Annotated in this window: 58 protein-coding genes (2 of these 58 running past the window's edge); 49 read left to right on the plus strand and 9 right to left on the minus strand. The window is 65.8% G+C overall.

All coding sequences use genetic code 11. The annotated features are described in order from the left end of the window. The 4 genes from nusA to rbfA all read left to right on the plus strand — a co-directional run. A protein-coding gene (gene nusA, locus ACX80O_RS08615) for a transcription termination factor NusA (protein ID WP_459307983.1) crosses the window boundary here: on the plus strand, positions 1–931 show its 3' portion. Its footprint begins 41 nt before the window's first position; only the last 931 of its 972 coding nucleotides appear in the window; its start codon lies beyond the left edge, outside the window; its stop codon occupies positions 929–931. Positions 932–1020: 89 nt separating this feature from the next. Then, entirely contained in the window at positions 1021–1329 is a 309-nt protein-coding gene (locus ACX80O_RS08620) for a YlxR family protein (protein ID WP_459307982.1), read from the plus strand. 152 nt (positions 1330–1481) lie between these two features. Then, entirely contained in the window at positions 1482–4340 is a 2859-nt protein-coding gene (gene infB, locus ACX80O_RS08625; RefSeq protein ID WP_459333189.1) for a translation initiation factor IF-2, read from the plus strand. Between the two features lie 256 nt (positions 4341–4596). Next, positions 4597–5049, plus strand: a complete 453-nt coding sequence (rbfA, locus tag ACX80O_RS08630; RefSeq protein WP_459307980.1) for a 30S ribosome-binding factor RbfA — start codon at positions 4597–4599, stop codon at positions 5047–5049. A gap of 304 nt (positions 5050–5353) precedes the next feature. Here rbfA and ACX80O_RS08635 read toward each other — a convergent pair whose 3' ends face one another. Beyond that, a complete protein-coding gene (locus tag ACX80O_RS08635) occupies positions 5354–6550 on the minus strand; it encodes a pyridoxal phosphate-dependent aminotransferase (protein WP_459307979.1) in 1197 nt (398 codons plus the stop codon). Between the two features lie 93 nt (positions 6551–6643). On the opposite strand from ACX80O_RS08635, the gene truB reads away from it, so the two are divergent. The 8 genes from truB (at position 6644) to ACX80O_RS08675 (ending at position 14578) form a co-directional block, all read left to right on the plus strand. Then, positions 6644–7561, plus strand: a complete 918-nt coding sequence (truB, locus tag ACX80O_RS08640) for a tRNA pseudouridine(55) synthase TruB (RefSeq protein ID WP_459333190.1) — start codon at positions 6644–6646, stop codon at positions 7559–7561. Continuing rightward, a complete protein-coding gene (locus ACX80O_RS08645; protein ID WP_459333191.1) occupies positions 7558–7929 on the plus strand; it encodes a hypothetical protein in 372 nt (123 codons plus the stop codon). Before truB ends, ACX80O_RS08645 begins: the two co-directional genes overlap by 4 nt. Next, on the plus strand, positions 7926–8396 hold the full coding sequence (locus tag ACX80O_RS08650) for a hypothetical protein (protein ID WP_459333192.1): 471 nt from the start codon (positions 7926–7928) through the stop codon (positions 8394–8396). Before ACX80O_RS08645 ends, ACX80O_RS08650 begins: the two co-directional genes overlap by 4 nt. Before the next feature lie 82 nt (positions 8397–8478). Then, positions 8479–9096 (plus strand): DUF4345 domain-containing protein, encoded by a 618-nt coding sequence (locus ACX80O_RS08655; protein ID WP_459333193.1) that lies wholly within the window; start codon positions 8479–8481, stop codon positions 9094–9096. 66 nt (positions 9097–9162) lie between these two features. Further along, positions 9163–10155: a bifunctional riboflavin kinase/FAD synthetase gene (locus ACX80O_RS08660; RefSeq protein WP_459333194.1), complete on the plus strand. Its 993-nt coding sequence runs from the start codon at positions 9163–9165 to the stop codon at positions 10153–10155. A 118-nt stretch (positions 10156–10273) separates the two neighbouring features. Continuing rightward, positions 10274–10543 (plus strand): 30S ribosomal protein S15, encoded by a 270-nt coding sequence (gene rpsO / locus ACX80O_RS08665; protein ID WP_019483462.1) that lies wholly within the window; start codon positions 10274–10276, stop codon positions 10541–10543. 285 nt (positions 10544–10828) lie between these two features. After that, positions 10829–13108, plus strand: a complete 2280-nt coding sequence (locus tag ACX80O_RS08670) for a polyribonucleotide nucleotidyltransferase (RefSeq protein ID WP_459333195.1) — start codon at positions 10829–10831, stop codon at positions 13106–13108. A gap of 3 nt (positions 13109–13111) precedes the next feature. Beyond that, a complete protein-coding gene (locus ACX80O_RS08675; RefSeq protein WP_459307972.1) occupies positions 13112–14578 on the plus strand; it encodes a M16 family metallopeptidase in 1467 nt (488 codons plus the stop codon). Positions 14579–14674: 96 nt separating this feature from the next. Here the strand turns inward: ACX80O_RS08675 and ACX80O_RS08680 are convergent, their stop codons facing one another. Continuing rightward, positions 14675–14938 carry a MoaD/ThiS family protein gene (locus ACX80O_RS08680; protein ID WP_459333196.1) on the minus strand — a complete coding sequence of 88 codons (264 nt, stop codon included), beginning with the start codon at positions 14936–14938 and terminating at the stop codon, positions 14675–14677. Beyond that, positions 14939–16018 (minus strand): GTP 3',8-cyclase MoaA, encoded by a 1080-nt coding sequence (moaA, locus tag ACX80O_RS08685; RefSeq protein WP_459307970.1) that lies wholly within the window; start codon positions 16016–16018, stop codon positions 14939–14941. Positions 16019–16169: 151 nt separating this feature from the next. On the opposite strand from moaA, the gene ACX80O_RS08690 reads away from it, so the two are divergent. From ACX80O_RS08690 to ACX80O_RS08735, 10 genes are all read left to right on the plus strand, one after another. After that, positions 16170–16976 (plus strand): response regulator transcription factor, encoded by an 807-nt coding sequence (locus tag ACX80O_RS08690; RefSeq protein WP_459333197.1) that lies wholly within the window; start codon positions 16170–16172, stop codon positions 16974–16976. Further along, entirely contained in the window at positions 16966–18171 is a 1206-nt protein-coding gene (locus ACX80O_RS08695; RefSeq protein WP_459333198.1) for a sensor histidine kinase, read from the plus strand. Before ACX80O_RS08690 ends, ACX80O_RS08695 begins: the two co-directional genes overlap by 11 nt. A gap of 1 nt (position 18172) precedes the next feature. Further along, positions 18173–19735 carry a molybdopterin-dependent oxidoreductase gene (locus ACX80O_RS08700; protein WP_459307967.1) on the plus strand — a complete coding sequence of 521 codons (1563 nt, stop codon included), beginning with the start codon at positions 18173–18175 and terminating at the stop codon, positions 19733–19735. Between the two features lie 74 nt (positions 19736–19809). Continuing rightward, entirely contained in the window at positions 19810–21168 is a 1359-nt protein-coding gene (locus ACX80O_RS08705; protein ID WP_459307966.1) for a molybdopterin molybdotransferase MoeA, read from the plus strand. A gap of 20 nt (positions 21169–21188) precedes the next feature. After that, on the plus strand, positions 21189–21674 hold the full coding sequence (moaC, locus tag ACX80O_RS08710; RefSeq protein ID WP_459307965.1) for a cyclic pyranopterin monophosphate synthase MoaC: 486 nt from the start codon (positions 21189–21191) through the stop codon (positions 21672–21674). Further along, positions 21671–22153 (plus strand): MogA/MoaB family molybdenum cofactor biosynthesis protein, encoded by a 483-nt coding sequence (locus ACX80O_RS08715; RefSeq protein WP_459333199.1) that lies wholly within the window; start codon positions 21671–21673, stop codon positions 22151–22153. The genes moaC and ACX80O_RS08715 overlap by 4 nt, the downstream gene beginning before the upstream one ends. Continuing rightward, positions 22143–22625 carry a molybdenum cofactor biosynthesis protein MoaE gene (locus ACX80O_RS08720; RefSeq protein ID WP_459307963.1) on the plus strand — a complete coding sequence of 161 codons (483 nt, stop codon included), beginning with the start codon at positions 22143–22145 and terminating at the stop codon, positions 22623–22625. Before ACX80O_RS08715 ends, ACX80O_RS08720 begins: the two co-directional genes overlap by 11 nt. Before the next feature lie 43 nt (positions 22626–22668). Next, the gene (gene dapB / locus ACX80O_RS08725; protein WP_459333200.1) at positions 22669–23427 is read left to right on the plus strand and encodes a 4-hydroxy-tetrahydrodipicolinate reductase; all 759 of its coding nucleotides are present in this window, start codon (positions 22669–22671) and stop codon (positions 23425–23427) included. A gap of 5 nt (positions 23428–23432) precedes the next feature. Beyond that, the gene (locus tag ACX80O_RS08730) at positions 23433–23915 is read left to right on the plus strand and encodes a hypothetical protein (protein ID WP_459333201.1); all 483 of its coding nucleotides are present in this window, start codon (positions 23433–23435) and stop codon (positions 23913–23915) included. A gap of 58 nt (positions 23916–23973) precedes the next feature. Then, positions 23974–24432 carry a hypothetical protein gene (locus ACX80O_RS08735; RefSeq protein ID WP_459333202.1) on the plus strand — a complete coding sequence of 153 codons (459 nt, stop codon included), beginning with the start codon at positions 23974–23976 and terminating at the stop codon, positions 24430–24432. Here ACX80O_RS08735 and ACX80O_RS08740 read toward each other — a convergent pair. Beyond that, positions 24415–25587 carry a heparan-alpha-glucosaminide N-acetyltransferase domain-containing protein gene (locus ACX80O_RS08740; protein WP_459333203.1) on the minus strand — a complete coding sequence of 391 codons (1173 nt, stop codon included), beginning with the start codon at positions 25585–25587 and terminating at the stop codon, positions 24415–24417. The genes ACX80O_RS08735 and ACX80O_RS08740 overlap by 18 nt on opposite strands. Positions 25588–25675: 88 nt before the next feature. Here ACX80O_RS08740 and dapA point away from each other — a divergent pair, with 88 nt between their 5' ends. The 6 genes from dapA to ACX80O_RS08770 all read left to right on the plus strand — a co-directional run bounded on the left by dapA (position 25676) and on the right by ACX80O_RS08770 (position 33072). Next, on the plus strand, positions 25676–26623 hold the full coding sequence (dapA, locus tag ACX80O_RS08745; protein WP_459333204.1) for a 4-hydroxy-tetrahydrodipicolinate synthase: 948 nt from the start codon (positions 25676–25678) through the stop codon (positions 26621–26623). After that, entirely contained in the window at positions 26620–28311 is a 1692-nt protein-coding gene (locus ACX80O_RS08750; protein ID WP_459333205.1) for a ribonuclease J, read from the plus strand. Before dapA ends, ACX80O_RS08750 begins: the two co-directional genes overlap by 4 nt. Positions 28312–28447: 136 nt before the next feature. Continuing rightward, positions 28448–31363, plus strand: coding sequence for an FtsK/SpoIIIE family DNA translocase (locus tag ACX80O_RS08755; protein ID WP_459333206.1), 2916 nt, complete (start codon positions 28448–28450; stop codon positions 31361–31363). 9 nt (positions 31364–31372) lie between these two features. Beyond that, positions 31373–31996, plus strand: a complete 624-nt coding sequence (pgsA, locus tag ACX80O_RS08760; RefSeq protein ID WP_459307955.1) for a CDP-diacylglycerol--glycerol-3-phosphate 3-phosphatidyltransferase — start codon at positions 31373–31375, stop codon at positions 31994–31996. Then, entirely contained in the window at positions 31996–32505 is a 510-nt protein-coding gene (locus ACX80O_RS08765; protein ID WP_459307954.1) for a CinA family protein, read from the plus strand. Before pgsA ends, ACX80O_RS08765 begins: the two co-directional genes overlap by 1 nt. 126 nt (positions 32506–32631) lie before the next feature. Continuing rightward, positions 32632–33072 carry a helix-turn-helix domain-containing protein gene (locus tag ACX80O_RS08770; RefSeq protein ID WP_459307953.1) on the plus strand — a complete coding sequence of 147 codons (441 nt, stop codon included), beginning with the start codon at positions 32632–32634 and terminating at the stop codon, positions 33070–33072. Positions 33073–33153: 81 nt separating this feature from the next. Here ACX80O_RS08770 and ACX80O_RS08775 read toward each other — a convergent pair whose 3' ends face one another. Continuing rightward, the gene (locus ACX80O_RS08775; RefSeq protein ID WP_459307952.1) at positions 33154–33627 is read right to left on the minus strand and encodes a MarR family winged helix-turn-helix transcriptional regulator; all 474 of its coding nucleotides are present in this window, start codon (positions 33625–33627) and stop codon (positions 33154–33156) included. A 99-nt stretch (positions 33628–33726) separates the two neighbouring features. Here ACX80O_RS08775 and ACX80O_RS08780 point away from each other — a divergent pair, with 99 nt between their 5' ends. The 7 genes from ACX80O_RS08780 (at position 33727) to dapF (ending at position 40902) form a co-directional block, all read left to right on the plus strand. Continuing rightward, positions 33727–33945, plus strand: coding sequence for a DUF3046 domain-containing protein (locus ACX80O_RS08780; RefSeq protein ID WP_459333207.1), 219 nt, complete (start codon positions 33727–33729; stop codon positions 33943–33945). Positions 33946–34135: 190 nt separating this feature from the next. Continuing rightward, complete coding sequence (gene recA / locus ACX80O_RS08785; protein WP_459307950.1) at positions 34136–35209, plus strand: recombinase RecA; 1074 nt, start codon at positions 34136–34138, stop codon at positions 35207–35209. Between the two features lie 6 nt (positions 35210–35215). Beyond that, a complete protein-coding gene (locus ACX80O_RS08790; RefSeq protein WP_459333208.1) occupies positions 35216–35833 on the plus strand; it encodes a regulatory protein RecX in 618 nt (205 codons plus the stop codon). 246 nt (positions 35834–36079) lie between these two features. Beyond that, positions 36080–37390: a coiled-coil domain-containing protein gene (locus tag ACX80O_RS08795; RefSeq protein ID WP_459333209.1), complete on the plus strand. Its 1311-nt coding sequence runs from the start codon at positions 36080–36082 to the stop codon at positions 37388–37390. A 107-nt stretch (positions 37391–37497) separates the two neighbouring features. Next, positions 37498–39021 carry a tRNA (N6-isopentenyl adenosine(37)-C2)-methylthiotransferase MiaB gene (miaB, locus tag ACX80O_RS08800; RefSeq protein ID WP_459333231.1) on the plus strand — a complete coding sequence of 508 codons (1524 nt, stop codon included), beginning with the start codon at positions 37498–37500 and terminating at the stop codon, positions 39019–39021. A 2-nt stretch (positions 39022–39023) separates the two neighbouring features. Next, the gene (miaA, locus tag ACX80O_RS08805; RefSeq protein WP_459333210.1) at positions 39024–39953 is read left to right on the plus strand and encodes a tRNA (adenosine(37)-N6)-dimethylallyltransferase MiaA; all 930 of its coding nucleotides are present in this window, start codon (positions 39024–39026) and stop codon (positions 39951–39953) included. A gap of 4 nt (positions 39954–39957) precedes the next feature. Next, the gene (gene dapF / locus ACX80O_RS08810; RefSeq protein ID WP_459333211.1) at positions 39958–40902 is read left to right on the plus strand and encodes a diaminopimelate epimerase; all 945 of its coding nucleotides are present in this window, start codon (positions 39958–39960) and stop codon (positions 40900–40902) included. Between the two features lie 10 nt (positions 40903–40912). Here the strand turns inward: dapF and ACX80O_RS08815 are convergent, their stop codons facing one another. Continuing rightward, positions 40913–41521: a class I SAM-dependent methyltransferase gene (locus ACX80O_RS08815; RefSeq protein WP_459333212.1), complete on the minus strand. Its 609-nt coding sequence runs from the start codon at positions 41519–41521 to the stop codon at positions 40913–40915. Positions 41522–41815: 294 nt separating this feature from the next. Between ACX80O_RS08815 and hflX the strand changes: the two genes are divergently transcribed. Together hflX and ACX80O_RS08825 are read left to right on the plus strand one after the other, a co-directional pair. Continuing rightward, positions 41816–43360 carry a GTPase HflX gene (gene hflX / locus ACX80O_RS08820; protein WP_459333213.1) on the plus strand — a complete coding sequence of 515 codons (1545 nt, stop codon included), beginning with the start codon at positions 41816–41818 and terminating at the stop codon, positions 43358–43360. Further along, a complete protein-coding gene (locus ACX80O_RS08825) occupies positions 43353–45371 on the plus strand; it encodes an ATP-dependent DNA helicase (protein ID WP_459333214.1) in 2019 nt (672 codons plus the stop codon). Before hflX ends, ACX80O_RS08825 begins: the two co-directional genes overlap by 8 nt. A gap of 78 nt (positions 45372–45449) precedes the next feature. Here the strand turns inward: ACX80O_RS08825 and lexA are convergent, their stop codons facing one another. Further along, positions 45450–46106, minus strand: a complete 657-nt coding sequence (gene lexA, locus ACX80O_RS08830) for a transcriptional repressor LexA (protein WP_459307942.1) — start codon at positions 46104–46106, stop codon at positions 45450–45452. Between the two features lie 453 nt (positions 46107–46559). Here lexA and ACX80O_RS08835 point away from each other — a divergent pair, with 453 nt between their 5' ends. The 8 genes from ACX80O_RS08835 to ACX80O_RS08870 all read left to right on the plus strand — a co-directional run bounded on the left by ACX80O_RS08835 (position 46560) and on the right by ACX80O_RS08870 (position 52689). Then, positions 46560–46919: a LysM peptidoglycan-binding domain-containing protein gene (locus ACX80O_RS08835; protein ID WP_459333215.1), complete on the plus strand. Its 360-nt coding sequence runs from the start codon at positions 46560–46562 to the stop codon at positions 46917–46919. Positions 46920–47069: 150 nt separating this feature from the next. Beyond that, the gene (locus ACX80O_RS08840; RefSeq protein ID WP_459333216.1) at positions 47070–48179 is read left to right on the plus strand and encodes a histidinol-phosphate transaminase; all 1110 of its coding nucleotides are present in this window, start codon (positions 47070–47072) and stop codon (positions 48177–48179) included. Between the two features lie 82 nt (positions 48180–48261). Further along, positions 48262–48879: an imidazoleglycerol-phosphate dehydratase HisB gene (gene hisB, locus ACX80O_RS08845; RefSeq protein WP_459333217.1), complete on the plus strand. Its 618-nt coding sequence runs from the start codon at positions 48262–48264 to the stop codon at positions 48877–48879. Further along, complete coding sequence (gene hisH, locus ACX80O_RS08850) at positions 48876–49514, plus strand: imidazole glycerol phosphate synthase subunit HisH (RefSeq protein ID WP_459333218.1); 639 nt, start codon at positions 48876–48878, stop codon at positions 49512–49514. Before hisB ends, hisH begins: the two co-directional genes overlap by 4 nt. Positions 49515–49516: 2 nt before the next feature. Continuing rightward, the gene (locus ACX80O_RS08855; RefSeq protein ID WP_459307937.1) at positions 49517–49675 is read left to right on the plus strand and encodes a CG2302 family histidine operon protein; all 159 of its coding nucleotides are present in this window, start codon (positions 49517–49519) and stop codon (positions 49673–49675) included. A gap of 40 nt (positions 49676–49715) precedes the next feature. Then, positions 49716–50474, plus strand: a complete 759-nt coding sequence (gene priA, locus ACX80O_RS08860; RefSeq protein WP_459307936.1) for a bifunctional 1-(5-phosphoribosyl)-5-((5-phosphoribosylamino)methylideneamino)imidazole-4-carboxamide isomerase/phosphoribosylanthranilate isomerase PriA — start codon at positions 49716–49718, stop codon at positions 50472–50474. Then, positions 50471–51346 carry an SseB family protein gene (locus ACX80O_RS08865; protein ID WP_459333219.1) on the plus strand — a complete coding sequence of 292 codons (876 nt, stop codon included), beginning with the start codon at positions 50471–50473 and terminating at the stop codon, positions 51344–51346. The genes priA and ACX80O_RS08865 overlap by 4 nt, the downstream gene beginning before the upstream one ends. A 35-nt stretch (positions 51347–51381) precedes the next feature. After that, complete coding sequence (locus tag ACX80O_RS08870; protein WP_459333220.1) at positions 51382–52689, plus strand: MFS transporter; 1308 nt, start codon at positions 51382–51384, stop codon at positions 52687–52689. A 73-nt stretch (positions 52690–52762) separates the two neighbouring features. Here ACX80O_RS08870 and ACX80O_RS08875 read toward each other — a convergent pair whose 3' ends face one another. After that, positions 52763–53215 carry a DUF1844 domain-containing protein gene (locus ACX80O_RS08875; protein ID WP_459307933.1) on the minus strand — a complete coding sequence of 151 codons (453 nt, stop codon included), beginning with the start codon at positions 53213–53215 and terminating at the stop codon, positions 52763–52765. A 343-nt stretch (positions 53216–53558) separates the two neighbouring features. Here ACX80O_RS08875 and infC point away from each other — a divergent pair, with 343 nt between their 5' ends. The 4 genes from infC to ACX80O_RS08895 all read left to right on the plus strand — a co-directional run bounded on the left by infC (position 53559) and on the right by ACX80O_RS08895 (position 56359). Beyond that, a complete protein-coding gene (gene infC, locus ACX80O_RS08880) occupies positions 53559–54584 on the plus strand; it encodes a translation initiation factor IF-3 (protein ID WP_459333221.1) in 1026 nt (341 codons plus the stop codon). Positions 54585–54695: 111 nt separating this feature from the next. Further along, positions 54696–54890 (plus strand): 50S ribosomal protein L35, encoded by a 195-nt coding sequence (gene rpmI, locus ACX80O_RS08885; protein ID WP_019483418.1) that lies wholly within the window; start codon positions 54696–54698, stop codon positions 54888–54890. 97 nt (positions 54891–54987) lie between these two features. Further along, complete coding sequence (gene rplT / locus ACX80O_RS08890; protein WP_459307931.1) at positions 54988–55404, plus strand: 50S ribosomal protein L20; 417 nt, start codon at positions 54988–54990, stop codon at positions 55402–55404. A 46-nt stretch (positions 55405–55450) separates the two neighbouring features. Continuing rightward, positions 55451–56359: a TrmH family RNA methyltransferase gene (locus tag ACX80O_RS08895; RefSeq protein WP_459333222.1), complete on the plus strand. Its 909-nt coding sequence runs from the start codon at positions 55451–55453 to the stop codon at positions 56357–56359. Here ACX80O_RS08895 and ACX80O_RS08900 read toward each other — a convergent pair. Beyond that, on the minus strand, positions 56352–56690 hold the 3' portion of the coding sequence (locus ACX80O_RS08900) for an MFS transporter (protein WP_459333223.1). 882 nt of this gene lie beyond the right edge of the window; only the last 339 of its 1221 coding nucleotides appear in the window; its start codon lies beyond the right edge, outside the window; the stop codon is at positions 56352–56354. The genes ACX80O_RS08895 and ACX80O_RS08900 overlap by 8 nt on opposite strands.

Raw genomic sequence — 56690 nt, forward strand, 5'->3', positions numbered from 1 at the left:
ACGGGAAATTCCGTTGGAGCTCCTGATCCCCACCATCGAGCAGGCGCTGCTGGTGGCCTATCACAAGACCGCGGGATCGCAGGACACCGCCCGGGCCGAACTGGACCGCAAGAACGGTCACGTCACCATTTGGGCCACCGAGACCGACGACGACGGCGCGCCAGTGGGGGAGTTCGACGACACCCCCACCGGCTTCGGCAGAATTGCGGCCAGCACGGCCCGCCAGATCATCCTGCAGCGTTTACGTGACGCCGAGGACGACAACATCCTCGGTGAGTTCCGTGGGAAGGAGGGCGAACTGGTGGCCGGGATGATCCAGCAGGGCACCAACCCGCACATGATTCAGGTCAACCTCGGATCGGTCGAGGCGCTACTGCCACCTCCCGAGCAGGTTCCCGGCGAAAGATACTTGCACGGCACCCGGTTACGTGCCTTCGTCGTCGACGTTCACCGCGGCATGAAGGGCCCCTCGATCACGCTGTCGCGATCCCACCCGGGCCTCGTCAGGAAGCTGTTCGAACTGGAGGTGCCGGAGATCGCCGACCACACGGTCGAGATCGTCGCGCTTGCCCGGGAGGCGGGACACCGCACCAAGATCGCCGTCAGGGCTCAAAGACCTGGTGTTAACGCCAAGGGTGCGTGCATCGGCGAGATGGGGTCCCGTGTGCGGGCAGTCATGAATGAGCTCAACGACGAGAAAATCGATATTGTCGACTACAGCGACGATCCCGCCACCTTCATCGCAAGTTCACTGTCGCCCTCACGGGTCTCGTCGGTCACGATCACCGACGAGAGCACCAGATCGGCCCGCGTCGTGGTCCCCGACTATCAGCTCTCACTCGCCATCGGCAAAGAAGGCCAGAACGCCCGCCTGGCAGCAAAGTTGACCGGCTGGCGGATCGACATTGTGTCCGACGCCGTGAAGGCCTGAACGCCCCCGACTATCACCGATGCTGTCTTGCCTCCGGATAGGCGCTAGAATGGAAGAGGCTTAGGTCATTGCCATCCCAACAAACCGCCATGAGAACGTGCGTGGGTTGCCGAAACCGCGATGACCAGGCTGTTTTGCTGCGGTTGGTGAAAGACAAGATGGACGGCTCCAACGCCGTCATGATTGACGATCGCCGCCGGCTCTCCGGTAGAGGTGCGTGGTTGCACCCCCAGCCGGCGTGCATGGAACAGGCCCTCAAACGCGGCGCGTTCAACCGCGCCTTTCGGGGCCAGGTTGACACTCGCGACGTCGAGGATCGACTCCAGGCACTCAAGGAAGCTTCGTTACGAAGCCACCCCAAACAAACCGTCCTCCCTGAAAGCGGGTCAGAAAACTGATGGATTCCCGATGAGTACCCAGCGATGAGTGCCCAACGATGAACAATCTGTTGAGCTTTGCAAATGGCTTTTCAGTTGCCCCGGCAGCTGTGGTCTGCAGTAGGAATTAGACGGTTCGTGCCTGACTCGGTGCGGACCGAGACAGGAGAAATGTGGCTAAGGTCCGCGTACATGAGCTCGCCAAAGAGCTCGGAATTACTTCGAAAGATGCAGTAGCCAAACTGCAGGAGCTGGGCGAGTTTGTCCGCTCCGCCTCATCGACAATTGAGGCACCCGTCGTGAAGAAACTTCGCGGCGCATTCCCGGATGCACCCGTTGCAGCCAAGCCAGCCGCTGAACCAGCGCCGGGCAAGGCCGCACCAGCACCGGCGACAACCCCAGCTGCCACCCCGAACGCCCCCACTCCAGCCTCGCCGAAGGCCGCCACCCCGGCCGGCCCCGCACCGAAGGCACCGGAAAAGGAACACCAGGAGACCCCGGCTGCGGCCCCCGAGCCGGCAGCTGCGGCGCCGCAGGCTTCCGCGGCGGAACCAGCAGCGCAGGAACAGTCATCGGCAGCCAAGCCAGGCGCCCGACCAGCACCAAAACCGGCCGAGGCGCAGGCACCCGCCGCACGTTCCGGCGCAGCCCGCCCTGGGGCGCCCAGGCCAGGCAACAACCCCTTCGCCCCCTCACAGGGGATGCCCCGATCGGGACGCGACGGGGATCGCTCAGGCGGACCCCGTCCAGGTAACAACCCCTTTGCCCCCTCACAGGGGATGCCTCGCCCGGGACGTCGCGACGACGAGCGTGGACAGCGTCCAGCCGCTGGCGCAGGCGGACCACGTCCCGCAGCGGGATCAGCCCGTCCGGGCGGTCCCCGTCCGGCAGCCGGTGCAGCAGGTTCACGCCCCACGCCGGGCATGATGCCTAACCGCACCGAACGTCCAGCGGCTCCAGGCCGCGGCGGCGCGGCCCGGCCAGGCGGCGGACCAGGCCGCGGCGGCCCAGGTGGCGGCCCGGGCGGCGCTCCCGGTGCGGGCGGCGGAGCTCCGGCAGGCGGCGGCTTCGGCAAGGGTGGTCGCGGACGCGGCGGCACCGCCGGTGCTTTCGGTAAGGGTGGAGCAGGACGCGGCAAGCAGCGCAAGTCCAAGCGCGCCAAGCGTCAGGAACTGGAGCAGATGTCAGCTCCGTCCCTGGGCGGCGTCAGCGTACCCCGCGGCGACGGCAACACCGTTGTCCGGCTGCGTCGCGGCTCCTCACTCGCCGAGTTCGCCGAGAAGATAGATGCGAACCCGGCGGCACTGGTCACTGTCCTGTTCCACCTCGGTGAAATGGCGACAGCAACCCAGTCACTCGACGAAGGCACCTTCGATGTGCTCGGCACCGAGCTCGGCTACAAGATCCAGGTCGTGTCCCCGGAGGACGAGGAGCGCGAGCTGCTCGAGAACTTCGACATTGACCTCGACGCCGAACTTGAAGCCGAAGGCGACACTGAGCTTGAGGCCCGTCCTCCAGTGGTCACCGTCATGGGTCACGTTGACCATGGTAAGACCCGCCTGCTGGATGCGATCCGCAAGTCCAACGTCGTCGAAGGCGAAGCGGGCGGCATCACCCAGCACATCGGTGCCTACCAGATCGACCACGATCACGAGGGTACCGAACGGGCCATCACCTTCATCGATACACCCGGTCACGAGGCGTTCACCGCCATGCGTGCCCGTGGTGCGAAGGTCACCGACATCGCGGTCCTGGTTGTCGCAGCCGACGACGGCGTCATGCCGCAGACGGTTGAGGCGCTGAACCACGCACAGGCCGCCAACGTGCCGATCGTCGTCGCAGTGAACAAGATCGACAAGGAGGGCGCCAACCCTGACAAGGTCAAGGGGCAGCTCACCGAGTACGGTCTGGTTCCCGAGGAATACGGTGGCGACACCATGTTCGTCCACGTGTCGGCGCTCAAGGGCGAAGGTATCGACGAGCTCCTCGAAGCTGTGCTGTTGACAGCCGATGCGGCTCTCGACATGCGAGCCAACCCGAACAAGGACGCCCGCGGTATTGCCATCGAAGCGAACCTCGATAAGGGCCGCGGTGCGGTTGCCACGGTTCTGGTCCAGTCGGGAACGCTGCGCGTCGGTGACACGATTGTCGCCGGTGTGGCCCACGGACGCGTCCGCGCCATGTTCAACGAGGACGGTGACAACGTCATGATCGCCGGACCGTCGCGCCCCGTCCAGGTCCTTGGACTCTCGACGGTGCCTCGCGCCGGTGACACCTTCCTGGTGACGCCGGACGAGCGGACCGGCCGTCAGATCGCTGAGAAGCGTGAGGCCGCCGACCGTAACGCTGCCCTGGCGAAGCGCCGCAAGCGCATCAGCCTCGAGGACTTCGATCAGGCGGTTGCAGCGGGCAAGGTTGACACCCTCAACCTCATCCTCAAGGGCGACGTGTCCGGCGCTGTTGAAGCACTCGAAGACTCACTGCTCAAGATCGATGTGGGCGACGGCGTCGCATTGCGGGTTATTCACCGCGGCGTGGGTGCCATCACCCAGAACGACGTCAACCTGGCCACCGTTGACTCGGCGATCATCATCGGGTTCAACGTGCGGCCAGCCGAGCGAGTGGCAGACCTTGCCGACCGCGAAGGCGTCGACTTGCGCTTCTACTCCGTCATCTACGCAGCAATCGATGACATTGAGGCAGCGCTCAAGGGCATGCTCAAGCCAGAGTACGAAGAGGCACAGCTCGGCACCGCAGAGATCCGGGAAGTCTTCCGGTCCTCCAAGTTCGGCAACATCGCCGGCTCGATTGTCCGCTCCGGTGTTATCCGCAGGAACTCCAAGGCGCGTCTGGTCCGCGACGGGACGGTTGTCGGCGACAACCTCACCGTTGAGTCCCTGCGTCGCTTCAAGGACGACGCCACCGAGGTCAGGACTGACTTCGAATGTGGTATCGGCCTCGGGTCCTTCAATGACGTCAAGGAAGGCGACATTGTTGAAACCTACGAGATGCGCGAAAAGCCGCGCGTCTAGGTTGTGAGCTTGGGCGCCCCGGGAATCCGGGGCGCCTTTGCCCACTTCGCGCCCGCACACGGACTTCGTCCGGAGCGTTCGCTCAGACGCCCACCAACCGTAGGCGCCCCGGATTCCCGGGCGTTCGTTTAGCGCGGTTAAGTCGCCTTCTCGGCTTGACCGCACGCTGGGGGCTTGCGACGACGGCAGTCCTCGCCAGCGTCCTTGAAGTCCCCGATTTTTATTTAGATAAATGTTTAGGCAGGAGGAGTTAGCTATGGCAGATCCGGCACGGGCTTCACGGCTTGCACAACGGATTAAGGTTATTGTCGCTGAGGCGTTGCGTCGTCGGGTGAAGGATCCACGGCTTGAAGCAGTGACCATCACCGATGCGCGGGTGACGAACGACCTCCAGCACGCCACCCTGTACTACACGGTGTTCGGCGACGCAGACGAACAGGTCGCCACCCGCACCGCGCTCGAATCGGCGCGAGGTGTGTTGCGGTCCGAGGTGGGCCGGAACATCACCGCCCGGCTCACGCCTACCCTGGAATTCGTCCCCGACGAGATCCCGGTCAACGCGAGCCACCTCGAAGAGTTGCTGCGCACCGCCCGTGAACGTGACGCCGAGGTTGCGGCAATCGCTCAGGGGGCACAGTTCGCCGGCGATGCTGATCCGTACCGCAAACCGGAAGAAGACGACGAGGACGACGTCGACGCTTCGAAGTAACGAGCTCAACAGCAGGAGGGCGGGTCCGCAGTGGCGGTCCCGCCCTCCTGCTTTGTATGGGACCTGGAGGCCCGGTCTCAACCCTGAACTGCATCGAACCGGGTCGCCGGATAAACGGGGCGGTCTGAGGCCTGGTCAGGCCCAGTCCAGGGCTGCAGTGAGGAGCTCTGTGCGGCAGCGATCCGGGTCTGGCTCAGGTGAAACTGGTGGACCACGACGTCAAGTGTCGAGTCGGAGCGCGCTTCGCGTTGGCGAAAGAAGCCACCAGGAACGAGCTTCAGCTGATCAGGCCCGAAGAGCTGATTCAATGCAGCGTCCGATCGGTGGCCTGCGGTCGGGACGGAAGGCGGGAAAGGCCCTCCATGAGTTCGGCCGCATCGCCGCAGAGCGAGATACGGATCCAGCCCTCACCAATCGAGCCGAACGCCGTGCCGGGCGCCACCGCAACGTCTTGCTCCCGGAGCAGGCGGTGCACCCAGCTCCGCACATCCCCCTCGGTGGCGTGGGACAGATCAGCCCATAGGTAGAAAGCCCCCTCCGCGTCAAGGAACTCGATGCCACGTGACGCCAGCACCGCCGACGCCGCGTCCCGGTTGTTCCGGTAATGAGCCAGGGCCGTGGAGACATAGTCCTGCGGTCCGGTCAGGGCCGCCAGCGCCGAATATTGCGACGACGCCGCAACACAGGACACGATTGACTCCATCACATTGTCGAGCCGCTGCTGCATCCCTGGCGGGGTGATCAGGGCGCCAACCCGGATTCCTGTCAGACCGTAGGTCTTCGACAGGGTGACCGAGGTGAACACGCGGGCAGCGTTTTCGGCCGGACCATCCGACTCTCCGGTCCCATCGAAGCGTGCCGGGCTGACATGCTGCACGTCGTAGATGAACGATTCGTAACACTCATCCGAGATGACCCACAGGTCGTGGGCGCGGGCGAAATCCATCAAGGACCGCGTCAGGGCTTCGCTGAACACCGCGCCGAGAGGGTTCGACGGCGAGTTGAGTACCAGCACCCGGGTGCGGGGACTGAGCAACTCCTCAAGATCCTCAACCCGCGGTTGGAAACCGTGCCCGGCATGCAGGGGGTACTCCACCGGGACCGCGTGCAACAGCCTCGCTGTCATGCCGAAGGTCGGGTAGCCGGGATTGGGAATCAGCACCTCGTCCCCGGCGTCGAGCAGCAGGCTCATCGCCAGGTGCAGCCCTTGCTGGGCGCCGGCCGTCACGTACACCCGCCCGGGATCCACCCCGACCGACTGCTGGTCAGCAAACCGTGCAGCGAATGCCTCCCGCAAGGGCGCAATGCCGGCATTGGGGGTGTAGTTGGTCTCGTCCCGGTCCAGGGCCGCCATCCCGGCTTCCAGCACATGGCGCGCCACCGGAAAGCCCGGCTCGCCGATGCTGAGCACTATTGCACCGGGCGTGGCCCAGGCGGCCTGGGTGATTTCGCGGATCTGGTTGGCGGGCAGTCCGTCGGCGTGGGGAGAAATCTTCGGCATGAGGCAAGCGTATCCTCGCCCGACAGCGACGGCGACGGGTGGACCACCGAGGCCGGACCTGGCGTCCACCGCATCGCGCCTATACTGGGAGGCGTGAATTCCGGGCAGGTCCACTCAGGACTGATTATCGTGGACAAGCCTCAGGGCTGGACCAGTCATGACGTGGTCAGCAAAATGCGCGGGATGGCAGGGACCCGGAAGGTGGGTCATGCTGGCACCCTCGATCCGATGGCAACGGGGGTGCTGGTGGTCGGCATCAACCGGGCTACCCGGCTCCTCACCTATGTGGTCGGGACCTCCAAAACCTACACTGCAACCATCCGGCTGGGCCAGTCGACAATCACGGACGACGCCGAAGGCGCCCTGGTCGCCTCCGCCACCGCTGCAGGGGTGACTCCCGAAGCCATTCGCGCTGGTGCTGCAGCCCTGACCGGCGACATTGAGCAGGTGCCCAGCAGTGTCAGTGCCATCAAAGTGAACGGGGAGCGCGCCTACACCAGAGTCCGGTCCGGCGAGGACGTGGTGCTTGCGGCGCGTCCCGTCACCATCCACCGCTTCGACATCCACGACATCCGGCCCGTGATCACCACACCGGCCGAGGGGACCCTGCAGGACGTCGACGTTACAGTCGAGTGCAGTTCGGGAACGTACATCCGGGCGCTGGCCCGCGACCTGGGTGCCTCGTTGGGGGTCGGCGGACATTTGACCGCGCTCCGTCGGACCCGGGTGGGCCCCTACTCGCTGGAGCAGGCCGCGACCCTCGAGGAACTGGCCACTGACCTCCGGCTGTTGCCTATCAATGATGCTGCGCGTGTGCTCTTCCCCCCCCGCGAGCTCTCCGCAGCTGAGGCACTCGATCTATCCCATGGCCGTTTCATCCCGGCCGGGCACGACGACGGACCAGTGGCCGCCTTCGCCCCCGACGGCACACTGGTCGCCCTCCTCAAGAACTCGTCAGAACGGGCCCGCCCCCTGTTGGTCTTCGCGCCCGGAAACGGCTCCGCCCAGTGATCGTCGACGGGTTCTTCATCGCGGGAGTTGTCGTCTGCCTGGTCTCTGCAGCGATCTGCGTCGGCGCGGCGGTGATCCGCCAGCCACCCAATGACATCACCATCCTCTCGGGCGCCGCCGTCGAGCTGTTCCTCGTCGTCTACGGGGTGGCCGCCATCATCAGGCAGGCCGGGGGAGAGACCCTCAATGGTGAGGCGTGGGAGTTCTGGGGCTACCTTCTGACCGCCCTGTGTATTCCGCTGGCAGGATTCTGGTGGGCCATTCTTGAGCGCAGCCGGTGGAGCAACCTGGTGCTCGGCGCCGTCGGGATCACCGTGTTCGTTATGCTGTACCGGATGGAACAAATCTGGGATCGGGTACCCCTGTGAGCACGCCCCCTGCTGAACAGACACCCGCTGTGCCGACCCGGCACCGCAACAGTGGCCCAGGTCGGCTGCTCATCGCCGTCTATGGTGTCTTCGCCCTCGCGGCAACCGCGCGGGCGGCCTTCCAGATCGGCACCAAATTCGGTCAGGCGCCGCTGGCCTATCTCCTCACCGCCCTGGCCGCCGGCGTGTACGTGCTCGCCACGGTGTCCCTTGCGATGCCGGGCAAACGGTGGTATCGGATTTCGGTTGGAGCGGTGGGCCTGGAACTGGTCGGGGTGCTGACGGTTGGGCTGTTCAGCCTCCTGGACCCCGAGGCGTTCCCCAGCGACACGGTGTGGTCCCTGTTTGGCAGAGGATACGGCTTTGTACCGCTGCTGCTTCCGGTGCTTGGACTGTGGTGGCTGTATCTCAACCGGCCTGGCACAGCGAGGCGACCAGCAACCGAGCGGTCCAGCCCCCCTGCGTGAGAGTATGACAGCAGGAACATCAGCAGCAGCCTTACGATCACCGGCAGCAGCAGCGTTCGTCAGCCACCTTCGAAGGAGCATCATGTCCAGCCCAGAGAATCACCCCGCCGGCAACCCGCAGGACAGCACCCGTCCGGCATCCGGCACCACGCCGGGCGGCCCTGTCGCCGGGCAGTCGCGCGGATCCAACCAGCAGCCCAAAACCGATACGCGCGGCGCCAGCCCAACCTCCAGGGGCGGAAAGACCTCCGGCAAGGCCACGACCAAAACCAGGACCGGGAAATCGGAGTGGGGAGTCTTCCGCACCGTCGTCGTCCTGGTGGGCCTCGTCATCGCCGGCTTCGGAGCGTACTACCTGATTACCGGGACGGGCGGCCTTCCCGAGGCCGACCAGGCAAGTTCCAACCCCACCCTGGAAAACCAGTTCCGGTTCTTCGCGGCCATGATGGTGGGGGTCGGCGCGGCGTTCATCACCATCGCCGTGAAATTCGAATGGGCCAACATGTTGTGGCTGGTCTGCCTGATGGTGTTCATCGGCGGTATCGGCCGCGTCCTGTCGTGGGCCTTCTCCGGCACCCCGCACTTCATGATGATCATCCTGATGGTCATCGAACTCGCCTTCCCGGCGGCACTGCTCGTCTGGCACCGGTATATTGCCAAGACCACCGAAATCCGCAATGAATACGCAGCCCGCGGCTAACACCGGCTGTCGGCACCGAACCACCCGGGCCCGCCCGGCACCGGTTCACAACGAAAGAGGAGATGCGTGTACTACTGGACTGACCTGGCCAGTGTTCCGAATGGTTTTGGTCCATCGGTGGTCACCATCGGCAACTTCGACGGCGTCCACTGCGGACACCAGCGCGTGCTGCAGCAACTGGTCGCCGCGGCCGAAGCCCACCACGCAGCAGCGGTGGTCATCTCGTTCGAACCGCACCCGGCCAAGGTGCACCGGCCGGAGCAGGCGCCCGAACTCATCATGGGGCTCGAGGACCGCGTCGAGACGCTGGCCACCACCGGTATCCAGGCGCTGCTGATGATGCACTACACGCTGGAACTGGCAGCAAATACGCCGGAAGAATTTGTTCAGAAGGTCTTCGTCGATACGCTCAACGTGCGCGCGGTGGTCATCGGGCACGACGTCCGGTTTGGCCGCGACAACAGCGGTGATCTGGGCACCATGCGTGAACTTGGCCAGAAGCTCGGGTTCGAGGTCATTGTCATCGACGATTTCGGCGCCAGCCCCACTGCCCCGACCGAGGCCGACGGCGACCGGCGGTGTTCCTCCACCTGGGTGCGCGAGGCGTTGGAAGACGGCGATGTCGCCACCGCCGCGCGGATCCTCGGACGGCCACACCGGATGCGCGGCGAAGTGGTCCACGGCGCGGCCCGCGGACGCGAGCTGGGCTACCCGACCGCCAACCTGTCCCCAGCGTCCGGCGGGTACATCCCCGCCGACGGGATCTACGCCGGCTGGCTCGTCGACGAAGCGGGCACCCGCTGGCCCGCCGCCATTTCCGTGGGATCGAATCCCACCTTCGAAGGGGTGAGCCGGCAGGTGGAGGCCCACGTCATAGACCGGCCCCCGGAAGAGGTCTCTGACTTCGACCTCTATGGGCAGACCGTCATCGTGGAGTTCACCTGTCGGCTTCGCGGGATGGTGGCCTATACGGGGCCGGATGCCCTGATCGCGCAGATGCGGCTCGACGTCGGGCAGACCCGTACGGTCCTTTCGACAGAACAACGCCTCAGCAGGTAAACTAGACCGTGGATCCGGCTGCAGTCCGTGGTGGCTGGATCTTTCTGTGTCTGTGATGCGGCGGGTGACCTCCGCGCAGGCCAGGGAACTTGTTCACGGTACAACTCTAGGAGTTATTGTGGCCCTTGACGCCGCTATCAAGCAGGAAATCATTAAGGAATATGCAACCGGGGAAGCCGACACAGGCTCACCTGAGGTGCAGATTGCCATGCTGTCCCGCCGTATTCTCGACCTGACCGAACACCTCAAGATGCACAAGCACGACCACCACACGCGTCGTGGCCTGCTCTTGATGGTTGGACGCCGCCGTCGTCTGCTGGACTACCTGCGCAAAACCGACATCACGCGCTACCGTACGCTCATTGAGCGTCTCGGCCTGCGCCGCTAGTCAGACATGTGGGGCGGCGCCTTCCTTGAGGGAAGGAGCCGCCTTCCACCTGTGGCCTCCGGCCACACGAACAACTAAAAACACATTGGAGCCAGGCAGGTACCGCGCATTCGCGGTCCTCGGTAGTGGTCTCCGGGAGCAGACGGCCGTGCAGCACTAGACAGTGCAGCGCACGCGAGAGTCCCCGTGGATCTCGATCGAAGACCGGGTGCGAGAATCACCGCATAGAAAGGTGATCAGGTTCCGGCAGGGCACCAGCCCCAACAGAAACGGAGGTGACTCTCTATGGAGGGTCCCGAAATTCAATTCGCCGAAGCCGTGATTGACAACGGCCGGTTCGGCAAGCGCACCGTACGGTTCGAAACCGGTCGTCTTGCACAGCAAGCAGCCGGCGCCGTCATGGTGTACATCGATGAAGACACAGCACTGCTGTCAGCAACCACCGCCGGCAAGCACCCCCGCGAAGGCTTCGACTTCTTCCCCCTGACCGTGGACGTCGAGGAGCGCATGTACGCCGCAGGGCGTATCCCAGGCTCCTTCTTCCGCCGCGAAGGCCGTCCCTCCACCGAGGCGATCCTCGCCTGCCGGTTGATGGACCGCCCGCTGCGCCCGGCCTTCGTGAAGGGCCTCCGCAACGAGGTCCAGATCGTCGTCACCGTCCTGGCGATCAACCCCGACGTGCGATACGACGTCGTCGCCATCAACGCAGCCTCCATGTCCACCCAGCTCTCCGGCCTCCCGTTCTCGGGTCCGATCGGCGGTGTCCGCGTGGCACTCGTTTCCGATGGCAGCGGCCAGGACCAGTGGATCGCGTTCCCAAAGCACTCCGAACTGGAGAACTCGGTCTTTGACATGGTCGTCGCTGGCCGCGTCGTCACCGGACCAGAGGGCGACGACGTCGCCATCATGATGGTCGAAGCCGAAGCGACCGACAATTCGTGGAAGCTCATCAAGGAAGACGGCGCCACAGCACCGACCGAAGAGATCGTCGCCGACGGCCTGGAAGCGGCAAAGCCGTACATCCGCGCCCTCTGTGACGCGCAGGCTGACCTTGCCGGCCGCGCCGCCAAGCCGACCGTCGACTTCCCGGTCTTCCTCGACTACCAGGACGACGTCTTCGCGGCAGTCGAATCGGCAGCTGCAGCCAAGCTGACCGAGGTCTTCCAGATCGCTGACAAGAAGGAGCGCGATCTCGCCTCCGACGCCCTCAAGGACAGCGTCACCGCTGACCTCGCCGGGCAGTTCGAAGGCCGCGAAAAGGAGCTCTCAGCTGCTTTCCGGTCCGTCACCAAGAGCGTGGTCCGCCAGCGCATCCTCAAGGACCAGATCCGTATTGACGGCCGCGGCTTGAGCGACATCCGTCAGCTCACCGCCGAGGTGGAGGTGCTGCCTCGCGTCCACGGTTCGGCGATCTTCGAGCGCGGCGAAACCCAGATCATGGGTATCACCACGCTGAACATGCTCAAAATGGAGCAGCAGATTGACTCGTTGTCGCCGGTAACGCGCAAGCGCTACATGCACAACTACAATTTCCCGCCCTACTCCACCGGTGAAACCGGCCGCGTCGGTTCGCCGAAGCGCCGCGAAATCGGTCACGGTGCCCTCGCGGAACGCGCCCTCATGCCGGTCCTGCCGAGCCGTGAGGAATTCCCCTACGCGATCCGCCAGGTCTCCGAGGCGCTGAGCTCCAACGGCTCGACGTCGATGGGCTCCGTCTGCGCCTCAACCCTGTCGCTGCTCAACGCCGGTGTGCCCCTGAAGGCACCCGTCGCCGGTATCGCCATGGGCCTGGTGTCCGACGTCGTCGACGGTCAGACCCGCTACGCGGCACTGACCGACATCCTCGGCGCCGAAGATGCTTTCGGCGACATGGACTTCAAGGTTGCCGGTACCGCCGAATTCGTCACAGCCATCCAGCTGGACACCAAGCTCGACGGGATTCCCGCCTCCGTGCTCGCGGCAGCACTGAAGCAGGCCCGCGAAGCCCGTCTGCACATCCTGGGTGTCCTGGAGGCAGCCATCGACGTGCCGGACGAGCTCTCCGAGTTCGCGCCACGCATCATCTCGGTGAAAATCCCGGTTGACAAGATCGGCGAGGTCATTGGTCCCAAGGGCAAGATGATCAACCAGATCCAGGAAGACACCGGCGCTGACATCTCGATCGAAGATGACGGCACCGTCCTGATCGGCGCCACCAACGGTGGTGCGGCCGAGGCTGCACGTGCCGCGGTGAACGCCATCGCCAACCCTCAGATTCCTGAGATTGGCGAGCGGTACCTGGGTACGGTCGTCAAGACCACCACCTTCGGTGCCTTCGTCTCCCTGACTCCGGGCAAGGATGGGCTCCTGCACATCTCCGAGCTGCGGAAGCTGGCCAACGGCAAGCGCGTCGACAACGTCGACGACATCGTTTCGGTGGGCCAGAAGGTCCAGGTCGAAATCACCAAGATCGACGACCGCGGAAAGCTGTCGCTCTCCCCAGTTGTTGCCGACGACGCTGCCGCTGACGATGCTTCAGCAGACTCAGCTGCATCGGTCGGTTCAACAGAGGGTGACGACAACTAACGAATGGTTGTATCAGCTAACAACGCCTCCGGTCCTGTTCCCGACACGTCGTCGGGAGCAGGGCCGTTGGTCGTTTCACAAGAGAATCGTACCGGGCCGACGTCGATCGTCCTGCCGCTGTTGCCCACCCCCGCGCCCTCAGCCGACGGCACTGACGCCGGCCAGGATCCGACGCTTGTCGCCGGAACGCTGGGCGGCGCCGTCGTGCGCCGGTCGGTGCTCCCCGGCGGGGTCCGCGTGCTGACCGAGGCGATGCCCGGTCAGCGGTCGGCGACCATCGGTTTCTGGGTGGGGGTCGGGTCACGGGACGAGGCCGAAGGCCAGCACGGCTCCACCCATTTCCTGGAGCACCTGCTGTTCAAGGGCACCACGCGGCGCACCGCGCTGGAAATCGCCGAGGCCTTCGATGAGGTGGGCGGCGAATCGAATGCCGCCACCGCGAAAGAGCACACCTGCTACTTCGCCCGGGTCCTTGACGCCGACCTGCCGATGGCGATCGACGTGATTGCGGACATGGTCACGTCAGCAGTGATCGACGCCGACGAGCTGGAGCAGGAACGCGACGTCATTCTCGAGGAAATTGCGATGGACAGCGATGACCCCGCCGACGTCGCCCACGAAGAGTTCGTCGGGGCGGTGCTCGGGTCCCACCCGCTGGGCCGCCCCATCGGTGGCACTCCCGACGCCATCAAGGCGGTGCCCCGCGACTCGGTACTGGCGCATTACCGCCAGTACTACCGGCCGTCGGAACTGGTCGTCACCGCGGCCGGAGGACTGGACCACGACGTGGTCTGTGGCCTGGTACTCGACGCGTTGCGGACCGCCGGCTGGACCCTGGAGGCCGAGGCGCTACCCGTCGCCCGTCGGTCGGCTACGCCGGTGCCGATTGAAAGCACCGGGGGGATCCGGGTCATCCGGCGCGCTGTAGAGCAGGCGAACATCCTGGTCGGCTGCCCGTCCATCACCGCGACCGACGGCCGCCGGTTCGTGATGAGCGTGCTGAACGCTGTCCTGGGGGGTGGCATGTCGTCGCGGCTGTTTCAGGAGATCCGGGAGAAGAGAGGACTGGTCTATTCGACCTACTCGTTCTCCGCCTCCTACGCGGATGCTGGCTACTTCGCCATGTATGCGGGGTGCTCGCCGGCGAAGACCGGTCAGGTGATCGGGTTGCTCGGCGCTGAGCTGGACCGGCTCGCGGCTGATGGCATCTCAGCCGAGGAACTGCGCCGCGCCGTCGGGCAGCTCTCCGGTGGCATGGTGCTGGCGCTTGAGGACAGCGGGTCGCGGATGTCGCGGCTCGGCAGGGCCGAACTGGTGTCGGGGGAGTTCCTCGGCCTGGATGAGGTTCTGGCCCGGGTCAACGCCGTCACCGAAGAGCAGGTACGGGAACTGGCCGCCGAACTGGCTGCAGCGCCGCGCACCATCACCGTCGTCGGGCCGTTTGATACCCCGGCGGATTTCGGTCACTAGTCGGCCGGAACACGCTTAAGCCATCAGCGACGCACCCCGCCCGGGGCGCGTCGCCGGTGCTTAAGGCTGATGACGCAGGGGTGGGGCGTAGGTTTGTTAGCCGCCGGCGAAGGGCGGCAGGATGTCCAGGACGTCGCCGACAACGAGCACCCGGTTGCGGTCCCGGGCGGCCACCTCGTTCAGGAGGAAGCTGCTCCGGGCAATCACCTCGGGCATCGCCGGCCCGCCAACCCGAACCGGTAGCGGGTAGCGGGCCGTGATGTGCTCCAGCACCGCGTCGAGTGACGCCGGGCCGAGGTCGAGGCGCTCTTCTGCCATACCGGCTGCGGCTTGCGCGGCGCCGAAGTATCGAACCAGCATCTAGCCGCCTATCGCGCTCATGCTGCGGTCCGGCTGCACAAAGTCGGCCGACCCCAGCCCCACATGGCCCATTCCGTGCGCCTTGGGCTTGGCCCACATGGCGTCCTGCCAGCGGGCGGCGATGGCGTCGTCGTCGGCGTCTGAGCGCAGCAGGTCCCGCAGATCGGTCTCTTCGCGCGAGAACAGGCAGCTCATGATCTTGCCCTCGGCGGTGACCCGGGTACGCCGGCAGTCGGCGCAGAACGGCTCGGTCACCGACGCGATAATGCCGACGGTCCCGACGACGATGTCGGGTGCCGCGATCCGGCGCACCTCCCAGCGTTCGGCGGGAGCGCCGTCGCGGTTGCGGGGGTCGGGCGTCAACACAAACTGGCGCTCCAGGAGGGTCCGCATCTCCAGGGCGGTGATCATACCGTCGCGGGTCCACCCATGATCGGCGTCCAGGGGCATCTGTTCGATGAAACGCAGCTCGAAGCCCTTGGACACCGCCCACTCAAGAAGATCCGGTGCTTCCTCGTCGTTGATGCCGCGCATCAGGACGGCGTTGATCTTGACGAGACCCAGCCCCACCTCGGCTGCAGCCTCAATACCGCGCAGGACCCGGTCCAGGAACGGGCGGCGGGTGAGCTGGGCGAACGTGTCGGGGTGCAGGGAATCCATTGACACGTTGATCCGGCTCAGGCCGGCATCCTTGAGGGCGCGGGCCTTCTTGTCCAGGCCCAGGCCGTTGGTCGTCATGGAGATCGGCAGGTCGGCGTGATTGGCGCGGATGTCTCCGATGATCTGCAGCAGGTCGGCGCGGACCAGAGGCTCGCCACCTGTCAGACGCAATTCACGCACACCGAGGGTGTCGACGCCGATCCGCACCAGTCTGACAATTTCCTCGCGGGACAAGACAGCCGATTTCTGCAGCCAGTCCAGTCCTTCGGCGGGCATGCAGTAGGTACAGCGCAGATTGCATTTATCTGTCAACGACAGCCGCATGTCAGTGGCCTTCCGGCCAAAACTATCCATGAGCCCCGGCCCGGCATCGGTGGGGCGTTGGACCCCGAGATGCGGCATTCCCAGTTCAATTCCCATCCTTCGAGATTACGCCCTTTCAGCTGCGGTCTCTATTTCGGGTGCGTCCGACAGGTCACGGGAATCCCCGATTCCTTACAGAACACGAACAAATTACCCGCCAGCGGGTAAACGGGAGGTTGATGCAGCCGGAGAAATCTAGGATAGGAGGGTGTCCACCCCCTCGAAAGTGCCGCGCAACGCCCATCCCGGCGACCTTCCGCCGGGGCAACGACGAATCCTGGTCGTTGAGGACGAATCGGTGCTCCGCCAGGTGGTGCGGGATTACCTGCTCAAGGAAGGATTTGCTGTGGACACAGCGGCCGATGGGGTCACGGCCCTGCATCTCGCCCAGACCAGCAGGCCGGACCTCATGATCCTTGACCGGATGCTGCCCGGCCTGGATGGGATGGAAGTTTGTCGGCGGATCCGTTCTGCCCCCGCCTACCCTTCGGGCCGGACCCTTCCAATCATCATGCTCACCGCGCTCGGAACTCTGGACGACCGCGTCCATGGGCTGGAAGCCGGCGCGGATGACTATCTGACAAAACCCTTCTCGCCCCGTGAACTGGTGCTCAGGGTCCACTCAGTGCTGCGTAGAGGAACTCCTGACACCAGCCCTGACCAACCTGTCGACGTCGCCGGGTTCCGGCTGGACCCCGCAGCCCGGACCGTCGAACACCGTGGGACCGAGTTGAACCTGACCGTGCGGGAGTACGAACTATTGGCCTGGTTCCTGCATCATCCCCGGCAGGTGTTCACCCGTGACGAGCTGATCCGCTCCGTCTGGGGGTGGGAATTCGGTGACCTTTCAACGGTGACCGTCCATGTCAGGCGGGTCAGGGAGAAAATCGAAGTGGACCCCACCAGTCCCCGCCTGCTGCAGACCGTCTGGGGGGTCGGCTACCGCTTCAACGCGGCCGGAGCCGGACCTGGGGCCGGTTCAGCAGCGACCGGGGGAGGCAGCGATGACCACTGACCAGCTGCTCTCGATCGTCTCGCTAGCCCTCCTTTGGGCGGTGGTGATCGGTGCTGCGACGTTCGCCCTGCTGCGGCTGCTGCGCCGTTCATCCCTGGTGGTCCAGTTCTGCCTGGTGCTGTTCGCGACCATCGGGGTCCTCGTGGCGGGCATGATCAGCGCCGTCAACGCCATGGTGATCACCGCCCTGGACCTGCAGATCATGTGGTACATCATCGGTGTGGCGTCGCTAGTAGCGTTCGGCCTGTCCCTGCTGTTGGGGACGCGGGTTGCACGGAACGCGGTGCAGTTGGCGACGGCGGCGCGCAGCATCGGGGCGGGAGAGACAATCCAGCTCGGCCCAGAATCCATGAGCTCGGAGCTGGCATCCCTGGCACAGGAACTGAAAAGGACGAGCGCCCGGCTGGAACAGTCACGCCGTCGGGAAGCAGCAATCGAGGATTCACGCCGGAAGATGGTCACCTGGATATCCCACGATCTGCGGACCCCGCTGGCGAGCATGAGGGCCATGGCAGAGGCCCTCGAAGACGGCCTTGCCGCCGACGTCTCCGGCTACCACTCCCAGCTCATCTCCCAGACCGACCAGATGGCGGTGATGATCAACGGACTGCTCGAGCTGTCAAAAATCCAGGAGGGTAGCCTGCACCTGTCGTCTGAGCCGCTCCACCTGTACGACGTGGTGAGCGACGCCATCGCCGATCTGATGCCGCTGGCAGCGCAGCGGGGCGTTGCCGTTGAGGGCGACGGAGGGGACAACCCGATAGTGCCCGGCGACGGGCCGATGATGTCCAGGGCGGTCCGCAACCTGATCCTCAACGCCATCCTCTACACCGGGGAAAAAACCAGGGTCAGGATCGGCCTGTCCAGGCTGGGCGACAATGCGGTGCTCACGGTGGCTGACGAATGCGGGGGGATCGCCGTCGACGACCTGGACCAGGTCTTTATCGCCGGTTGGCAGAAGAATCCCCGACGAGAAACAGGCGGCTACACCGGAACCGGTGTGGGGCTCAGCGTGGCCGCCGGAATCATCGGCGCGCACCGCGGAAGCCTCGCCGTCGAGAACACCCTCGACGGCTGCTGCTTCACAGCTGTGCTTCCCCTGGCCGGGTACGGAGACGACGGCGACACCCCCACCAGCACAGTGGATAGCGCGGGTACCCCCGGTATCTCCAGCACAGTAGAGAGAGAGCACTGAGATGGCGCGGACCAAAGGCTGGGCAGCCCTCACCGGCATGATTGCGGTGGCTATCGCGGTGATTGCGGCCGAGCTGACAGCAGCACTGGCAAGCCCCTCCCTCTCCCCGGTGACAGCGACCGGCTCCACGGTCATCGATGTGCTCCCGCCGGGAGTGAAGGATTGGGCGATCGAAACGTTCGGCACAGCCGACAAGCTCGTGTTCCTCATCACCATGTTGATGGTCATTGCCGTAGTGGCGGCGGGCGCCGGGATGCTTGAGTACCGGTGGCGCCGCGCCGGGGCCGCAGTAGTGCTCGCGTTCGGGCTGGCCGGGATCGCAGCGGTCGCCACCCGACCTCAGTCATCGACGGCATCGTTCGCGGCCCCGGTGGTCGCGCTGGTGCTCGGCGTCATGCTGATCAGCATCCTGATCGACAGGCTGCTGGCGTGGCAGCCCCGGCGGGACAACGGGGACGCCGTAAGCCCCGGGCCGGTGGCGCGGCGGCGTTTCCTGGCCGGGGTGGGCGTCGGGGGTGCCGTGGCAGTAGTCACCGGCGCCGCGGCCGCCGGAGTGCGGAACAGCCAGTCGCTGGTGACCCGGGCCCGGGAGCTGATCGTGCTCCCCACGCCGAGACCGACGGCGAGCGCCGACCCGGCCGCCACCGCGGTCATCCCTGCCGGGGCCGATCTCGGCGTCGACGGAGTCCCGCCCCTCGTCACCCCGAACGACGACTACTACCGGATCGACACCGCCCTGGTAGTGCCGGTCGTCGACCCGCACTCCTGGCGGCTGCGGGTGACCGGCATGGTGAAACAGGAGGTCGAGCTAACCTTCGACGAGCTTCTCGCCCTGCCCCTGGTAGAGCGCTACATCACCCTCGCCTGCGTCTCGAACGTGGTCGGTGGGGACCTGATTGGTAACGCCAAGTGGCTCGGCTGGCCCGTGCGCGAACTGCTGGCTCGGGCAGGTGTGCAGGACGGCGCCGACATGGTGCTGTCCCGCAGCATCGACGGGTTCACCGCCAGCACCCCACTGGCAGCGATGACCGATGACCGGGACGCGCTGATCGCCGTCGGGATGAACGGGGAAACCCTCCCGATGGAGCACGGCTTCCCGGTGCGCCTGGTGGTGCCCGGACTGTACGGGTTCGTGTCCGCGACCAAATGGGTAACCGAGTTGAGGGTGACCCGCTACGACGACGACGTCGCCTACTGGTCCACGCGCGGTTGGTCCGAGCGTGGCCCAGTCAAGACCTCATCAAGGATTGACGTGCCCCGGAACAATGCCACGGTGCCGGCGGGAACCGTGACGATCGCCGGCTACGCCTGGGCCCAGCACCGCGGAATCGAGACGGTGGAGGTGAGGGTTGACGGCGGGCAGTGGCAGCAGGCCCGCCTCGGGTCTGAAATTTCCAGGGACACCTGGCGTCAGTTCTCCGCCGACGTGGATCTGGAACCGGGGACCCACAGCGTGCAGGTGCGGGCCACCGATGCCACTGGCACCAGCCAGGAGGAGAGCCTGGCGCCGGTGGCCCCCGACGGCGCCACGGGACTCCACACCGTGTCGTTCACCGTTTCCTGACCATCCCGCCGCTACCGTCCGCCGGGCACTAGGGTGGAGAACCAGAGGCAATCGTGACGGCAAGTAGGGACCCCATGATCAGAAGCGTCGAGGAACATCAACAGGCCGTGCTGGGGCTGCTCCGCTACAGCAGCAGCTACCCCGCCGGCCACCGGTCCGACGACGACGAGGTCACCGAGCGGGTACGGTTGGCCGACGCCCGCGGACGGGTGCTGGACTCCGACCTGCTGGCCCCGGTGAGCCTGCCCCCGTTCGACAATTCCCAGATGGACGGGTACGCCGTCCACGAGGCAGATCTCGGCTCGGCGGGCGACCCGGCTGGGCGAACCCTGAGCGTCGGCGCGCCCATCCCCGCCGGGATCGAACCGCCGGAGCTGGTGCAGGGCACGGCGGCGCCCATCATGACCGGTGCCATGATCCCGCGGGGCACGGGCGCCGTCGTTCCCATCGAACGGGTGACTCCAGCCCAGTTCTACTCGGCCGAAGACTACGACTCGGGCGAGGAGCTGACCGTCGGCCTGCCCGGCACAGTCGAATCCGGAGCGTTCATCCGCCGGACCGGCAGCGACATCGCCGCCGGGACCGTCGCGCTTGCCGCCGGTACGCTGCTTGGCCCGGCCCAGCTGGGGCTCCTCGCCGCCTGCGGTGTGGCCAGCGTCCCGGTGCGCCGCCCGTTCACCGTCCTGCTGCTGACCACCGGCGACGAAGTCCAGGAGCCCGGGAGCACGCCGCAACCCGGGAAGATTTTCGACGCCAACACCACCCTCCTGGAAACCGCGCTCCTCGACGCTGGCGCCGCCGTCGTCAGGCACCGGCTGATGGACGACAACCCGACGCTCCTGCGGGAAGCTCTCTCCGCCGTCGCCAGCAGCGGCATCCACCTGATCCTCACCACCGGCGGGATCAGCCAGGGTGCCTATGAGGTGGTGAAACAGGCGCTGGCCAATAGCAGCGTCGAGTTCCTCGCGGTCGCTATGCAACCCGGCGGACCGCAGGCGCTCGGGACGATCGGCGGGGTTCCGTTCCTCGGTTTCCCCGGCAACCCGGTCAGCGCTCTCGTATCCTTCGAAATGTTCCTCCGGCCGGCACTCACCGCCGTCGCAGGCGTTCCACACCCTCGGGTGTCGCTGATCGCCGCCCTTGAAAACGACGTGACATCACCGGAAGCGAAACACCAGGTCAGGCGGGGCTGGTACACCCCCCGGGCGGCAGCGGGGGAGCCGGTCGGAACGGTTAGGCTGATAGGCGGCCCCGGATCGCACCTGATCCACGCGTTGGCGGAATCGAATGTGCTGGTGCACCTGCCCGTGGGCACCGGGAACCTCACAGCAGGGGACCTGGTGTCGGTCTGGCTGGTGGATGGAGTGCAGGGTAGCCCCGCGTTCGGGATCCCGGCGTCGCACCCGCTCGCCACCGAAGGCACACGATTTTGAAGCATGACAGTGAGGACAGCATGACCGAGAACACCGGCCCGGCGTCGCTCAGCCATGTGCGCGAGGACGGCAGCGCGCACATGGTTGACGTGTCAGCCAAGACCGAAACGCCGCGCGAGGCCACCGCGCAAGCCGTCCTGCGCACCACCGCCGAGGTGGTGGGCCTGATCACCGCCGGCGGGCTCCCCAAGGGTGACGCGTTGGCTGTCGCCCGGGTGGCCGGGATCATGGCCGCCAAGCAGACCTCCTCGTTGATCCCGCTGTGCCATCCGCTGCCGCTGAGCAAAATCACCGTCGACTTCAGCGCCGCCGACAACACGGTCACTATCACCTGCCTGGTCAAGACGACGGCGGTCACCGGCGTCGAAATGGAAGCACTGACCGGGGCGTCGCTGGCAGCTCTGGCGCTCTACGACATGATCAAGGCCGTGGACAAGCGCGCCGTCATCACCGACACGCGGGTACTGGCGAAGTCCGGCGGCAAAAGCGGGGACTGGACGGCATGACCGGGCCGCGCACCGCAGCAGTAATCATCGCGTCCACCCGGGCCGCCGCCGGGATCTACCAGGACGAGTGTGGCCCGGTCATCCTCGGCTGGCTGCTGGAGAACGGTTTCGCGGCGGAGCAGGCACACGTGGTGCCCGACGGCGACCAGGTGGGCCTGGCGATCGGTGCGGCACTCACCGGTTCACCCTCGGTGCTCATCACCAGCGGCGGGACCGGGCTCAGCCCCGACGATGTCACCCCCGAACAAACCGCACCGTACCTCCAGCGGTATCTGCCCGGCATCATGGAATCCGTCCGCCGCGTCGGTACCGAAAAGGTGCCGACGGCGGCGCTCAGCCGGGGCCATGCCGGTACCGCGGGCACCACCTTCGTCATCAACCTGCCCGGCTCGCCCGGCGGGGTCAAGGACGGCCTGGCCGTCCTCAAACCGCTGCTGGGGCACATCTGCTCCCAGCTGGAAGGAAAAAGTGAACACTAGCAGTGTGGTGCATGTGTCCCTCGCGCAGCACAGCATCAGTCTCGACGAGGCCCTCGCGCGGGTCGACGCTGCGGACTGCGGCGCTGTGGTCGGGTTCGGCGGCGTGGTCAGGAATCACGACGGCGGCCGAGAAGTCACCTCCCTGAGCTACACGGCGCATCCCAGTGCCGGGCGGATCATCGCCGGGATCGCCGACGAGATCGCCGCCCGGTATGACGGCGTCCGGATCTGGGTGGCACACCGCGTCGGCCCGTTGGCTATCGGTGATCCTGCGCTGGTGGCAGCAGTCGCCTCCGCGCATCGCGGCGAGGCCTTCGCCGCGTGCTCGGAACTGGTGGACACAGTCAAGGAGAGGGTCCCCATCTGGAAAGAACAGTTCTTCACCGACGGTACCGTCGAATGGGTCGGGGCCGGCAGTGCAGCCTCCACCGGTGGCGGCACTGAACCTCCGGCCGCCGGGGCGGACTCCTGACCCAAATGGGCAGGAGAGTAGCTGATCAGTAGGGTTGGGTGTTATGACTGAACAACTTGCCGTCGCCGTGCTGGGAGCCGCCGGGCGGATGGGGTCGGAAGCGGTCAAAGCCATCGACGCCGCGCCGGACCTTGACCTCGTCGCCGCCCTGGGGCGGCACGATTCGCTGGACACCCTCGTGGCCGCCGGCGCGCAGTGCATCGTTGATCTGTCGGTGCCCGACGCGACGCTCGCGAACGTGACATTCGCCGTCGAACGCGGCATCCACGCCGTGGTGGGCACCACCGGCTGGGACGAGCCCAGCCTGGACCGGCTCCGCACCCTCCTGGTCGACCACCCGGCGACCGGCGTGTTGATCGCCCCCAACTTTGCGCTCGGCTCGGTACTCGCCACCGCTTTTGCCGCCCGCGCCGCCCGATATTTCGAGTCGGTGGAGATTATCGAACTGCACCACCCCGACAAGATCGATGCGCCCTCCGGCACTGCCGTCCGGACGGCAACCCTGATCGCCCAGACCCGCCGCGAAGCCGGCCTCCCGCTGAGTCCCGACGCGACCACCAGTGAGCGTGACGGTGCCCGCGGCGCCGACGTCGACGGCGTCCGGGTGCATTCGGTGCGGCTGCGCGGTCTGGTGGCGCACCAGGAAGTGCTCCTGGGCGGCGCGGGGGAGCAGCTCACCATCCGTCATGATTCGTATCACCGCGAGTCGTTTATGCCCGGCGTCCTGCTGGGTGTCCGCGGCGTCGCATCCCACCCCGGCCTGACGGTGGGGCTGGACGGCTACCTCGATCTGGAAGCGTGAGCCGCATGGCTGAAACTGTTGGATTCTTCGGCACCCTGAAGCGCCACCGTGCCAAGGTGGGGGTGGCCCTGGTGAGCCTGCTGCTCGTCTTCTGGCTCGTCGTCGCCCTGCAACGCAGCATCATCCTCCTGGCCGACCCCGATCTGGTGGCCAAGGCCCTGGGACTCGCCTATCTCTTGCTGCCGTTGATCGGCGGCTGGGCCATGATCCGCGAACTCCTGTTCGGGCTGCAGACGTCGAAGATGGCCAACGACCTCGACGCCGAAGGGAGGCTACCCATCGACGACCTCCCCCGGACTCCCGCTGGCCGGATTGTCAGGTCGGCGGCCGACGCCCGGTTCCCCGAATACCAGGCGGAAGTAGAAGCGGCACCTGAGGACTGGCGGGGCTGGTTCAGGCTCTCCTGCGCCTACGACGCAGCCGGGGACAGGACCCGTGCCCGGCGCTCCATGCGGACGGCCGGGAAACTGTACGCAACAGCCCGCTAACCTCCCGTGGCGGGTGCACCCGGTTGGCTCCGCGGCAGAAGATCCATAGTGTCGCCCCATGGGGACTGAGAGAGACGATACGGACCGGGTCATCATCACCGAAGTGGGTGCGTCAGGTGATCGTCAGGCAACACACGGCGACGACGGCAACTACGGTGAGGCGGGGCAGCGCCGGACCGATGATGGGACCACCCGGCACCGCGTCACGGGTAAACGGTCGGTCAACCCGTTCTTCATGGCAGCCTGGTTGCTGGCCCTCCTGATGGTGGTGGCGGGAGTGTCGTCGGTGGTGTTCTCCCTACAGGGGATGAATCCTTACGCCATGTTCATCCCCGCACCAGATGGCATCAGCGAATCGACCAGCTACCAGATCCTGATGAGTCTGCTGATCAGCCCGGTCGGTGCCGGTCCGTTGCTGCTCGTGGCCGGCTGCATGCTGGCCGGGATTCTCCTGACAGTCCACGGCGTCAATCACGCCCGCCGCCGCTCCGAGCCAGCGTCAGCTGCCCGGGCCTGACCGAGCCGTCCGGGACGCACCCGAGGTGACCAGCTCCAACGGCCCGCGGGCATTGACCTTCAGGAAGAGCACCCCCAGGACGACGAAGACGGCCACCTGTCCCCAGTAGACCAGAGACGGTTCCGGCACGGGATTCTGGGCGTCGACAATGCTCATGGTCCAGATATGCAGGGTGTACAGGGTCAGGGTCATCGCGCCCGCCGCGGACAAGGGGAGCAGCGCGGATTCAAACCGCCGGGTCGCGAGCAGGCATAGCCCGATCACCAGGGCAGCCGTCCCGCTGGTGTGCAGCAGATCCAGCGGAGAGCCCGAATGGGGGGCGCTGACCGCCAACCACCACCACGAGCCCGACTGGTCAACACCGGTCAGGCTGACGTTCATCATCGCCTCCAGCGGGTACCGGCTGCCGTCGGGGGTCTGCAATAGTGCCGTCAGGCCGCCGGCCGGTCCCAGCAGGTAGCCGCTGGCCGCCTTCGCCGCAAGGGCCACTGCGGCACCGGAAACGACGAGTCCCAGCTGCACACGAAGGTCTCTCAGCGGCAGCCGACCGACGGCCATCCCGATCAGGAGGTAGCTCAGCCATTGCAGCGCCGGGTAGTAGCCGGTCACCGTGATGTCAGCCAGCAGGGTTGCCGGTTCAAGCAGCGTTTCAAACAGGGGGTTACCGCCCACCGATGGCGGGCTGACGGTGTCCGCGATCCACGGCCGCAGCAGGTACGCGGCGACGGGGGAGAGGAGCACCCACCCGGCAGCCCACCACGCGAGGCGCCGCAGGGGCATCGACACGAACGGCAGGGCAAGCAGGAACAGCACCCCATAGTGGAACAGGATGATGGCAATGTTGGTTTCCAGTCCGCCAAGCATCAGCCCGATCAGCATGATCACCGCGGCCCGGGCTGCGATACCCCGGCGGTCCATCCCCAACGACGGGCGGTTATGGATCCGGTGCCCTCCGGTCAGCAAGGCCAGGCCAAGTCCGGCGACGACGGCGAACAGGGCCGATGCCCGCCCGGAGAAGACCAGCGCCACCCAGGTGGCGGTCGCGCTACCCGGAACATAGAGGGGGAAAATGTGGGTGCTCATCATCCCGAAAAGAGCCACGCCGCGGGCGGCGTCGACTCCGCTCAGTCGACGGGTTGCCTTGCCAGATACCATGACCTGATCGTCTCACGGCGGGGAGTCGCACCGCGGCGGGGATGCGTGGCGGGCGCCAATCAGTGCCGAAGCGGGTAACGTTTTACCCATGGCTCACACCGACACCCGCACCCTTCCCTTCGGCACCCTGGCCATAGCGATGGTGACCCCGTTCCACGCTGACGGCAGCGTTGACTTCGAGGCCACCGCCCAGCTCGCTAATCAGCTGGTCGACGACGGCTGCGACGGGCTGGTGATCTCCGGTACCACCGGAGAGACGTCAACGCTCGAGGACCAGGAGAAGGAAGACCTCTTCCGGGTAGTCGTCGAAACGGTGGGCGGGCGTGCCAAGGTCATCGCCGGCACTGGCACCAACCACACCTCGCACTCCATCGAGATGGCGCAGCGCGCCGTGCGCGCCGGCGTCGACGGTCAACTGGTGGTGACCCCCTACTACAACAAGCCCACCCAGGCCGGTGTGCTGGCCCACTTCGAGGCGGTCGCCGAAGCCACGGATCTGCCCATCATGATCTACGACATTCCGGGCCGGTCCGGAATCCCGATCCGCACCGAGACCATGATCCGGCTGGCGGACAACCCGAAGATCGTGGCGCTGAAGGACGCGAAAGCTGACTTCGCCGAGATCACCCGGGTGCTCGCCAACACCACCCTCGACGTGTACTCCGGCGACGACGGCCTCACCCTGCCCTGGATGATCGCCGGCGGCGTTGGCGTGGTCAGCGTCAGCGCGCACGTCGCCACTGCCCAGTTCAGAGCCCTGGTCGACGCCGCCGGCGCGGGCGACGTCGACACCGCCCGCCGGATCCACTTCGAGCTTGATCCGGTGGTCCGCGCAGTCATGACCCACCTCCCCGGTACTGTCTCAGCGAAGCAGATCCTCAAAATGCAGGGCCTCATCCCCAACGCTGTGGTCAGGTTGCCCCTCGTAGGGCCCTCCACCACCGAGATGGAGCCCATTCTCGCCGACCTGGCCGAAGCGGGGATGAACTTCGACCGCCCGCGCTCCACCCGCCGCTCGGAGGGAACCCGGGCATGACGGTGTCGGCCGCCACAGCACTCATCGCCCCACCGGACCTCGCGCCGGGCGTGCTGCGCATCGTCCCACTGGGCGGTCTCGGCGAAATTGGCCGGAACATGGCGGTGTTCGAACTGAACGGCAAACTTCTGATCGTCGACTGTGGAGTGCTGTTCCCCGAAGAAACCCAGCCCGGCGTCGACCTGATCCTCCCCGACTTCTCGTACATCGAGGACCGGCTCGACGACGTCGTCGGCCTGGTCCTGACGCACGGTCATGAGGACCACATTGGCGCCGTCCCCTATTTGCTGCGGCACAAGAAAGACATCCCGCTGATCGGCTCCCAGCTCACGCTGGCCCTGATCGAAGCGAAACTGCAGGAACACCGGATCACTCCCTACACCCTCACCGTTACCGAGGGGCAGATTGAGCAGTTCGGCCCGTTCGAATGCGAGTTCGTGGCGGTCAACCACTCCATCCCGGATGCCCTCGCCGTCTTCATCCGCACTGTTGCCGGAAACGTCCTGCACACCGGGGACTTCAAGATGGACCAGCTTCCGCTGGACGGGCGCATCACCGATCTGAGGGCGTTCGCGCGGCTCGGCGAGGAGGGGGTTGACTTGTTCATGGTCGACTCCACGAACGCCGACGTGCCCGGTTTCACCACCGCTGAACGCGAGATCGGCCCGGTCCTGAACCGGCTGTTCGGACAGGTCACCAAACGGGTTATCGTCGCCTCGTTCTCGTCCCACATCCACCGGGTCCAACAGGTACTCGACGCCGCCGAAGCCCACGGGCGCTTCGTCTGCTTCGCCGGGCGATCAATGGTGCGGAACATGACCATCGCCACGAAGTTGGGGTACCTGAAAGTCCCCGACGGAATCCTCGTTGACATCAAGAACGTCGACAGTTTGCCCGACGACAAAGTGGTGCTGATGTCCACCGGGTCCCAGGGGGAGCCGATGGCGGCCCTGTCCCGGATGGCCAACGGCGACCACAGAATCACCGTGGGCAAGGGCGACACGGTGATCCTCGCATCCTCCCTGATCCCCGGCAACGAGAACGCGGTGTTCAGGGTGATCAACGGGCTACTCAAGCTCGGTGCCGACGTCATCCATAAGGGCAACGAGAAGGTCCACGTCTCCGGGCACGCTGCGGCGGGCGAACTGCTCTATTGCTACAACATCATCAGGCCACGCAATGTGATGCCGGTACACGGTGAAACCCGGCACCTGATCGCCAACGCCCGGCTGGCCGAGCAGACCGGCGTCCCCACCGAGAACGTGCTGCTGACCGACGACGGCTCGGTGATCGACCTGGCGAATGGTGTCGCCCGCATCGTTGGGGCGGTGGAATGTGGGTTCGTTTACGTGGACGGGTCGAGCATCGGGGAGATCACCGACGCCGATCTCAAGGACCGCCGCATCCTCGGCGAAGAGGGGTTCATCTCCATCGTCACCGTGGTCAACCGGAGCACCGGAAAGATCGTGTCGGGTCCCGACATTCACGCCCGGGGCTTCGCCGAAGACGACTCGGTGTTCGACGAGATCAAGCCCCAGCTCAACGCGGCACTCGAGGAAGCCGTCATGAGTAACAAGGACCACACCGTGTACCAGTTGCAGCAGGTGGTCCGCAGGGTGATTGGCACGTGGGTGAACCGTCGCTATCGCCGTCGGCCCATGATCATCCCGGTGGTCCTGGAGGCCTAGGCGACCGGGACCCACTGGGCATAGGCCTCGATGCCCACCGAACTCGCTCACCTGGCGGGCAGCTGTGCAGGCGGCAGTGCAGAACCGGCCGCGTATGTCCCGGAAATCCGGGGCGATGTCCGGTACCGTTAGCTCCATGGCGACTCGTACTTCCCCGGGCCCCAGAGGTTCACAGCAGTCGCGCGGTAAGAACACTTCGACTGCTGCGCGTTCAACTTCGGGCCGCAGCGGTGCTACCAAAAGTGGCGGCAGCACCCGGCAACCGACCAAACAGCAGCCCGTGCAGCCCGGTGACACCCTTCCCCTGCCGCTGCGCGCCCTGAGGGGACTATGGATGGGCCTGGCCCACATGGTTGCATCGGGAGTCCGCAAGTTTGGTCATGATGTCCGCCCGGAGAAGGAACTGCGCCGGGATGGCACAGGCCTGTTCCTCATGATTCTTAGCGTTGCCGTTGCCGCAGTCGAGTGGTGGGCACTGACCGGGCCCGGCGCCGACGTCGTGCACGCTGTCGCCGCCGGAACGTTCGGCTGGATGGCGCTGCTGGTGCCGTTCATGCTGCTGATCGGTGCGGTCCGTCTTTTCAGGTACCCCGAGAATCACCGTGCCAACAACCGGGTCGGCATCGGCATGACCATCGCCTTGTTCGCTGGCTCCGGTATCGCGCACCTCTCCGGCGGGGCGCCCGCCCTCGTGGACGGCTTCGAACGCCTGTGGCAGGCCGGGGGAGTGGTTGGCTTCCTGGTTGCTGGCCCGCTGAGCGCTATCCTGACCGTCTGGCCAGTGGTTGTTCTGCTGTCGGTCCTGATCTTTTTGAGCGTGCTTATCGTTACCGCCACCCCCTTCCGGCATATCCCCTCCCGGCTCCGGGCCCTGTATGAACACCTCATGGGGCAGGACCTCATTGACGAGGATCGGCAGAAGAAGGGCGAGCGTGGTGACGGCGAAGCCGCCGACGGGAAGCACGACCAGAGCTACCTCGACGAACGCCCCTCCACCCCCACGAAGAAGCCCAAGCGAAGGATGCGCCTCTTCGGACGTGACCGCGCGGCTGACCGGGAGCAGGCTGAGCTGGACGGCTACGTCGGCGACGAGGCGTTTGAGCGGGCGGTGGTGGACGACGACGTCGATCACGATGCCCAGGACCAGCGGGGGCACCAGGCCGCTGCTCCCACGGAGCCGCGGGTACCGCCGGGGGTCCGTCGTCCCACCCAGCAGGAACGGGCTACCGAGAAGATCAAGCAGGATCACGGTATCCCGGCTGATCCCCACGACCCCGGACACGACCCGGGCGCCCAGAGCCCCGAACCGGCCACCGAAGCCATGGCAGTGCTCCCCACAGCGGTGCCCCGGGTTCCCTCGACCCCCGTGCAACCGCAGGTACCGCCAACCCCCATGCCGCAGCGGACCGAGCAGCTGCAACTGGCCGGTGATGTCACCTACACCCTCCCGCCGTCGGACTACCTACCCGCGGGAACCCCTCCCAAGGAACGCTCCGAAGCCAACGACTCGGTGGTCGCCGCGCTGACCCACACCCTCGACCAGTTCCACGTGGATGCCAAAGTTACCGGGTTCTCCCGCGGTCCCACGGTGACCCGGTACGAGATCGAGCTGGCACCGGGCACCAAGGTGGAGCGGGTGACCGCCCTGTCCAAGAACATTTCCTACGCGGTGGCGAGCTCCGACGTCCGCATCCTGTCGCCGATCCCGGGCAAGTCGGCGATCGGCATCGAGATCCCCAACACCGACCGCGAGACGGTGTCGCTGGGCGACGTCCTGCGCTCCGGCAACGCCCGCAAAACCGACCACCCGATGGTGATGGGCGTCGGCAAGGACGTTGAAGGCGGGTTCGTCGTCGCCAACCTCGCCAAGATGCCCCACCTGCTGGTCGCTGGTGCCACCGGCGCCGGTAAGTCATCGTTCGTGAACTCGATGATCACGTCGATCCTGATGCGTTCCACCCCCGACGAGGTGCGCATGGTGATGGTCGACCCCAAACGCGTGGAACTCACCGCCTACGAAGGCGTTCCCCACCTGATCACCCCCATCATCACCAGCCCCAAAAAGGCTGCCGAGGCGCTCCAGTGGGTAGTCCGCGAAATGGACACCCGCTACGACGATCTCGCCAACTACGGGTACAAGCACATCGACGACTTCAACAAAGCCGTCCGGAACGGGAAGGTCATCCCGCCCGAGGGATCGAAGCGCGTGGTCCGCCCTTACCCCTATCTCCTGGTCATCGTCGATGAGCTCGCCGACCTGATGATGGTGGCACCACGCGACGTCGAAGACTCGATTGTGCGCATCACCCAGTTGGCGCGTGCCGCCGGTATCCACCTGGTCCTCGCCACCCAGCGACCGTCGGTCGACGTCGTCACCGGCCTGATCAAGGCCAACGTGCCGTCACGGATGGCGTTCGCGACGTCGTCGGTCACCGACTCCCGCGTGGTCCTGGACCAGCCAGGCGCCGAGAAACTGATTGGGCAGGGCGACGCGCTCTTCCTCCCGATGGGCGCCTCCAAGCCGATGCGCGTGCAGGGCGCCTGGGTCACCGAATCCGAAATCCACCGCGTGGTGGAACACGTCAAGGGTCAGTTGAAGGCCAACTACCGGGAGGACGTGGCCGTCGAGGCCCCGAAGAAGCAGATCGACGACGACATTGGGGATGATCTCGACGTCCTGCTGCAGGCCACCGAACTGGTGGTCACCACCCAGTTCGGGTCCACCTCCATGCTGCAACGTAAACTGCGGGTTGGGTTCGCGAAGGCGGGCCGGCTGATGGACCTGCTGGAGTCCCGCGGCGTGGTGGGCCCCTCGGAGGGCTCCAAGGCCCGTGATGTGCTGGTCAAGCCGGATGACCTGGCCGCCGTGCTCGGCGCGATGCGCGGCGACGGCCCGGTCTCGGTCCCCGACGAACCGGCCGCCAGCGCTGCGGCGCCCATCGATCTGGTGGCCGACGACCTTGAGGCCCGCCGCCAGACGGGTCAGTATCACGACGGGTCCGACGACGACGCTGACGGTTCCACTGACGCCTGGTCCCTCACGGGAAGGTAGCCTTGAGCCGTGAGTATCCCTCCGGCCAAACAGGTCCCTACGCTGAACATCGCCAACGTCCTTACGGTGGTGAGGATCCTGCTGGTCCCGTTCTTCATCTGGTTCCTGCTCCTCGACGACTCAGCCGACGACGGCAGCGGGGGGTTGTTCCGCTGGCTGGCCGTGGCGGTCTTCGCCGTCGCGATCTACACCGACAAGCTGGACGGCGACCTGGCCCGCAGCCGAGGGCTGATCACCGACTTCGGGAAGATCGCGGATCCGATCGCCGACAAGCTGCTGATCGGCTCTGCCCTGATCCTGCTCTCAATCCTGGGCGAACTCTGGTGGTGGGTGACCATCGTGATCCTGGTCCGTGAACTCGGCATCACCGTGCTGCGCTTCGCCGTCATCCGGTATGGGGTGATGCCCGCCTCGCGGGGCGGGAAACTCAAAACCGTGATCCAGACCTTCGCGATCTTCCTGTACCTGCTCCCGCTCGCCGGTCTGGTGGGGGACTGGTATTCCTGGCTGGCCATCGCCGTGATGCTCACGGCCGTTGCTGTCACCGTCATCACCGGGCTGGACTACATTGTGCAGGCGGTCCGGCTGCGACGCGACGCCCGCGCTCCGGGACAGCCCGGCCCAACGTCGTAATGGCTACCTCCGCCGACGCGTCGGGGTCCGCCGCCGAGGTGGTCAGCCTGGCTGCCACCCGAAACCTGACCGTCGCGACAGCCGAATCGCTGACCGCCGGGCTGGTTGCCGCGGAGCTCGGAGCGGTACCCGGCGCGTCCGCTGTTTTTCAGGGCGGGGCGGTGACCTACCAGAACAGGGTCAAGGTGGATGTTCTCGGTGTTGACGCCGATGGGCTTGCGGCAACCGGAGCCGTGGACGCCGTCGTCGCCCGCCAAATGGCTGACGGGGCGCGCCGGGTGTTCACCGCTGATCTGGCCGTGTCGACCACCGGGGCCGCCGGGCCCGAACCCCACGGGGGCAAAGCCGTCGGCACAGTTTTCGTTGCTGTCGCGTCGGCGGCCGGAACAACTGTCAGCGAGTACCTGTTCGACGGCGACCGGGAGGAGGTGCGCCAGCGTGCGTGTGCTGCCGCACTGGACCAATTGAGTGCTGTATTGCGAGAGCAGGACGCAGGGAACAAATCCTAGGACCGAACAGTTATCATTACTGTCAGCCATTGAACAGGTTGACAGCTTAGGCTTGACACTACGAAGCCGGTACAGCTCCGTAAGGAGACTCCGGTTCAAATGCAACGAGGGAGCATGGCGATTCAGATGGTAAAGCAACCCGTATCCATAAACGGAGTAGTCCGTTGGCGGGATGTGGGGTTGGCGGATGACGCACAGCGGAAGCCGAAGGAGCGCAAGATGGTAGTGCTACGCCACGAGATTGGGGATGTCCTGCGGGACGTTCGCCAGCGGCAGGGACGCACACTGCGCGAGGTGTCGCATAGCGCACGAGTCTCGCTGGGTTACCTGAGCGAGGTGGAGCGAGGCCAGAAGGAAGCGTCCTCCGAGCTTCTTTCCTCCATCTGCACGGCGCTCGACGTCCCGTTGTCCCTCATGCTCCGCGAGGTCAGTGAGCGTCTCGCCGAGGCGGAGGGTGTGTCAGTACCCGACACCGTCCCACAGGAATTCGCCAGGGCTTTCGTGGGAGACATCCGCGATGACCTCGCCAACGATTTCAGCCGCGGACTAGCAGCCACGAACCGCTAACGGCGCGGTCGAAGCAGTCTCACCGAGACCGTATAAACACAACCCGCCGGGACAATCCCGGCGGGTTGTGTTGTGGGTCAATCACCACTTGTCTTTGGTGTACGTCTCATTGAGCTGGGCGATCAGCTGGCCGAGGGTGGTGAGGTCCTTGACGTCCCAGTCATCCATCAGATTGTGGAACGCTTCCTTGCGGGCAGTCTGTGCGGTGACCAACTGCTGCGATCCGGCGGGGGTCAGGGTGATGGATTGGGCGCGGCCGTCCAGGGGGTCGGCCTCCTTCTGCACCAGCCCCAACTGCTCGAGCATGGCGATCTGGCGGCTGACCGACGGTTTCCCGACGCCGATGCTCGCGGCGATGTCCGTCAGTCTCATGGCACCCTCGCGCTGGAGGATGACCAGCAGCCCATAGGCAGCCGGCTCCATGTCCGGGTGGACCCGCCTGGCCACCTTGTAGGAGTTCGATCGTGCCCTCCGCCACAACATGCTCAGTTGTTGCTCCAGTGCCTGAATGGCAGTGTCAACGGTGGGGTCGGCTTCACGATGCTCGGCTGTCATGTGGTTCATTCTATGGTGACCGACACAATCGCCGGGGAAAGAGTTTCGTTGGGAGAATAAGTCGAACCGCCAGCCGGGCAGAAGTGAGAGGATTACCCCATGCGAACCAGTGCCTTTTGGCGGCTTATGGATGACGAGTTTGGGGGCGGGTACTCCCGTACCCTGGCCCGCACCATCGTCCTGGCGGAACTCGGGGGTCGCACTCCGGTGGAGGCGCTCGGCGCAGGAATCGGACCCCGGGACATTTGGGCGGCGGTGTGTGAGCTGCAGGACGTACCACTTGAACGGCGCCTGGGCCGAGACATCACCCCCACCTAGGGCCCGGCCAGCCCCTGACACGCCGCGCGAGTTATTCGAATATTTGTTCGGATAGGACTATCATTTCTAACAGACGGCAGTCATGGTTATCCACATACGCCGTGATGCTTCTCAATTTGTCAGTGCCCCGGGTTACGGTCGAATTGAACACGAAAAAGGCCGTCACGGCCATAACAAACCGAGGTGAAGAATGGCCGCACCAGCAGACCGCGAGAAAGCACTCGAAGCAGCACTCGCGCAGATCGACAAGCAGTATGGCAAGGGCTCGGTGATGCGTCTGGGCGATGAGGTGCGCGCCCCAATTGAGACCATTTCCACCAGTTCGATCGCGCTTGACGCCGCGCTGGGCATTGGCGGGCTTCCCCGGGGCAGGGTCGTGGAGATCTACGGTCCGGAGTCCTCAGGTAAGACGACCCTGGCCCTGCACGCTGTCGCCAACGCGCAACGCAACGGTGGCATTGCGGCATTCATCGATGCTGAGCACGCCCTTGACCCCGAGTACGCCAAACGACTGGGTGTCGATACCGACGCCCTCCTGGTGTCCCAGCCGGACACCGGCGAGCAGGCGCTGGAGATCATGGACATGCTGATCGGTTCCGGATCGATTGACGTGATCGTGATCGACTCGGTGGCAGCACTGGTGCCGCGCGCCGAGATCGAGGGCGACATGGGCGACAGCCACGTGGGCCTGCAGGCACGGCTAATGAGTCAGGCGCTCCGGAAGATCACCGGTCGCCTCGCCCAGAGCAAAACCACAGCGATCTTCATCAACCAGCTTCGAGAGAAGATCGGCGTGTTCTTCGGTAGCCCCGAAACAACCACCGGTGGTAAAGCGCTGAAGTTCTACGCGTCCATCCGGATTGACGTCCGCCGGATCGAGACACTGAAGGAGGGTGCGGTCCCGGTCGGAAACCGGACCCGCGCCAAGGTAGTCAAGAACAAGATGGCGCCGCCCTTCAAACAGGCCGAGTTCGACATCCTGTACGGCTACGGAATTTCACGCGAGGGCGGGCTGATCGACGTCGGCGTCGAAAACGGCCTGGTCAAAAAGTCCGGTGCCTGGTTCACCTACGACGGGGACCAGCTGGGTCAGGGCAAGGAAAACGCACGGAAGTTCCTACTCGACAACCCAGACCTCACCGACGAGCTGGAACGCCGCATCCGCGAGAAGCTCGGCGTGGGGGTAGCGGCCGAGGACGCAACGGTCGAGCCAAAGGCAAAGGTTGAGCCCAAGCTGAAGGCGGTTAGCGGAGAGAACCGCTAGGCAACCATGGCGTTCGGACGGAATGGCGGCTCCAGGGGTGGGACAGAAGAGGGCATCCCTGGAACCGCAAAGCGGGCCTCCGAGCCCGATGCCGACCCGTACGCGACCGCCCGCTCGATCGTGCTGCGCCAACTGACGCTGGCACCAAAAAGTCGCCATCAGCTCGCCTCCAAACTAGCGGAGCGGGATGTGCCGGACGAGGTGGCTGTCGCCGTATTGGACCGGTTCGAAGAGGTCGAGCTGGTTGACGACGCAGAATTCGCCATGATGTGGGTAAGGAGCCGGGCCTCGACCCGGTCGCTGGCCCGGAGCGCGCTGAAACGTGAACTGGCCGGGAAAGGTATCCACGGGGACATCGCCGAGGAGGCCCTCGCCCAGGTGAGCGACGACGAGGAGCGCGACGCAGCTGAAGAGCTCGTCCGCCGCAAGCACCGGCCTGGCGCCGTGTGCACGGATAGGGCCGCCCGTGACAAAGAGACCCGACGGCTGGTGAGCATGCTAGGACGCAAGGGCTACGGCCCGTCGCTGGCCTTCAGCGTGGTCAGATTGGTGCTCGACGAGGCCGCTAGGGACATTGACGCCGATGATGCTGAGGGAACCGGCGCTGGTCCGGATCTCGACTGACCCGACGCATCCACTTGATGCAGCCGGTTGGTTCAGGGTTGTCTCGCTCCATTGACCCGTTATCCATTCGTTCCCTTAATCGGCCAACAAAGGTCTGGCGGACCCTGAACCCTGAACTGTAGGCTGAGCAGCGTCATGATCGGGTTGGGGCGGACTTTAACTGCTGCACGGATGGGCGCTGGTGCAGCGTTAGCCGTGCTAGTCCTTGGTGCCTCGCTCCTGACCCCAGTTACTCCCGCTGTCGCCTTGGACTTTCCGACCTGGGACGACATTCGTCAGGCCAAGGACAACGCCGCCGCCAAACGGGGCCAGGTCACGGACATCGAATCCCTGTTGGAGGGGCTCCGCTCGACCTCGGCAGAGCTGGGTGACGCGGCGGTAGAATCCGCTGCCGACCACACCCGCGCGGTAGAGGAGCTACGGGTCAGTGAGCGGCTCTCCGATACCCTTGCGATCCAGCTCGTCAATGCGCGAGCCGAGTCGGCCGACCAGCATGAGGCAGCGGGAGCCGCTGCCGCTCTTTCCTACAAGACGGGAAGCACGAACACCGGGATGCTGGCGTTGCTGGATCCTGAGGGCGCCATGGATCTCCTCGACCGGATGATGGTGCTGGAAAGGGTCACCGATCGTGCCGCCGGCTCTTACAGCAACGCCGTAGCAGCGGAGCAGGAAGTGGAATCCCTCCAGGACCGCTACGCCGCTGCCGCCAACCGACACCGTGAACTCACTGCCGAAGCCGCCGACCGTCTCAGCGTCGCCCGGGGCGACGACGCTGCAGCGCGGGCCTGGGTCCAGGAGCAGGAAGCCCGGGCCGCGGAGCTCTTCGAACAGCTCGCGGAGCTCAATGACACGACGGCCTCGGTGGAGGCCGAGCGCATTCAAGGCTTGCAGGAGCAGGCCGCCTTCCTCGAGCAGCAAGCGGCAGCAGAGGCTGCTGCGCTAGTTCGGGCGGCGGTCGAGTCCGCTGAGATGACCACGGCACCTCCCCGAGCTCCTGCACCGCCCGCGGTAGCGGATCCGGCAGGTCGGCCGCCGACCCCCCAGAAGTCGGCGCCCTCGACACAGGCGCCCCAGACACAGGCGCCCCCGACACAGGCGCCCCCGATGCCGGCGCCCCAGGCACCGGCGCCACGTCCGCCAGCGCTCCTACCGGGCCCGGCCCCTGCCCCGGCGCACCCTGAGCCGGCCCCTGTACCCGCGCCCGCGCCAACCCCTGCACCAGCTCCGCCGGCCCCGGCACCGATCGTTGACGACCCTGCCGGAGCACAGGCCTACGCCTCCTCCCGCCTCTCCTCATTCGGATGGGGCGACGGCGAGTTCCAGTGCCTGGTAGACCTCTGGAACAAAGAATCCCGGTGGCTGACCAGCGCCAACAACCCCTCCAGTGGCGCCTACGGCATCCCGCAGTCACTGCCCGGCAGTAAAATGGGCAGTGCCGGCGCCGACTGGCGCACCAACTACCGCACCCAGATCGAATGGGGTCTGGGCTATATCTCGGGCCGGTACGGATCACCCTGCGCCGCCTGGCAGCATTCCCAACGTGTGGGCTGGTACTAACCACCCCTGCCCCCGCCCGGAGCCGATTGTGGGGCCACGCCCGGCACACGTACCCTTAACGGGTGAGTCCTATCGCCCCTACCCTTCCCGCAGATCCCGCCGCCGATCTGGCGGGAGACCCCACGCCACTATCACGGGCGCAGCGCACCTACGAGGTTCGCACCTACGGGTGCCAGATGAACGTCCACGATTCCGAGCGGATCTCGGGGCTACTGGAAAACGCCGGCTACACGGCGGCCACCGGCACGCAGGCCGACGTCGTCGTCTTCAATACTTGCGCGGTCCGTGAAAATGCCGACAACAAGCTGTACGGAAACCTTGGCATGCTCGCCTCGGTGAAGGAAAAACATCCCGGCATGCAGATCGCCGTTGGAGGCTGCCTCGCCCAGAAGGACCGCGACACTATCCTGAAGAAGGCGCCGTGGGTTGACGCAGTGTTCGGCACCCACAACGTCGGTGCCCTCCCAGCCCTGCTGGAGCGGGCCCGTCACAACAACGAGGCGCAACTGGAGATTCTCGAGTCCCTCGATGTCTTTCCTTCCACTCTGCCGACCAAGCGCGACGCGGTCTACTCCGGCTGGGTGTCGATTTCGGTTGGCTGCAACAACACCTGCACTTTTTGCATTGTGCCGGCCCTGCGGGGCAAGGAACGCGACCGGCGCCCGGGGGAGATCCTCGCCGAGATTGAGGCGCTGGTCGCCGACGGCGCCATTGAGGTCACCCTGCTGGGACAGAACGTCAACTCCTACGGGGTGGAATTCGGCGACCGGGGGGCATTCGCCAAACTGCTCCGTGCCTGCGGCAGCATTGAAGGCCTCGAACGGGTCAGGTTCACCAGCCCCCACCCCGCAGCGTTCACCGACGACGTCATCGACGCGATGGCCGAGACGCCCACTGTGATGCCCCAGCTGCACATGCCGTTGCAGTCGGGATCCGACCAGATTCTGAAAGCCATGCGCCGGTCCTACCGCTCCTCAAAGTTCCTGGGCATCCTGGACCGGGTGCGGGAGAAGATGCCGCACGCGTCAATCTCCACCGACATCATTGTCGGGTTCCCCGGGGAAACAGAGGCGGACTTCCAGGCCACCCTCGACGTCGTCGAGCAGTCCCGGTTCGCCACCGCCTTCACCTTCCAGTACTCCAAGCGTCCCGGCACGCCCGCCGCGGACCTGCCCGGCCAGATCCCGAAGGCTGTGGTGCAGGAACGGTTCGAGCGCCTGACCGCTCTACAGGACCGGATCGCCGCCGAAGAAAACGCACTCCAGCTCGGACGCACCGTCGAGCTGATGGTGACCGCCCAACAGGGCCGCAAAGCCAGCGAAACCCACCGCCTGTCGGGCAGGGCCCGCGATCAACGGCTGGTGCACTTCTCGGTACCCGACGGGGTCGAGCCACCCCGGCCCGGCGACCTGGTGACTGTTACGGTCACCGAGGCCGCTGCCTTCCACCTGGTCGCCGACCCAGCGTCGGGCGCCGACATTCACATCCGCAGGTCCCGGGCCGGCGACGCCTGGGATAGGTCCCAGGCCGATTCCTGCGGTGCGCCGGCACCCGGTGCGACCGGCCCCGGGGCCGCAACTGCGGGTGCTGTGTCGCTGGGGATGCCCTCGCTCCCGGTCCGCGGCGCCTAACGGTGACTGCGACGGGCACAGCAGCGCCACCCCTGATTGCCGTCGTCGGGCCCACCGGATCGGGGAAGTCCTCGCTCGGCATTGACCTGGCGCAGCAGTTCGACGGCGAGATCATCAACGCCGACTCCATGCAGTTCTACCGGGGCATGGACATCGGCACCGCCAAGGTCACAGTCCAGGAACGGCAGGGGATACCGCATCACCTGCTGGACACCCTCGACGTGCATGAGGAAGCCAGCGTGGCGGCCTACCAGCAGCAGGCACGCGCGACGATCACCGCCATCCGGGACCGGGGCAAACTGCCGATCCTGGTCGGCGGATCCGGTCTCTACGTGCGGGCAGCCCTCGATATGCTCGAATTCCCCGGTACCAACCCCCCTGTCAGGGCCCGGCTGGAGGCAGACCTGGCCCGCGACGGGGCCGATTCGCTCCGCCAGCGGCTGGCGCAGATCGACCCGCTCTCTGCCGGGCGGGACCTCGACGATCGGCGCCTGATCCGCGCGCTGGAAGTCCACGAGGTGACCGGCCGTCCCTTCAGCTCCTTCATGCCGCAACGCCGCTACCACCAGCCATCGCTGCAGCTTGGGCTGCAGGTCGACCGCGCCCTCCTGCGGGAGCGCCTCGCGGCCAGGGTTCACACCATGGTGGATAAAGGGTTGCTTGAGGAAGTGGCCAGCCTCGACAACCACGGGCTGCGCACCGGCCGCACCGCGTCCAGAGCGCTCGGCTACGCCCAATTCCTCCAGGTTCTCGATGGTGGGCTGACCTTGGACCAGGCGGCCACCGAGACCATCGACGCGACCCGTCGCTTCGCGCGCCGACAGCTCACGTGGTTCCGCGCCGACCCGCGGATCACCTGGCTCGATTGGGAGGATCCGCACCTCAGCACTCGGGCTGCGGACCACATCCGGCAGACCTTCGGCCTATCCTAGACACGTGACTACACCACCCGACGCCCCTGTTTCCCCCGCCCCGACCACCCTCACCGGGAGGTCCTTCACCAAGGGCCACGGCACCGGCAACGACTTTGTGCTGATCACCGACCCGGATGGAGCGTTGGAGATCGGGCCCGACGACGTCCGGACCATTTGCGACAGGCATCGCGGGATCGGAGCGGACGGGCTGATCCGGGCCATCCGATCCCAGTACCTCCCCGAGGGCAGGGCATTGCTGCAGAGCGACCCCTCGGCGGAATGGTTCATGGACTACCGCAACGCGGACGGCTCACTGTCGGAGATGTGCGGCAACGGGGTCCGGGTGTTTGTCCATCTGCTGGTGTCGGCTGGGCTTCTTAGCCTCGCCGAGGGAGCCACCGTGTCAATCGGGACCCGCGGTGGGATCAAAGTGGTGGAGCGGTCGCCCGACGGCTATTCGGTGGATATGGGGCCCTGGGAGTTCATCTTCCCCGACGTCGCTACCGCACGCGGCACGGACTCGCTGGTCGAGGCCACCGGCCTTGAAGTGCCCCGGCCTGCACTATCCATCAGCATGGGCAACCCGCACACAGTGGTGGCCCTCGCCGATCCCGCCGAACTTGAGGCGACCCGGCTCTTCGACGCGCCACTGGTCCAGCCCGCGCCCGCCGATGGCACCAACGTTGAATTCGTGGTGCCCCACGACCCGCTGGTGAACGACGGTGTCGGCCAGGTCCGCATGCGGGTTCACGAGCGTGGCGTCGGGGAAACCCTATCCTGCGGCACCGGGGCCTGTGCCGCCGCCGTGGCCACCAGGTTCTGGGCAGGGGCCGAGGCTCCCTTGGTGTGGAGGGTCGAGGTGCCCGGCGGCGTCGTCGGCGTGCGCTTTCATGCCGGAACCGACGGCCGTGAACATGTCAGCCTCAGCGGGCCAGTCGTGTTCGTGGCTACCGGCACCCTCCTCTAGGCGCTATCTTCTAGGCGCGGAGCCGCTCGACCCGGATGACCCTGAACGTCTTCGAGGTGGCCGTCCTGGATATCTCGAAGCCATCGCCCAGCTGATCGGCGATCCACTTCTGCAGCGAGTCGGCACCGAGGTTCTTCTGCACCACCAGCCAGGCTGAACCACCCGGGGACAGCCGCGGAAGCCATTTCAGCAGCAGCGCGTGCAACTCATCCTTGCCGACCCGGATTGGGGGATTGGACCAGATGGTGTCGAAGGTTGCGTCGGCGTCGACCTCCTCGGGACGCTGGGCCAGCACATTGTTCAGTCCCAGCAGCTTCGCGTTCTCTACCGTGAGTGCCAGGGCCCGTTCGTTGACGTCGATGGCGAGCACTTCGGCGTCGGGCGCCTTCAGGGCCATGGTGAGCGCCAGCGGCCCCCAGCCGCAGCCGATATCCAACATTCGCCCGCCCACCGGATCGGGCGCCTCGGCGAGCAGGATGCGGGTGCCCTTGTCGATCGAATCAGCGCTGAAAATTCCTGAGGAGGTCACCAGTGTGCGCTCCACCCCGGCGAGCATCGTGCGCAGCGGTTTGCGGGTCTCCGGGCCGGACGGCTGGGCGCTGAAGTAGTGGGAATCCATAACAAACCAGCCTAGACGATATGTGGTGAGGGGTCGGGGTTGTCCGCTACCGACCCCGGGCGGGCGGCGGGCGGGCACCGCGGGACACCGTTGGGCACCCGGTCCGTTCCGGTGAGCAATCTAGGCATCGGTGAGCGGTATTTCCACCCTCAAGGCCTGAACTGACCCACGCGGTCCACGTTGCTCACCGATCCGGCCCAGAGTCGGGGGACGAAATGATTGCGCGCTCAGTGAATTGCCTCCCGCAATGGGTGCTGGGGCGATTACCATTGAGCAACACCATTTAGGGAGCGTATGTCCACGAGTAACGGGGGACCGGCCACGCCGGAACCGGAGATTGGCCCAGCCGAAATTCAGGCAGTCATCGACAGGATCCTGGCGAAGGATGAAGCAGTGTCCGCGAAGGGGGCTGGAAACCGTTTCGCCGGGCCTTCGTCGGCTAACGACGGCGCACGTTCGTCTTACGACGGCGACCAACAGGATCTCGACGAACGGCGCGCGCTGAGGCGGGTCGCAGGGCTGTCCACCGAGCTCGAAGACGTCACCGAGGTCGAATACCGCCAACTCCGTCTGGAGCGGGTCGTCCTCGCCGGACTGTGGAGCGAAGGCACGGCTGAAGACGCCGAGAATTCCCTGCGCGAACTGTCCGCCCTTGCCGCCACCGCCGGCTCCGAGGTGCTTGACGGAATAGTCCAACGTCGACTCAAACCGGACCCCGGCACCTTCCTCGGCTCCGGTAAGGCCCAGGAGCTCAAGGACATCGTGGTCGCCACCGGAGCCGACACCGTGATCGTCGACAGCGAGCTCTCCCCGTCCCAGCGTCGTGGCCTGGAGGACATCGTCAAGGTCAAGGTCATCGACCGGACAGCCCTGATCCTCGATATCTTCGCCCAACATGCCAAATCCCGTGAGGGTAAAGCCCAGGTTGAGCTAGCCCAACTTGAGTACCTCCTCCCCAGGCTTCGTGGCTGGGGCGACTCAATGTCCCGTCAGGCCGGCGGCCAGGTCGGTGGTGCCGGCGCCGGTATGGGCTCACGTGGCCCCGGCGAAACGAAGATCGAACTCGATCGGCGAAAGATCCGCACCCGGATGGCCAAGCTGCGGCGCGAAATCAGCGCCATGAAGCCGGCCCGCGAAACCAAGCGCGCCAACCGCCGTCGTAATGAGATTCCTTCGGTAGCGATCGCCGGTTACACCAACGCCGGGAAGTCGTCGCTCCTGAACCGGCTGACCCACGCCGGGGTCCTGGTGGAGAATGCGCTGTTCGCGACGCTGGATCCCACGGTGCGTAAGGCAGAGACGGCCGATGGGCTGGGCTACACCCTCGCAGACACTGTTGGCTTCGTCAGGTCGCTGCCGACGCAGCTCGTCGAAGCGTTCCGGTCGACGCTGGAGGAGATCGCCGACTCGGACCTGATCCTGCACGTAGTGGACGTGTCCCACCCTGACCCGGAGGGGCAGATTGCCGCCGTGAGGGAGGTCCTCTCCGAGGTGGACGCCCGCAAGGTCCCAGAGATCATCGTTTTGAACAAGGCCGACGCGGCAGATCCCTTTGTGATCGAGCGGCTCCGCCAGCGCGAGCCACGGCATATCGTAGTCTCCGCGCGCACCGGGCAGGGTATCGCGGAGCTGCTGGAAGCCGTCAGCGCCGCTATCCCGCGCCCCAGCGTCAAGCTGGCACTGCTCGTGCCGTACGAGCGTGGCGACGTCGTGAGCCGGCTCCACCAGTCCGACGCCGAGATCCTCAGTCTTGAGCACGTCGAGTCGGGCACCCGCCTCGATGTGATGGTCCGCGAGGGTCTCGCCGCCGAGCTGGAGGAATTCCGCCAGCATGCCTAGCGGTACCATTGGGCCGCTGGAACTCCTCGATGCAGCAGTCGATGCCATGGGCGGCGAGAACCGTGTCGGCCAGCATGAGATGACTCGGCGGGTAGCCGAAGCATTGACCTCCGGCGACCACCTGCTGGTCCAGGCGGGCACGGGCACCGGTAAGTCTCTGGCGTACCTGATCCCGCTGATCTCGCACGCACTGACCCATGAGAAGCCGGCCATCGTCTCGACGGCGACCCTCGCCCTTCAGGCGCAGATTGTCGGACGTGACGTGCCGCGGCTACTGAAGGCCCTCAAGGGAAAACTGCCCCGGCCGGTGGACGTCGTGCTCCTGAAGGGCCGCGGCAACTACGTGTGCAAACACAAGACGGGCGGCGGTTTCCCTGAGGAAGGTGCACCGGAGGCACTTTTCAGTATGGGGGAGGACACAGCAGCCCCGCACCCAGCGGCCGGCCCCGCCACACCCCTGGGCCGCGAGGTGGTCCGCCTCAGGGAGTGGGCCGAGACCACCGATACCGGTGATCGTGACGAGCTGACCCCCGGCGTCAGTGAGCAGGCCTGGCGTCAGGTGTCGGTGACCAGCATGGAATGCCTCGGTGCACAGAAGTGCCCGGTCGCCGCCGAGTGCTTCAGCGAACGGGCCCGGGCCAAAGCCGGCGACGCCGACATTGTCATCACCAACCACGCGATGCTCGCCATCAGCGCCTTCGAGGGGCTGGCGGTGCTCCCCGAATACGACGTCGTGGTGATCGACGAGGCACACGAACTGCATGACCGCGTCACGGGCGCGGTCTCCGGGCAACTCTCCACCGGCATGATCTCCGCCGCGGCGTCGGCCGCGCGCAGGCACCTGTCGGTGAGTGCCGAACCCCTTGACTCGGCGAACCGGTTCTTCGAGTCGACAGTGGAAGGGATCCCATCAGGGCTGATGGCGTCCGGGCTGGACGAGGAGCAGGAATCGGCCGTTACCCAGGTCCGTGAGGCCTGCCGTGCCGTCCTGTCGGACGCCAAGGGTGACGGGCCGACGCCCGCCGACGGTGGGCGTCAACTTGCCAAATCCCATGTGCTGGCGGTCTTCGAACTCTGTGAGCGCCTCCTCACGGCCACCCCTGCGGGCGAAGTACTCTGGGCATCACGGCCCAGCACCTTCTCGCCCGGTACCGGGTACTCGCAGCCCGACGACGCCGCACCGGCCACGATCAACATTGCTCCACTGTCGGTGGCGGGGAAACTGCGTGAGGGCCTGTTCGCCGATCACACCGTCGTGCTGACGTCGGCAACGCTGGCTATCGGCTCCGAGTTTGGGCCGGTTGCCGGGTCGCTGGGCCTTGCCGGAGCTTCGGCTCCCTCCTGGACGGGCGTCGACGTCGGCAGTCCGTTCGATTACCCGAAGCAGGGCGTGCTCTACGTCGCCAAGGACCTGCCGAAGCCCGAACGAGGCACCTCGGCAGAACAGCTCGACGAACTCGAGGTCCTTCTCAAGGCGTCCCGCGGCGGCGCGCTGGGACTCTTCTCTTCGCGCCGGGCCGCCGAGGAAGCAGCCGAGGCGCTGCGTCCCCGGGTCGATTTTCAGATCCTGTGCCAGGGCGAATCCTCGATGTCAGCCCTGGTCAAACAGTTCTCCGATGAGCCCGACACATGCCTCTTCGGCACCATGTCCCTCTGGCAGGGCGTCGACGTCCCAGGCAGGTCCTGCCGGCTGGTCACAATCGACCGGATACCCTTCCCCCGGCCAGATGACCCCTTGATGACCGCCAGGACCAGGGCCGTGGCCAAGGCCGGCGGCAACGGGTTCATGAGCGTGTCAGCCACCCATGCTGCGGTCCGGCTGGCGCAGGGAGCAGGTCGGCTGATCCGCGCGACAGAGGACAGGGGAGTGGTCGCGATCCTTGACTCCCGGTTGGCCAACGCGCGCTACGGGTCGTTCCTGCGGGCGGCGCTGCCACCCTTCTGGTCGACCACGGACCGCGCAACGGCGGTGGGCGTCCTCGAGCGCCTGGCCGGGGAGCCCAGCCCCTAACAGTTTTCCCCTCCGCGCGGTTCGGCGCGGTTCGCCTCCGCCGCGGTGGTGCGCGGTGTGGCGGCGGGCAGTGTGCGGTCAGAGAGCGCGCATCACCGAGACAACCTTGCCCATGATGGTGGCTAGGTCACCAAGGATTGGTTCGTACTGGGTGTTTTGCGGGAGCAGCCAGGTGTGGCCGTCGCGTTGGCGGAAGGTCTTCACTGTGGCCTCGTCATCCAACAGGGCCGCCACAATGTCACCGTTCTGCGCCTCCTGCTGTCTGCGGACTACTACCCAATCGCCGTCGCAAATGGCTGCGTCGATCATCGAGTCACCGTAGACGCGCAGCATGAAGAGGTCGCCATGGCCGACCAATTGGCGGGGCAGCGGCATGACATCTTCGATTACCTGATCGGCCAGGACCGGGCCACCTGCAGCAATCCGGCCAACGAGCGGTACCATCGCGGCGTCCACCGCGCCGCCGATCTCGGACGGGACGCTGGGATCTGACCCCTGGGGGGCGCTCTTATGGTCGTGGTCGAGCGTTAGTGGAAGCAGGATTTCCATGGCCCGGGGGCGCTTGGGGTCGCGACGAAGGTAGCCCATCCGTTCCAGCTGGGACAGCTGGTGGGTGACGCTCGACAAACTGGCGAGTCCCACCGTATCCCCAATCTCCCGCATTGACGGCGGGTACCCATTGGTACCGATCGCCCGCTGGATGGTTTCGAGGATCTTCTTCTGCCGGGGCGTCATGCCCTTGGGCACCTGCCGGCCGCGGGGCCGGCCGCGCGTTGGAAGCGGGGTGGGGGGCAGATCCGAAGTTGGTCCATCCAGTGGTCCGTCCGACTCTTTCACGGTCGCTGTCCCTTCGATAAGAATCCATGTACCCCGGCAGATCCCTGGATTTCGGGAGCCGAGCTTATTTTGTCAGAGCCGGATGATGTGCTGAGTTCTGCTGGAACCGAACCTTCATCCTTACCGCCAACGGTATGGGAGTTGAGACACGTTTTCAAACATTTGTTCGATCGTGTCTCGACAAAGTTCGTCAATAAGTGCTAAAAATAAGAAAGCAGCAATTCGAAGATAGGTTCGAACGAAACAGGCCAGTCCGGTTTCTGCTCGAACACCACCTTCAACCGCCGCGGTTGGTTCGGTTTGAAACCCGGATTCGAATGGACTGATTCGAGAGTACAGAGAGGTCTATCCATGTCTGTCATCACCACACACCAGAACGTCCCCGCTGCCGAGAAGGTTGCGGGTAAGCTGCGACTCACCCGCAGGGGCAGGCTCCTGCTGGTCGGGTTGCCGATTGTTCTGCTGGCAGCGGCCGTCCTGATGCTGTCAGGATTCTTCAACTCGCCTGCCAAGGCAGCGGCCGAGGGCGGAGAGGTCACGCAGACCGTCAGCGTCAGCGTCGCTGCTGGGGAAACCATCTGGCAGATCGCCACCGAGTTCGCTCCCGAGCGCGACCCGCGCGACGTGGTCTCCGAGATCGTTGAACTCAACAGCCTCGGTACGTCAGTTCTTCAGGCCGGGCAGCAGCTGGACGTCCCGACCAACCGGTAAGAACCTTGCGAAGCACGGGACTGTTCTCGAAATCCCAGTGAGCCACGACAGCCCGGCCAGCCAGTCTCGGCTGCCGGCAGCAGGCAGCGAAGGGCCAGTCAGTGCCCCGCGGATTCTGCTCTGATGCGGCTCGGAGCATAACCTTGACAGGTGAACGAACAGTTTGAGCGGTTGAGCCGGTTGCCCCTGCGCGATGATCTCCGGGGGAAGCACCCCTATGGGGCTCCCCAGTTGGACGTGCCAATCCTGCTCAACGTCAACGAAAACACCTATGGGGTGCCCGACGACGTGAGACGGGCGATTGTTGACGCCGTTAGTCGGGAAGTTGGCGGCCTGAACCGCTACCCCGACCGAGAGTTCAGCGAACTACGGTCAAATCTCGCGCGCTACCTCGGCCACGGGCTGACCGCCGCTAACCTGTGGGCCGCCAACGGTTCCAACGAAGTGCTGCAGCACCTCCTCCAGGCTTTCGGCGGCCCCGGCAGGTCGGCGATCGGCTTCCCCCCTACTTACTCGATGTACCCCCTGCTCGCCAGCAGTACCGGCACCCGCTACCTAGCCGGGGAAGGCAACGGCACTTTCGACCTGGGCGCGGAAGACGCTGCACGCCAGGTACAAGAGTCCGGCGCCAATGTCGTGTTCCTGTGCTCGCCCAATAACCCGACGGGGACCGCTTTGGGTCTGGACGTGGTGGAAGCGGTCTACGAGGCAAGCGAGAAGGCCAACGCCATTGTGATTGTCGACGAGGCCTACGCCGAGTTCGCCCACGCCGATACCGTCAGCGCACTGACCTTGTTGGAGGGCCGGGAGCGCCTCGTGGTGTCCCGAACCATGAGCAAGGCCTTCGCCATGGCCGGCGCGCGGCTCGGCTATCTGGCATCGGCACCGGAGGTCGCGGACGCGCTGCGCCTGGTCCGGTTGCCTTACCACCTCTCAGCTATCACGCAGGCGGCGGCCAACGCGGCCCTGACCCACTCGGTCCAGCTGCTCGCCAACGTGGAAAACATCAAAACCCAGCGCGACCGGATCGTCGACAGTCTCCGAGCGCTGGGCCTAACCCCCGTGCCCTCGGACGCCAACTTTGTGCTCTTTGGAGGGCTTGAGGATCCGCACGGGACCTGGCAGGGCCTCCTGGCAGCGGGGGTGCTGATTCGCGACGTTGGCATCCCAGGCCACCTGCGGGTCACCGCCGGCACCGAGACGGAGACCACAGTGTTCCTCGACTCCCTCAGTGCCCTGCTGGGCAAAACCGTCTCCTAGACTGGTAGGAGGCCGTTCGATGCGACACCCGAATGATGCAGCTACCGTCACCCATCCGCTACGTACCAATCGAAGGATAGCCATGAGCGTGGAAACCACCGCCCGACGCACCGCGAGCCGGGAACGGACCACCAGCGAATCGTCGGTGTTCGTCGAACTCGATCTTGACGGCACCGGACGCGCGGAAATCAGCACCTCCGTGCCCTTCTACGACCACATGCTCACTGCGCTGGCCAAGCACTCGCTGATCGACCTCACGGTCAGGGCCACCGGAGACACGCACATTGACGCCCACCACACGGTCGAGGATGTCGCCATCACCATCGGTGAAGTGCTCCGCGAAGCCCTCGGCACGAAGGCGGGAATCCGGCGGTTCGGCGAAGCGACAGTTCCCCTGGACGAGGCACTGGCCAACGCCGTCGTCGACATTTCCGGCCGGCCTTACCTCGTCCACACGGGCGAACCTGCAGGCCAGAAGTACCACCTGATCGGGGGGCACTTCACCGGTTCGCTGACCCGCCACGTCTTCGAAGCCATCACCCTGCACGCCCAGATCTGCCTGCACATGACGGTCCTGGGCGGACGCGACCCCCACCACATTGTGGAAGCCCAGTTCAAGGCCTTTGCCCGTGCGCTTCGCGCCGCAGTGGAGCCGGACCCACGGGTCGACGGGATCCCGTCCACCAAAGGGGCACTATGAGCGCGCCACGCGTCACAGTCCTCGATTACGGTTCAGGCAATATCCGCTCAGCAGTGCGTGCCCTTGAGCACGTCGGCGCCGAGGTTACCCTGAGCGCCAAGCCCGACGACGTCCTGAACGCCGACGGGCTGGTGGTGCCCGGCGTGGGCGCCTTCGCCACGGTAATGAAGGGACTGAAGGACGTCGACGCGCTGCGGATGATCGGTCGGCGGGTGGCCGGCGGCCGACCGGTCCTCGGAATCTGCGTCGGACTCCAAATCCTCTTCGATGACGGTGTTGAGCATGGCATCAGGACCGAAGGGATGGGCGAATGGCCGGGCACCGTTGAGCGGCTCCAGGCCGACGTCGTTCCCCACATGGGCTGGAATACTGTGACAGCACCCGAGGGGTCAACACTGTTCGACGGCATCGAAGAGGAGCGGTTCTACTTCGTTCACTCCTATGGAGTACAGCGGTGGACGTTCGACGTCACCCAACCAGCGATGAAACCTCCCATGGTGGCCTGGGCGGACCACGGCGGACCGTTCATCGCGGCGGTCGAGAACGGGCCGCTGAGCGCCACCCAGTTCCACCCCGAAAAGTCCGGCGACGCCGGCGCGCGCCTGCTCTCCAACTGGACGGCGGGGTTGCGGTAGCCATGTGGAGCATAGTGCTGATGGGTCTATCCGGGCTGCTGATCGGCGGGGCCATCTCCTTCCGGCGGCAGGAGTTGCCCAAGGCCCTGATTATCAGCTTCTGGGTGCTGGCGGGAATGGCACTACTTGCCGCCTACCTCCTGACCTTGACCGACCTCTGATTATCGAGACATCCGACAGCTACGAAAGAGTCACCACCCGATGAGCCCTTTTACTGAATCGCCCATTCTTGAACTGCTCCCCGCCGTTGACGTCGTCGACGGTCAGGCCGTCCGCCTGGTCCAGGGCGAGGCCGGCAGCGAAACCGGCTACGGGGACGCCCTCGAGGCGGCCCTCGCCTGGCAGCACGACGGCGCGGAATGGGTGCACCTCGTGGACCTCGACGCAGCGTTCGGCCGTGGCTCGAACCGTGAGCTACTCAAGCGCGTCGTCAGCGAACTTGACATCAAGGTTGAGCTGTCCGGAGGTATCCGCGACGATGCTTCCCTCGACGCGGCCCTCGAACTCGGCGCGCACCGGGTGAACCTCGGTACCGCCGCCCTGGAGCACCCCGAGTGGACTGCGGCCGCCATTGCCCGCTACGGCGACAAGATCGCCGTCGGGCTGGACGTCCGCGGCACCACTCTCGCGGCACGCGGGTGGACCGAAGAGGGCGGTGACCTCTGGGAGGTTCTGCAGCGCCTCGAAGATGCCGGCTGCTCCCGGTACGTGGTCACGGACGTCACCAAGGACGGAACCCTCCGCGGCCCGAACCTGGAGCTGCTCCAGCAGGTGCTCGAGCGGACTTCGCGCCCCGTGGTCGCGTCCGGCGGAATTTCCAGCCTTGACGATCTCGCAGCGCTGCGCCAGCTGGTACCGCACGGCCTGGAAGGGGCAATCGTGGGCAAGGCCCTCTACGCCGGCGCGTTCACGCTGCCCCAGGCACTTGACGTCGCCGGCCACCCGGAGCCGCGGGTGTGAGCGAGCGGCACCTGCCGGCGCACATTGCTGCGGCCCTGGCGGCCAACACCACCGATTCGGCGGGCCAGCCGTGGGAGGGCCGTGACCTGAGCGGCGACGGAAACCCGCTGCACAACTTCGACGACGACGACGGCGCCGCACCGCCCGCCTACACCGAGGCAGTTGACCGGCTGCGTGCCGGCGCGGGCGATGAGGCAAGTGTGCTGGCCGCCCTCGCCGGGGTTCGGGTCTTCGTCCCGGTGATGGCCCAACTTGCAGAAGATAGCGAAGCCGCCCAGCAGCACAACGGGCCGGCGGGGGACAGAGTGGGTGACAAGCCCGGGGACAAGGAAGCCGACATGGCCCTTGTGACACTGAAGGCCCCCGACGGGCGGACCGCCTTACCGGTCTTCAGCTCGGCGGCCGCCCTCACAGCCTGGCATCCCGACGCCCGGCCCGTCGCCGTCTACGCACCGCGCGCCGCCCTGTCGGCAGTGGCTGACGGGTCGGAGTTGCTGGTGATCGACCCGGGCGCATGTTTCACGTTCGTGGTGCGGCGCCCTGCCGTCTGGGCGTTGGCCCAGCAGCTTCCGTGGCAGCCCGCCTACAGCGACCCGCGGGTCGCCGACCTGGTGGCCCAGGCCACCGCGGAGGAGCCGACAATTCTACGGGTCGCATTGAGCCCCGGCAGCGGGGTCCCGGCCCGGGCGGCAGACGGTACACTGACATCCGGTGGCGGCCCGGGCCCAGAGGTACGGCTCCAGGTGACACTGCGCGGCGGGTTGGATGAAGACGCCGTCCGTGCTGTGGTCCAGGGACTGCAGGACCGACTGCGGAGCAATAGAGAATTTGTGGAACGGGTCGACTCTCTCGAAGTGGTCCTGACCCGCTGAGCATGTGCGGGCAGACCCGCAGAAAAGTGAACCACGTGAATTTTGCCCTCTACCGGGACCTGCTACGCATCGTCCCGGTGCGGCGTCTGCTGATCGTCGGCATGATCGCCCGATTCCCGCATTCAGCGGCAGGTGTCCTGCTGACCCTCCACGTTGTCCAGACCCTCGACCGCGGGTACGCGGAAGCCGGTGCGGTGGCGGCCCTCCTGACCATCGGCATTGCCGTGGGAGCCCCATGGCGGGGACGCCGGGTGGATAGTGCCGGGCTGCGGAAGGCGCTGATTCCCTCGGTCGTCGCCGAAGCCGTGATCTGGTCCGTCGCCCCGCAGCTGTCCTATGAGTGGCTGCTCCTTGCCGCGCTGATCGGTGGGCTGTTCACCCTTCCCGCGTTCTCGGTGGTCCGGCAGTCCCTCGGCGTGATGGTGACCGGGGAGAAACGCCGGACGGCGTTCACCCTGGACGCGATCGGCACCGAGCTGATCTTCATGGTGGGGCCGGCTTTGGGTGTTGTACTGGCCACGCAGGTCTCCACAGTGCTCGGACTGACACTGGTGGGGCTGGCCACCGCCGGGGCTGGCCTGTTCCTGATGTGGTTCAATCCGCCGACCCGGAGCGAACAGCTCGGCGCCGTTTCCCCCGCACCGACCGAGGCTGAGGACGGGGCGGCGGCCGTCGGCGCCCTGGTCGCCTCGGCGCCTGCGCATGTGGGCGAGGCATCCGCCGAACTGTACCCAGGAGTGCACTCCTCCCGTGGACGGTCTGCGTTGAAGGAGCGGGTCGCGGGCAGTTTCACCTGGCTGACCATTGCCGTGGCAGTGGTCATGGTGGTCGCAGCGGGCGCCGGGATGGTGCTCGCAGGAACCGAGGTGGGCATCGTCGCGGCTCTCGAGGAGTCGGGACGTGAGGGCGAACTGGGACTGGTCTTCGCCGCCTGGTGCGCTGCCTCGGTGGTCGGCGGGCTGATCTACGGGGCGTTGCATCGACCGGTGTCACCGCTGCTCCTGCTCCTGCTGATGGGCCTGTTCACCATTCCGATGGGGTTCGCCGAGAACACCCTGACCCTATGCCTCCTGTCCATCCTGCCGGGACTCCTGTGCGCGCCGGTCCTCTCCGCAGCGTCGGAGCGGGTGGCGGACCTCGTGGTGGAGGAACGCCGCGGGGAGGCGATGGGATGGTACGGCTCGGCGCTGACCTCGGGGGTCGCCCTCGGCGCCCCCCTGGCAGGGATCACCATTGACACGGTGGGGCCGTCTGCCGCCTTTACTACGGTGGGCGCGGTCGCCGTCGTGATCTGCCTACTCGGTCTGGGTGCACAGCAGGTACGACGACGACGACGGCGCTAGCTGCCGCCCGTGCCTGCCGCCGCCCGTGCCCGCCGCGGCCGGGGCGCCGCGGTGGGGCTGACGGCGACGAAGACTAGTTGACCGCGCCGGTGAACTTCTCGCCGGGCCCCTTGCCGGGGGCGTCCTGGATGATCGATGCTTCACGAAACGCCAACTGCAGTGAACGGAGGCCGTCGCGCAGCGGGCCGGCATGCTGGCCGCCGATCTCCGGTGCCGCTGCTGTCACAAACCCGGCCAGAGCCGTGATGATTTTGCGGGCCTCATCCAGGTCCTTGAGTTCCTCGGCGTCGTCGCCTTCGGCCAGCCCGCACTTCACGGCGGCGGCGCTCATCAGGTGCAGTGCGGAGGTCATGATCAGCTCCACGGCGCTGACCTCGGCGATGTCGCGCCGGACCTGCCGGCCGTCGTCATCGGCTGTCTGAGCCAGGGGATCCTGGCTCAACGGCTCCCCGGCGGGGGCGCCGCTGGTCCCGGGTGCCTGGAAGATGTTGCGTGCGCTGTCTTGATTACTGGCCGGAGTGCTCATGCTGGTAAGCTTGTCACAGACCGGCTGGAGGTCGGTATTTTTTGTGCCCGCATGGGCCATGAAAAAGATCACTCCAGTCTGCAAGCGGAGTTTCTCCCACCCGCGATTGCCAGGTGTTTCGTTGCGAAGCATGGTGGCAGCCGGGTTAGGTCGGTACGTACTGTCTGAGGTAGTCATCTCACCAGTGCGGCTCCACAGCATTGTGGAGCCTGCCGATCATTGAGGCCTCTGATTGCATGTGCAGTCGGGGGCCTTCTTCGATTGCACGAGGTGAGACTTCCTAAGATTTCAGGAGCAACACATTAGCGAGCCAAGAATCAATGATCGTATCCGCGTCCCTGAGGTGCGGTTGGTAGGACCTGCGGGCGAACAGGTAGGCATCGTCCGTATTGAGGATGCTCTCCGTCTTGCCTCCGAGTCAGACCTTGATCTTGTTGAGGTTGCACCGCAGGCCAAGCCTCCGGTAGCCAAGCTGATGGATTTTGGCAAATACAAGTATGAAGCCGCTGTGAAGGCTCGTGAGGCGCGCAAGAATCAGACGAACACGGTTCTCAAGGAGATCCGGTTCCGCCTGAAGATTGACACTCACGACTACGAGACCAAGCGTGGACATGCGATGCGCTTCCTGGGTGCCGGTGACAAGGTCAAGGCCATGATCCAGTTCCGCGGACGTGAGCAGCAGCGACCCGAGATGGGCATCCGCCTGCTGCAAAAGTTTGCCGAAGACGTTGCCGAGGTCGGCATCGTGGAGTCAACTCCACGCATCGACGGGCGCAACATGGTCATGGTTATCGGACCGGTCAAGAACAAGGCCGAGGCCAAGGCTGAGGCGCGACGCGCCACCCAGCGTGCCGACGCCAAGGCCGCGAACGAGGCAGTGAAGGCTGGTACCGAGAAGCTCGACACCACCCCGGACAAGGCGCCCATGACGCAGAGCCTCGCGGACCTGCTCCCTGATGGCTACTCGACCACGGCTTCCCAGGAGGCAGCCGAAAAGGCTGCCGCGCAGGAAGTGATTGCGGCCGAAGTTGCAGCGAAGGAAGCTGCGGCACAGCAAATCGTCGACCGTGAGAAGGCCGTTCAGGACAAGGCCGATCAGGAAGCCGCAGCAGCTGAAGCCGCCCAGGCAGCCAAGGCTGCCGAGAAAGCTGCGGCCGAGGCGCCCAAGACTCCGGCTAAGGCACCCGCCAAGGCAACGGAGAAGCAGGCAGCGGAGAAGCCAGTAGCGGTTGCAAAGCCGGTCGCGGCGCCGAAGCCCGTGGCAGCTCCTAAGCCGACGGCCATGCCGAAGCCCGCAACACCAAAACCTGCCAGCAAGGCGGCTCCCCGGAGCGCGCCGAGCCGGCCTAAGCCAAGCACCTCCGACTAGGGTTCACCCCCGTCGGAGCCGCCAGGCGCCCGAATAAGCCCGCAGGCACCCCCGCGGGTGCCGCACGAGCCACCTGCAATCGTGGGTGGAAACCAAAGGAGATCGGTTCTCATGCCGAAGATGAAGACCCACAGCGGTGTCAAGAAGCGCTTCAAGCTGACCGGAAGCGGCAAGCTCAAACGCCAGCAGGCCAACCGCCGCCACTACCTGGAGCACAAGCCCTCCACGCTGACTCGCCGTCTCGGTAGCGACAAGATTGTTTCGAAGGCCGATACCAAGGTCATCAAAAAGATGCTCGGCATCTAACTCACCCAAACCACTTAACCGGGGCTACGCCAGTCAACTGCTCACAGCAGGACGGTGTGACACTACAATCCGGTAGATCTACTGAAGGAGTACGCACGTGGCACGTGTGAAGCGGGCGGTAAACGCCCACAAGAAGCGTCGGGTAATTCTCGAGCGGGCGAAGGGCTACCGCGGGCAGCGTTCACGCCTGTACCGCAAGGCTAAAGAACAGCTGCTGCACTCATTTGTCTACAGCTACGGCGACCGCCGCAAGCGCAAGGGTGACTTCCGTCGCCTCTGGATCCAGCGCATCAACGCCGCATCCCGCGCCAACGGCCTGACCTACAACCGTTTGATTCAGGGCCTGAAGGCCGCTGAGATTCAGGTTGACCGCCGGATGCTGGCCGAGCTTGCAGTTTCCGATGCCAATGCGTTCTCCGCGCTGGTACAGATTGCCAAGAACTCCCTGCCTGCCGACACCTCGGCTCCGGCCGGCGCTCAGTCAACAGCTGCCAAGACACCAGCGAAGGCATAACCCTCTCCGTTTTCCGGCCTGACCGGATTACTGGGAACATCAGTACATGAATAACACCGGACGCCCTGCGGCACCCCCCATGACCAACCCCCGAGCTGATCGGGTGAAGGAAGTGGCACGGCTCGCAGGGCGTCCGGCTCGTTTAAGGCAGGGCCGGTTCCTCGCCGAGGGCCCGCAGTCCGTCCGTGAGGCGTTGACCCTGCATTCAGCCCGCCGGGCTGTCGGCGCGCCAGCAGTGATCGAGGAGCTCTTCATCACCGAGGAGTGCCTTGAACGCCACGCGGAGCTCGGCCTGTTCGAAAATCAGCCGGCACCGCGGCTCGTCACGGAGGAAGTCCTGGCCGAAATGTCCTCCACCGTGACCCCGCAGGGCGTGATCGCGGTGTGCGCCTTCGTCGATGTGTCGCTCGACGCAGTACTCGCCGATGAGCCCCGGCTGGTCGCGGTGATGGTTGAAGTGCGCGATCCCGGCAACGCCGGGACCATCCTGCGGGCCGCCGACTCTGCGGGCGCCGACGCGGTGGTGCTGACGTCGTCGAGCGTTGACCTGTACAACCCGAAGGCTGTCCGGTCCACCGTCGGTTCGCTGTTCCACCTGCCCGTGGTCCTGGGCGCTGACCTAGATCTGGTCCTCTCATCCTTGCGGGACCGCGGCATCACGGTGCTGGCAGCCGACGGGTATGGCGACGTCGACCTCGATGTTCTGCAGGAGGAGAGCGCGCGACGCCGGTTGGCGCCGGCATCAGCCGACACCACCGAGGTGAAGGAAGCGCAGCTCGAGGCACCGACGGCGTGGCTCTTCGGCAACGAAGCACAGGGGCTGCCCGACGTCGTCCTCAAGGGCGCCGACCACCGGGTGGCCGTACCGATCTATGGGCGGGCCGAGAGCCTCAATGTGGGGACTGCGGCGACCGTCTGCCTCTACGCCTCAGCGCGGGCGCAGCGCCTCAGCTGACGGTGACCCGTTCGGGCGCTCGAACAGCCTCGGAGCGACGGTCCATGCGCCCACTGACCAGCGCGACGGCGAGGCCGACGACAGCCAACACCGCACCGACAAGAGCCGGGGCCGTGTAGCCCCAGCCGGCGGCAATCACTACGCCGCCGAGGAACGCGCCCAGGGCGTTAGCAATGTTCAGGGCCGCGTGGTTCAGGGACGAGGCGAGCGACGGCGCATCCGGGGAGACGTCGAGCAGGCGCACCTGGAGCGAGGGGATCAGCATGGCACCGATCGCTCCGACCAGGAACACGAACAGCAGCGCGGTTGGCGCCCACTGGACGGCGAACGA

It is taken from the genome of Arthrobacter glycogeni, assembly GCF_054511155.1.

Excerpts from the sequence above, each read along its gene's own strand:
- ACX80O_RS08825 (WP_459333214.1), top strand. The coding sequence starts at position 43,353 with ATGCCTAGCGGTACCATTGGGCCGCTGGAACTCCTCGATGCAGCAGTC.
- ACX80O_RS08620 (WP_459307982.1), top strand. The coding sequence starts at position 1,021 with ATGAGAACGTGCGTGGGTTGCCGAAACCGCGATGACCAGGCTGTTTTG.
- hisB (WP_459333217.1), top strand. The coding sequence starts at position 48,262 with ATGAGCGTGGAAACCACCGCCCGACGCACCGCGAGCCGGGAACGGACC.
- ACX80O_RS08895 (WP_459333222.1), top strand. The coding sequence starts at position 55,451 with ATGAATAACACCGGACGCCCTGCGGCACCCCCCATGACCAACCCCCGA.
- ACX80O_RS08735 (WP_459333202.1), top strand. The coding sequence starts at position 23,974 with ATGGGGACTGAGAGAGACGATACGGACCGGGTCATCATCACCGAAGTG.
- ACX80O_RS08765 (WP_459307954.1), top strand. The coding sequence starts at position 31,996 with ATGGCTACCTCCGCCGACGCGTCGGGGTCCGCCGCCGAGGTGGTCAGC.
- ACX80O_RS08635 (WP_459307979.1), bottom strand. The coding sequence starts at position 6,550 with ATGCCGAAGATTTCTCCCCACGCCGACGGACTGCCCGCCAACCAGATC.
- ACX80O_RS08790 (WP_459333208.1), top strand. The coding sequence starts at position 35,216 with ATGGCGTTCGGACGGAATGGCGGCTCCAGGGGTGGGACAGAAGAGGGC.
- ACX80O_RS08775 (WP_459307952.1), bottom strand. The coding sequence starts at position 33,627 with ATGACAGCCGAGCATCGTGAAGCCGACCCCACCGTTGACACTGCCATT.
- ACX80O_RS08730 (WP_459333201.1), top strand. The coding sequence starts at position 23,433 with ATGGCTGAAACTGTTGGATTCTTCGGCACCCTGAAGCGCCACCGTGCC.
- moaC (WP_459307965.1), top strand. The coding sequence starts at position 21,189 with ATGACCGAGAACACCGGCCCGGCGTCGCTCAGCCATGTGCGCGAGGAC.
- ACX80O_RS08705 (WP_459307966.1), top strand. The coding sequence starts at position 19,810 with ATGATCAGAAGCGTCGAGGAACATCAACAGGCCGTGCTGGGGCTGCTC.
- rpmI (WP_019483418.1), top strand. The coding sequence starts at position 54,696 with ATGCCGAAGATGAAGACCCACAGCGGTGTCAAGAAGCGCTTCAAGCTG.
- ACX80O_RS08770 (WP_459307953.1), top strand. The coding sequence starts at position 32,632 with ATGGTAAAGCAACCCGTATCCATAAACGGAGTAGTCCGTTGGCGGGAT.
- ACX80O_RS08835 (WP_459333215.1), top strand. The coding sequence starts at position 46,560 with ATGTCTGTCATCACCACACACCAGAACGTCCCCGCTGCCGAGAAGGTT.
- ACX80O_RS08700 (WP_459307967.1), top strand. The coding sequence starts at position 18,173 with ATGGCGCGGACCAAAGGCTGGGCAGCCCTCACCGGCATGATTGCGGTG.
- hflX (WP_459333213.1), top strand. The coding sequence starts at position 41,816 with ATGTCCACGAGTAACGGGGGACCGGCCACGCCGGAACCGGAGATTGGC.
- ACX80O_RS08655 (WP_459333193.1), top strand. The coding sequence starts at position 8,479 with ATGTCCAGCCCAGAGAATCACCCCGCCGGCAACCCGCAGGACAGCACC.
- moaA (WP_459307970.1), bottom strand. The coding sequence starts at position 16,018 with ATGGGAATTGAACTGGGAATGCCGCATCTCGGGGTCCAACGCCCCACC.
- dapB (WP_459333200.1), top strand. The coding sequence starts at position 22,669 with ATGACTGAACAACTTGCCGTCGCCGTGCTGGGAGCCGCCGGGCGGATG.
- hisH (WP_459333218.1), top strand. The coding sequence starts at position 48,876 with ATGAGCGCGCCACGCGTCACAGTCCTCGATTACGGTTCAGGCAATATC.
- ACX80O_RS08675 (WP_459307972.1), top strand. The coding sequence starts at position 13,112 with ATGGTTGTATCAGCTAACAACGCCTCCGGTCCTGTTCCCGACACGTCG.
- ACX80O_RS08855 (WP_459307937.1), top strand. The coding sequence starts at position 49,517 with ATGTGGAGCATAGTGCTGATGGGTCTATCCGGGCTGCTGATCGGCGGG.
- dapA (WP_459333204.1), top strand. The coding sequence starts at position 25,676 with ATGGCTCACACCGACACCCGCACCCTTCCCTTCGGCACCCTGGCCATA.
- ACX80O_RS08695 (WP_459333198.1), top strand. The coding sequence starts at position 16,966 with ATGACCACTGACCAGCTGCTCTCGATCGTCTCGCTAGCCCTCCTTTGG.
- ACX80O_RS08750 (WP_459333205.1), top strand. The coding sequence starts at position 26,620 with ATGACGGTGTCGGCCGCCACAGCACTCATCGCCCCACCGGACCTCGCG.
- lexA (WP_459307942.1), bottom strand. The coding sequence starts at position 46,106 with ATGACGCCCCGGCAGAAGAAGATCCTCGAAACCATCCAGCGGGCGATC.
- ACX80O_RS08740 (WP_459333203.1), bottom strand. The coding sequence starts at position 25,587 with ATGGTATCTGGCAAGGCAACCCGTCGACTGAGCGGAGTCGACGCCGCC.
- ACX80O_RS08670 (WP_459333195.1), top strand. The coding sequence starts at position 10,829 with ATGGAGGGTCCCGAAATTCAATTCGCCGAAGCCGTGATTGACAACGGC.
- ACX80O_RS08780 (WP_459333207.1), top strand. The coding sequence starts at position 33,727 with ATGCGAACCAGTGCCTTTTGGCGGCTTATGGATGACGAGTTTGGGGGC.
- ACX80O_RS08815 (WP_459333212.1), bottom strand. The coding sequence starts at position 41,521 with ATGGATTCCCACTACTTCAGCGCCCAGCCGTCCGGCCCGGAGACCCGC.
- ACX80O_RS08680 (WP_459333196.1), bottom strand. The coding sequence starts at position 14,938 with ATGCTGGTTCGATACTTCGGCGCCGCGCAAGCCGCAGCCGGTATGGCA.
- ACX80O_RS08755 (WP_459333206.1), top strand. The coding sequence starts at position 28,448 with ATGGCGACTCGTACTTCCCCGGGCCCCAGAGGTTCACAGCAGTCGCGC.
- priA (WP_459307936.1), top strand. The coding sequence starts at position 49,716 with ATGAGCCCTTTTACTGAATCGCCCATTCTTGAACTGCTCCCCGCCGTT.
- ACX80O_RS08715 (WP_459333199.1), top strand. The coding sequence starts at position 21,671 with ATGACCGGGCCGCGCACCGCAGCAGTAATCATCGCGTCCACCCGGGCC.
- ACX80O_RS08875 (WP_459307933.1), bottom strand. The coding sequence starts at position 53,215 with ATGAGCACTCCGGCCAGTAATCAAGACAGCGCACGCAACATCTTCCAG.
- recA (WP_459307950.1), top strand. The coding sequence starts at position 34,136 with ATGGCCGCACCAGCAGACCGCGAGAAAGCACTCGAAGCAGCACTCGCG.
- rbfA (WP_459307980.1), top strand. The coding sequence starts at position 4,597 with ATGGCAGATCCGGCACGGGCTTCACGGCTTGCACAACGGATTAAGGTT.